General features: G+C 63.1%; 51 protein-coding genes, 1 tRNA gene and 1 pseudogene (1 of these 53 only partly in view). 38 read left to right on the top strand and 15 right to left on the bottom strand.

The genetic code is table 11. The features are described 5' to 3' along the window. Positions 1-38: 38 nt before the first annotated feature. Entirely contained in the window at positions 39-743 is a 705-nt protein-coding gene (locus ECTPHS_RS04815; RefSeq protein ID WP_040405147.1) for a hypothetical protein, read from the top strand. A 170-nt stretch (positions 744-913) separates the two neighbouring features. Here ECTPHS_RS04815 and ECTPHS_RS04810 read toward each other — a convergent pair. The 6 genes and pseudogenes from ECTPHS_RS04810 to ECTPHS_RS04785 form a co-directional block, all read right to left on the bottom strand. Beyond that, positions 914-1780 (bottom strand): annotated as a pseudogene (locus ECTPHS_RS04810) (PD-(D/E)XK nuclease domain-containing protein); the annotation flags it as partial. 225 nt (positions 1781-2005) lie between these two features. Then, the gene (locus tag ECTPHS_RS04805; protein WP_008931566.1) at positions 2006-2320 is read right to left on the bottom strand and encodes an addiction module antidote protein; all 315 of its coding nucleotides are present in this window, start codon (positions 2318-2320) and stop codon (positions 2006-2008) included. A gap of 3 nt (positions 2321-2323) precedes the next feature. Beyond that, the gene (locus ECTPHS_RS04800; RefSeq protein WP_008931565.1) at positions 2324-2620 is read right to left on the bottom strand and encodes a type II toxin-antitoxin system RelE/ParE family toxin; all 297 of its coding nucleotides are present in this window, start codon (positions 2618-2620) and stop codon (positions 2324-2326) included. Positions 2621-2719: 99 nt separating this feature from the next. Further along, positions 2720-4279: an ATP-binding protein gene (locus ECTPHS_RS04795; RefSeq protein WP_008931564.1), complete on the bottom strand. Its 1560-nt coding sequence runs from the start codon at positions 4277-4279 to the stop codon at positions 2720-2722. 42 nt (positions 4280-4321) lie between these two features. Further along, entirely contained in the window at positions 4322-5890 is a 1569-nt protein-coding gene (locus tag ECTPHS_RS04790; RefSeq protein ID WP_008931563.1) for an ATP-binding protein, read from the bottom strand. A gap of 42 nt (positions 5891-5932) precedes the next feature. After that, a complete protein-coding gene (locus ECTPHS_RS04785; protein WP_008931562.1) occupies positions 5933-7501 on the bottom strand; it encodes an ATP-binding protein in 1569 nt (522 codons plus the stop codon). Between the two features lie 25 nt (positions 7502-7526). Here ECTPHS_RS04785 and ECTPHS_RS14530 point away from each other — a divergent pair, with 25 nt between their 5' ends. Then, complete coding sequence (locus ECTPHS_RS14530; RefSeq protein ID WP_141565258.1) at positions 7527-7832, top strand: hypothetical protein; 306 nt, start codon at positions 7527-7529, stop codon at positions 7830-7832. Positions 7833-7911: 79 nt separating this feature from the next. Further along, positions 7912-9927, top strand: a complete 2016-nt coding sequence (locus tag ECTPHS_RS04775; protein WP_008931560.1) for a capsular polysaccharide biosynthesis protein — start codon at positions 7912-7914, stop codon at positions 9925-9927. Here the strand turns inward: ECTPHS_RS04775 and ECTPHS_RS04770 are convergent. The 5 genes from ECTPHS_RS04770 to ECTPHS_RS04750 are packed head-to-tail and all read right to left on the bottom strand — an operon-like array spanning position 9915 to position 14668. Further along, complete coding sequence (locus ECTPHS_RS04770; RefSeq protein ID WP_008931559.1) at positions 9915-11000, bottom strand: chain-length determining protein; 1086 nt, start codon at positions 10998-11000, stop codon at positions 9915-9917. The two genes, ECTPHS_RS04775 and ECTPHS_RS04770, sit on opposite strands and share 13 nt — an antisense overlap. Continuing rightward, positions 10997-11770: an ABC transporter ATP-binding protein gene (locus ECTPHS_RS04765; RefSeq protein WP_008931558.1), complete on the bottom strand. Its 774-nt coding sequence runs from the start codon at positions 11768-11770 to the stop codon at positions 10997-10999. Before ECTPHS_RS04765 ends, ECTPHS_RS04770 begins: the two co-directional genes overlap by 4 nt. Continuing rightward, a complete protein-coding gene (locus ECTPHS_RS04760; RefSeq protein WP_040405144.1) occupies positions 11767-12546 on the bottom strand; it encodes an ABC transporter permease in 780 nt (259 codons plus the stop codon). Before ECTPHS_RS04760 ends, ECTPHS_RS04765 begins: the two co-directional genes overlap by 4 nt. Next, a complete protein-coding gene (locus tag ECTPHS_RS04755; RefSeq protein ID WP_246828309.1) occupies positions 12546-14225 on the bottom strand; it encodes a polysaccharide biosynthesis/export family protein in 1680 nt (559 codons plus the stop codon). The genes ECTPHS_RS04760 and ECTPHS_RS04755 overlap by 1 nt, the downstream gene beginning before the upstream one ends. 56 nt (positions 14226-14281) lie before the next feature. Beyond that, entirely contained in the window at positions 14282-14668 is a 387-nt protein-coding gene (locus ECTPHS_RS04750; protein ID WP_040405197.1) for a DVU3141 family protein, read from the bottom strand. Between the two features lie 265 nt (positions 14669-14933). Between ECTPHS_RS04750 and ahpC the strand changes: the two genes are divergently transcribed. The 5 genes from ahpC (at position 14934) to ECTPHS_RS04725 (ending at position 24452) form a co-directional block, all read left to right on the top strand. Beyond that, positions 14934-15497, top strand: a complete 564-nt coding sequence (gene ahpC, locus ECTPHS_RS04745) for an alkyl hydroperoxide reductase subunit C (protein WP_008931554.1) — start codon at positions 14934-14936, stop codon at positions 15495-15497. 89 nt (positions 15498-15586) lie between these two features. Further along, positions 15587-17143: an alkyl hydroperoxide reductase subunit F gene (ahpF, locus tag ECTPHS_RS04740; protein WP_008931553.1), complete on the top strand. Its 1557-nt coding sequence runs from the start codon at positions 15587-15589 to the stop codon at positions 17141-17143. 249 nt (positions 17144-17392) lie between these two features. Then, positions 17393-17773 (top strand): hypothetical protein, encoded by a 381-nt coding sequence (locus ECTPHS_RS04735; RefSeq protein WP_008931552.1) that lies wholly within the window; start codon positions 17393-17395, stop codon positions 17771-17773. A gap of 354 nt (positions 17774-18127) precedes the next feature. Next, entirely contained in the window at positions 18128-21508 is a 3381-nt protein-coding gene (locus ECTPHS_RS04730; protein ID WP_008931551.1) for an ATP-binding protein, read from the top strand. Positions 21509-21689: 181 nt separating this feature from the next. Further along, a complete protein-coding gene (locus ECTPHS_RS04725) occupies positions 21690-24452 on the top strand; it encodes a hypothetical protein (RefSeq protein ID WP_008931550.1) in 2763 nt (920 codons plus the stop codon). A gap of 21 nt (positions 24453-24473) precedes the next feature. Here the strand turns inward: ECTPHS_RS04725 and ECTPHS_RS04720 are convergent, their stop codons facing one another. After that, positions 24474-25526 (bottom strand): MFS transporter, encoded by a 1053-nt coding sequence (locus ECTPHS_RS04720; protein WP_008931549.1) that lies wholly within the window; start codon positions 25524-25526, stop codon positions 24474-24476. An 8-nt stretch (positions 25527-25534) separates the two neighbouring features. Further along, positions 25535-25726, bottom strand: coding sequence for a hypothetical protein (locus ECTPHS_RS15095; RefSeq protein ID WP_008931548.1), 192 nt, complete (start codon positions 25724-25726; stop codon positions 25535-25537). Positions 25727-25835: 109 nt separating this feature from the next. Between ECTPHS_RS15095 and ECTPHS_RS04715 the strand changes: the two genes are divergently transcribed. Next, positions 25836-25921: transfer RNA gene (locus ECTPHS_RS04715), tRNA-Leu, on the top strand. Here the strand turns inward: ECTPHS_RS04715 and ECTPHS_RS04710 are convergent. Both ECTPHS_RS04710 and ECTPHS_RS13910 read right to left on the bottom strand, forming a co-directional pair. Beyond that, a complete protein-coding gene (locus ECTPHS_RS04710) occupies positions 25922-26809 on the bottom strand; it encodes a flagella assembly protein FlgT middle domain-containing protein (protein ID WP_008931547.1) in 888 nt (295 codons plus the stop codon). Positions 26810-26823: 14 nt separating this feature from the next. Next, positions 26824-27474 (bottom strand): LPP20 family lipoprotein, encoded by a 651-nt coding sequence (locus tag ECTPHS_RS13910; RefSeq protein ID WP_008931546.1) that lies wholly within the window; start codon positions 27472-27474, stop codon positions 26824-26826. 460 nt (positions 27475-27934) lie between these two features. Between ECTPHS_RS13910 and ECTPHS_RS04700 the strand changes: the two genes are divergently transcribed. The 29 genes from ECTPHS_RS04700 to ECTPHS_RS04560 all read left to right on the top strand — a co-directional run. Further along, the gene (locus tag ECTPHS_RS04700; protein WP_008931545.1) at positions 27935-29461 is read left to right on the top strand and encodes a penicillin-binding protein activator; all 1527 of its coding nucleotides are present in this window, start codon (positions 27935-27937) and stop codon (positions 29459-29461) included. A 166-nt stretch (positions 29462-29627) separates the two neighbouring features. Beyond that, complete coding sequence (locus ECTPHS_RS04695) at positions 29628-31121, top strand: YdiU family protein (RefSeq protein ID WP_008931544.1); 1494 nt, start codon at positions 29628-29630, stop codon at positions 31119-31121. Between the two features lie 63 nt (positions 31122-31184). Beyond that, positions 31185-31757 carry a PilZ domain-containing protein gene (locus ECTPHS_RS04690; protein WP_008931543.1) on the top strand — a complete coding sequence of 191 codons (573 nt, stop codon included), beginning with the start codon at positions 31185-31187 and terminating at the stop codon, positions 31755-31757. A gap of 146 nt (positions 31758-31903) precedes the next feature. Beyond that, on the top strand, positions 31904-33325 hold the full coding sequence (locus tag ECTPHS_RS04685) for a sigma-54 dependent transcriptional regulator (protein WP_008931542.1): 1422 nt from the start codon (positions 31904-31906) through the stop codon (positions 33323-33325). A gap of 154 nt (positions 33326-33479) precedes the next feature. Beyond that, entirely contained in the window at positions 33480-34508 is a 1029-nt protein-coding gene (locus ECTPHS_RS04680; protein WP_141565257.1) for a sigma-54-dependent Fis family transcriptional regulator, read from the top strand. A gap of 47 nt (positions 34509-34555) precedes the next feature. Next, the gene (gene fliE, locus ECTPHS_RS04675) at positions 34556-34879 is read left to right on the top strand and encodes a flagellar hook-basal body complex protein FliE (RefSeq protein WP_008931540.1); all 324 of its coding nucleotides are present in this window, start codon (positions 34556-34558) and stop codon (positions 34877-34879) included. A 19-nt stretch (positions 34880-34898) separates the two neighbouring features. After that, positions 34899-36560 (top strand): flagellar basal-body MS-ring/collar protein FliF, encoded by a 1662-nt coding sequence (gene fliF / locus ECTPHS_RS04670; protein ID WP_008931539.1) that lies wholly within the window; start codon positions 34899-34901, stop codon positions 36558-36560. Continuing rightward, positions 36544-37557 carry a flagellar motor switch protein FliG gene (fliG, locus tag ECTPHS_RS04665; protein WP_371200067.1) on the top strand — a complete coding sequence of 338 codons (1014 nt, stop codon included), beginning with the start codon at positions 36544-36546 and terminating at the stop codon, positions 37555-37557. The genes fliF and fliG overlap by 17 nt, the downstream gene beginning before the upstream one ends. Positions 37558-37575: 18 nt before the next feature. Beyond that, positions 37576-38340 carry a flagellar assembly protein FliH gene (locus ECTPHS_RS04660; RefSeq protein ID WP_008931537.1) on the top strand — a complete coding sequence of 255 codons (765 nt, stop codon included), beginning with the start codon at positions 37576-37578 and terminating at the stop codon, positions 38338-38340. Beyond that, complete coding sequence (gene fliI / locus ECTPHS_RS04655) at positions 38333-39754, top strand: flagellar protein export ATPase FliI (protein WP_008931536.1); 1422 nt, start codon at positions 38333-38335, stop codon at positions 39752-39754. Before ECTPHS_RS04660 ends, fliI begins: the two co-directional genes overlap by 8 nt. A 25-nt stretch (positions 39755-39779) precedes the next feature. After that, positions 39780-40220, top strand: a complete 441-nt coding sequence (fliJ, locus tag ECTPHS_RS04650; protein WP_040405141.1) for a flagellar export protein FliJ — start codon at positions 39780-39782, stop codon at positions 40218-40220. Between the two features lie 70 nt (positions 40221-40290). After that, positions 40291-41436, top strand: coding sequence for a flagellar hook-length control protein FliK (locus ECTPHS_RS13905; protein WP_050814211.1), 1146 nt, complete (start codon positions 40291-40293; stop codon positions 41434-41436). Between the two features lie 286 nt (positions 41437-41722). Further along, a complete protein-coding gene (gene fliL / locus ECTPHS_RS04640) occupies positions 41723-42220 on the top strand; it encodes a flagellar basal body-associated protein FliL (protein ID WP_008931533.1) in 498 nt (165 codons plus the stop codon). Positions 42221-42229: 9 nt separating this feature from the next. Continuing rightward, positions 42230-43210 carry a flagellar motor switch protein FliM gene (gene fliM, locus ECTPHS_RS04635; RefSeq protein ID WP_008931532.1) on the top strand — a complete coding sequence of 327 codons (981 nt, stop codon included), beginning with the start codon at positions 42230-42232 and terminating at the stop codon, positions 43208-43210. Positions 43211-43221: 11 nt separating this feature from the next. After that, a complete protein-coding gene (gene fliN / locus ECTPHS_RS04630; RefSeq protein ID WP_008931531.1) occupies positions 43222-43764 on the top strand; it encodes a flagellar motor switch protein FliN in 543 nt (180 codons plus the stop codon). A gap of 8 nt (positions 43765-43772) precedes the next feature. Beyond that, entirely contained in the window at positions 43773-44228 is a 456-nt protein-coding gene (gene fliO, locus ECTPHS_RS04625; RefSeq protein WP_008931530.1) for a flagellar biosynthetic protein FliO, read from the top strand. Beyond that, a complete protein-coding gene (fliP, locus tag ECTPHS_RS04620) occupies positions 44225-44974 on the top strand; it encodes a flagellar type III secretion system pore protein FliP (RefSeq protein ID WP_008931529.1) in 750 nt (249 codons plus the stop codon). Before fliO ends, fliP begins: the two co-directional genes overlap by 4 nt. Before the next feature lie 18 nt (positions 44975-44992). After that, positions 44993-45262, top strand: a complete 270-nt coding sequence (gene fliQ, locus ECTPHS_RS04615) for a flagellar biosynthesis protein FliQ (RefSeq protein WP_008931528.1) — start codon at positions 44993-44995, stop codon at positions 45260-45262. 12 nt (positions 45263-45274) lie between these two features. Then, positions 45275-46051, top strand: a complete 777-nt coding sequence (gene fliR / locus ECTPHS_RS04610; RefSeq protein WP_008931527.1) for a flagellar biosynthetic protein FliR — start codon at positions 45275-45277, stop codon at positions 46049-46051. A gap of 3 nt (positions 46052-46054) precedes the next feature. After that, on the top strand, positions 46055-47212 hold the full coding sequence (gene flhB / locus ECTPHS_RS04605) for a flagellar biosynthesis protein FlhB (RefSeq protein ID WP_008931526.1): 1158 nt from the start codon (positions 46055-46057) through the stop codon (positions 47210-47212). Then, on the top strand, positions 47213-49306 hold the full coding sequence (gene flhA / locus ECTPHS_RS04600) for a flagellar biosynthesis protein FlhA (RefSeq protein WP_008931525.1): 2094 nt from the start codon (positions 47213-47215) through the stop codon (positions 49304-49306). A gap of 26 nt (positions 49307-49332) precedes the next feature. Then, on the top strand, positions 49333-50790 hold the full coding sequence (flhF, locus tag ECTPHS_RS04595; RefSeq protein ID WP_008931524.1) for a flagellar biosynthesis protein FlhF: 1458 nt from the start codon (positions 49333-49335) through the stop codon (positions 50788-50790). 7 nt (positions 50791-50797) lie between these two features. After that, positions 50798-51676: a MinD/ParA family protein gene (locus tag ECTPHS_RS04590; RefSeq protein WP_210386891.1), complete on the top strand. Its 879-nt coding sequence runs from the start codon at positions 50798-50800 to the stop codon at positions 51674-51676. A gap of 2 nt (positions 51677-51678) precedes the next feature. Next, entirely contained in the window at positions 51679-52401 is a 723-nt protein-coding gene (locus tag ECTPHS_RS04585) for an RNA polymerase sigma factor FliA (RefSeq protein ID WP_008931522.1), read from the top strand. An 89-nt stretch (positions 52402-52490) separates the two neighbouring features. Continuing rightward, complete coding sequence (cheY, locus tag ECTPHS_RS04580) at positions 52491-52883, top strand: chemotaxis response regulator CheY (protein WP_008931521.1); 393 nt, start codon at positions 52491-52493, stop codon at positions 52881-52883. Between the two features lie 8 nt (positions 52884-52891). Next, positions 52892-53650: a protein phosphatase CheZ gene (locus tag ECTPHS_RS04575; RefSeq protein ID WP_040405178.1), complete on the top strand. Its 759-nt coding sequence runs from the start codon at positions 52892-52894 to the stop codon at positions 53648-53650. Positions 53651-53752: 102 nt separating this feature from the next. After that, positions 53753-55810 (top strand): chemotaxis protein CheA, encoded by a 2058-nt coding sequence (locus ECTPHS_RS04570; protein WP_008931519.1) that lies wholly within the window; start codon positions 53753-53755, stop codon positions 55808-55810. 74 nt (positions 55811-55884) lie between these two features. Next, positions 55885-57024, top strand: coding sequence for a chemotaxis response regulator protein-glutamate methylesterase (locus ECTPHS_RS04565; protein ID WP_008931518.1), 1140 nt, complete (start codon positions 55885-55887; stop codon positions 57022-57024). Between the two features lie 3 nt (positions 57025-57027). Continuing rightward, positions 57028-57432: the 5' portion of a flagellar motor protein gene (locus tag ECTPHS_RS04560; RefSeq protein ID WP_008931517.1), read on the top strand. Its footprint extends 336 nt past the window's final position; only the first 405 of its 741 coding nucleotides appear in the window; it begins with the start codon at positions 57028-57030; its stop codon lies off the right edge, out of view.

Below are 57432 nucleotides of genomic sequence, written 5' to 3'. Positions count from 1 at the left end.
CTGATCCTGCTTTCCCCTATATTCCCGCTTGACGCATAATGAAGGGCAGCCCCATCCAGGAATTGCCCTTGATGACTTTTTTATATTTCCACCAAAGAGAGTATTTGAATGCCTATCTGAAAGGTCGGCTTGGGGGGAGTGTTGAGGTTGCTTTGCGATTGCTTAAACAAGGTAAAGTAGATGATGCCACCATTGCTGCCGTGACTGAGCTGCCAATCGATGCGATTCATGCGCTGAAAAATCTTCCTGCTGATTATCTGGATAACCTCGAGGATTGTTCAGAGGTTTTCGATGTACATGGGGAAATGCTCAGTGAGTGGTCTGAAAAAGCTTGGGTCGAAGGTCTGAGGGGATGTGTCAATAAGTTCTTCAAAGAAAGGTTTGGTCCATTGCCATCATGGGCTCAAAAGAAGCTAGATGACGCGGATGAGAAAAATCTCGCATGGTGGCTCCGGGAAGGCGGGCGGTATAAGGACCTAGAGGAATTATTGCTTGGTTACGATATGGCTGGTCAGATTCTAATGCATGAGCCTCCTCACTGGGAAACCAAGCCATTTTTGAAAGGGATTCGTCGTGCTCTCCGGCTTCAGGTGATAGAAAAGTTTACGGATGTTCCATTCTGGCTAGATGAGAGACTGGCCGAGGCAACATACGAGGAATTGAGTGAAGTATCCATCCGATTGCTGAGTGCAAAGGCCCTGGAAGATTTGTTTCCAGATGCTGATGTTCCACCAAAAAATTAGCCGGGCCTCGCCCGCGAAGGCGGCACACAATCATGGCCAGGGCGCTGCTGCCGCAGCGCGTCGCCGGCGAGGCCAGCTCCCACGGGGGTTTCGCGAGCCTGTGTGCCTCTCGTGCCGCCCTTGTGGGAGCGGCCCTTGGCCGCGAATGGAGAATTGCTGGGATTGTGGCTTCAGGCTGCCTCCACATCGAACGTCACGATCTGGCGCTGCTCGCGGGAGAACTCCACGCCGATCAGATGAATGGGTTTGCCGGCGGCGCGGTATTTGTCGGCATAGCCTTTTGCCTTGATCTGCTCCAGGGCCTTGCCCTCGGGCAGTTGTTCCACCACCTTGAACTCGAAGATATAGATGTGGCCGCCGAAGTCGATGGTCATGTCCACGCGGCCATGGTGGCTGGCGTCTTCCACCGTGACCTGGACCCCCAGGGCGGCGAAGTGGCTGTAGAAGACGCTGGCATAGTGCCCTTCGTATTTCGCGATGGGGTTGTTGCGATACCAGTCGTGGGGCAGGCCGGCGTAGAGGGCCTTCATGTGCGCTTCAAGGCCTGCCATGTCGGCGGCCTTCAGCAGGCGCGGCAACCGGATGACCAGTTCATCGAAGATGGCGTGACTGACGCCCAGTACCGGGAGCAGGGCTTCGTTGAGGCTGATCTCAACCTCCTGGTTGGGCAGGCCCAGTTCATAGAGCGGTCGGTTGGGCACTTCTTCGTGAATGTTTTTGAGGGTGAGGTAGCCGGTTTGAAATAGCAGGGCGTCGGTGGAGATGTCATCCACGTCGAAACGGCTGAGCAGGGCTGGTCGGCTGTGCCAGGCGGTGAGTTCGGGGGTGAAGACACCCCGTTCCTTGAGCAGGTTCACCAGGAAGGTGGGGGTGGCGCTCTCGAACCAGTAGGGGCCGAACTCACGGTTTTGGAGCAGTAGCAGCACATCGAACGGGTTGTAGACAGAGGTGACCTCCTGCCCACCCCATCGATAGCCGTTGTACCACTGCCGGATGGCCTCACGGTCCAGGCCAGGCAGCTCGGGGGAAAACACCGTTCTCGGAGAAGGTCTGGATCCCTATCGGGAGTCTGAGGCGCTGTTCGGTAGCCATGCTGGCCTCCAGAGTAAAAGCTTCGTGCCGACGGGAGTTTATCATGGCTCTGGTGGTGGTCGTTGTCGCCACTGTCACCGTCCTTTCCTGTCCCGTCATCGGCACTATCATCGTCACTCCCGCTTTCGCGGGAGTGACTTCGCAAGCAGGCCAATGGGCTCCCGCTATCCTTACGGCGCCGGAGGCTGGGACATCGGCTTGATGGTCAGCTGCAGCCCCAGAGCGTTGGCGACCTTGTTGATGGTGGAGAAGGCGGGGTTGCCTTCGCCTGAAAGTGCCTTGTAGAGCCCCTCGCGGCTCATGCCGACCTCCTTGGCCAGCTGGCTCATGTTACGTGCGCGAGCCACGTCGCCCAGAGCGGCAGCGAGGAGTGAGGGATCGTTTTCCTCCATCACGGCCTCCAGGTAGACGGCGATTTCCTCTTCGGTCTGAAGGTACTCGGCGGTGTCGTAGTGGCTGAATATCACCTGCTGTTGGGTGGCCATGGGTTACTCCTTCCATTGCTTGGCAATGGCTTTAGCTTGTTCGACGTCGCTGGGCTGGCTGCTCTTGTCGCCCCCGCAGAGTAGCACCACCACGATGGGGCCTCTGTTGAGGTAGTAGACCCGGTAGCCGGGGCCATGGGGGATGCGCAGTTCCGAGATGCCTTCACCGACAGGTTTGACATCGCCAGGGTTGCCGAGGCTGAGTCGTCTGAGCCGTACCGTGATCTTGGCGCGGGCACGAGTATCACGAAGGCTTCGCAGCCACCGATCAAAGACATCGGTTTTGATGAGTTCGATCATGTGTGAACTCTAGTTGGCAGATTGTTTAGTGTCAATTCTGGCGGTGGCTCCCCTGGGAACGGCCCTTGGCCACGAGCGATGCCCGAGATTGTCGCTTCTTCAGGCCGTTTCCACGTCGAATGCCACGATCTGCCGCTTTTCCCGGGAGAATTCCACGCCGATCAGGTGGATCGGCTTGCCGCAGGCGCGGTATTTGTCGGCATAGCCCCTGGTTTTGATCTGTTCCAGGGCCTTGCCTTCGGGTAGCTGCTCCACCACTTTGAATTCGAACAGGTAGAGGTGGCCGCCGAAGTCGACGGTCATGTCCACCTTGCCGTGGTGGCTGGCGTCTTCCACTGTGACCTGGACCCCCAGGGCGGCGAAGTGGCTGTAGAAGACGCTGGCGTAGTGGCCTTCGTATTGGGCAATGGGGTTGTTGCGGTACCAGTCGTGGGGCAGGCCGGCGTAGAGGGCCTTGAGGTGGGTTTCCAGGCCGGCCAGGTCGTGCTGCTGCAAGTGCTTGAACAGGGTGCGGCGTTCGCGTGGGCCGTTTTCGACGCCCAGTGACGGGAGCAGCGCGTGGTTCAGGCTGGTCTCCACCTCGTGGTTGGGAAAGCCCAGGGTGTACTGGCGGTAACCCAGCATGGGCTCCTTGATCTGCTTGATGGTCAGGTAGCCGGTCTGGAAGAGCAGGGCGTCGGTGCTGATGTTGTCGACATCGAACTGGCTGAGTAATTCGTATTCCGTCTCCCATCGGTCCAGCGAAGGGGTGAAGACCCCACGTCGCTTGAGGACGTCGACCAGGAAGGTGGGCGTGGCGCTCTCGAACCAGTAGGGGCCGAACTGACGATTTTGCAAGAGCAGCAGTACATCGAAGGGGTTGTAGACGGAGGTTACTTCGGAGCCGCCCCAGCGATAGCCGTTGTACCACTGGCGGATGGTCTCGCGGTCCAGGCCGGGTAGCTCGAGGGCGAATACCGTGTCGATGTCGTCATCGGTATAGCCGCAGATCGTTGAATACTCAGGCAGCAGCGTGATATCGCGCAGGTTGTTCAGCCCCGAGAAGAGGCTGACCTTGCTGAATTTGGAGACGCCTGTGATCAGCACCAGATGCAGGTGGGGGTCGGCGTCCTTGAGTACGCTGTAGAGGTTCTTCAGCCCCTCGCGCAGTTCGCGGGCACGCTCGGGCTCCAGGATGTTATCCAGGATGGGCTTGTCGTACTCGTCGATGAGTACGACGGCGCGCTGTCCATAGTGGGCGTGAGTCTGGCGAATCAGTGATGAAAACTCACCGGAGATGATCTCGGCCGGTGGTTGGGGTAGCGCCAGTTTTTCTCGTTGTACTTTCAGTTGGTGCCAGATGTGGGCATCCAGTTCCTCGCGGCTTTTGACGACGCCGTCGGCAAAGCTGATGCGGATGACCGGGTATGTTGTCTGCCAGTCCCATTTGTCATGGAGGTAGAGTCCTTCGAACAGGGTTTTTCGGCCTTCGAACAGGCAGTGCAGGGTGTCGAGCAGCAGGCTTTTGCCGAAGCGGCGGGGGCGGGAGAGGAAGTAGTAGCCGCCGATCTTCGCCATGGATTCGATCAGAGGGGTCTTGTCGACGTAGTAGTGGCCCTTGCGCAGCTTTTCAAAGGACTGGATGCCGATGGGGAGTGTGAGGCGCTGATGGTTAGCCATGCCTGGCCCTCCAGGGACGAGTATCGTGCCGACGGGAGTTTATCATGCCGTTTCCACATCGAATGCCACGATCTGCCGCTTTTCCCGGGAGAACTCCACGCCGATCAGGTGGATCGGTTTGCCGGTGGCCCGGTATTTGTCGGCATAGCCCTTTTGCTTGATCTGTTCCAGGGCCTTGCCTTCGGGCAGTTGCTCCACCACCTTGAATTCGAACAGGTAGATGTGACCGCCGAAGTCGACGGTCATGTCCACCTTGCCGTGGTGGCTGGCGTCTTCCACCGTGACCTGGACGCCCAGGGCGGCGAAGTGGCTGTAGAACACGCTGGCGTAGTGGCCTTCGTATTGAGCAATGGGGTTGTTGCGGTACCAGTCGTGGGGCAGGCCGGCGTAGAGGGCCTTCAGGTGGGTTTCCAGGCCGGCCAGGTCGGCGGCCTTGAGCAGGCGCGGCAAGCGGATGACCACATCATCGAAGACGGCATGGCTGACGCCCAGCGCCGGTAGCAGGGCCTCGTTGAGGCTGATTTCCACCTCCTGGTTGGGCAGGCCCAGTTTGTAGAGGGGCCGGTTGGGGACTTCTTCGTGGATGTCCTTGAGGGTGAGGTAGCCCGTCTGGAACAGCAGGGCATCGGTGGAGATGTCGTCCACATCGAAACGGCTGAGCAGTGCCGGGCGGCTGTGCCAGGCGGTGAGTTCGGGGGTGAAGACACCCCGTTCCTTGAGCAGGTTCACCAGGAAGGTGGGCGTGGCGCTCTCGAACCAGTAGGGGCCGAACTGGCGATTTTGCAAGAGCAGCAGGACGTCGAAGGGGTTGTAGACGGAGGTTACTTCGGAGCCGCCCCATCGATAGCCGTTGTACCACTGGCGGATGGTCTCGCGGTCCAGGCCGGGTAGCTCGAGGTCGAATACCGTGTCGATGTCGTCATCGGTATAGCCGCAGATCGTTGAATACTCAGGCAGCAGCGTGATATCACGCAGGTTGTTCAGCCCCGAGAAGAGGCTGACTTTGCTGAATTTGGACACGCCTGTGATCAGCACCAGATGCAGGTGGGGGTCGGCGTCCTTGAGTACGCTGTAGAGGTTCTTCAGCCCCTCGCGCAGTTCGCGGGCACGCTCGGGCTCCAGGATGTTATCCAGGATGGGCTTGTCGTACTCGTCGATGAGTACGACGGCGCGCTGTCCATAGTGGGCGTGAGTCTGGCGAATCAGTGATGAAAACTCACCGGAGATGATCTCGGCCGGTGGTTGGGATAGCGCCAGTTTTTCTCGTTGTACTTTCAGTTGGTGCCAGATGTGGGCATCCAGTTCCTCGCGGCTTTTGACGACGCCGTCGGCAAAGCTGATGCGGATGACCGGGTATGTTGTCTGCCAGTCCCATTTGTCATGGAGGTAGAGTCCTTCGAACAGGGTTTTTCGGCCTTCGAACAGGCAGTGCAGGGTGTCGAGCAGCAGGCTTTTGCCGAAGCGTCGGGGGCGGGAGAGGAAGTAGTAGCCGCCGATCTTCGCCATGGATTCGATCAGAGGGGTCTTGTCGACGTAGTAGTAGTGGCCCTTGCGCAGCTTTTCAAAGGACTGGATGCCGATGGGGAGTGTGAGGCGCTGATGGTTAGCCATGCCTGGCCCTCCAGGGACAAGTATCCTGCCGACGGGAGTTTATCATGCCGTTTCCACATCGAATGCCACGATCTGCCGCTTTTCCCGGGAGAACTCCACGCCGATCAGGTGGATCGGCTTGCCGGAGGCGCGGTATTTGTCGGCATAGCCCTTTTGCTTGATCTGCTCCAGCGCTTTGCCTTCGGGCAGTTGCTCCACCACTTTGAATTCGAATAGGTAGAGATGGCCGCCGAAGTCGACGGTCATGTCCACCCGGCCGTGATGGCTGGCGTCTTCCACCGTGACCTGGACGCCCAGGGCGGCGAAGTGGCTGTAGAAGACGCTGGCGTAGTGGCCTTCGTATTGAGCAATGGGGTTGTTGCGGTACCAGTCGTGGGGCAGGCCGGCGTAGAGGGCCTTGAGGTGGGCTTCGAGGCCGGCCATGTCGGCGGCCTTGAGCAGGCGCGGCAAGCGGATGACCACATCATCGAAGACGGCATGGCTGACGCCCAGCGCCGGAAGCAGGGCCTCGTTGAGGCTGATTTCCACCTCCTGGTTGGGCAGGCCCAGTTTGTAGAGGGGCCGGTTGGGGACTTCTTCGTGGATGTCCTTGAGGGTGAGGTAGCCGGTCTGGAACAGCAGGGCATCGGTGGAGATGTCGTCCACATCGAAACGGCTGAGCAGTGCCGGTCGGCTATGCCAGGCGGTGAGTTCGGGGGTGAAGACGCCGCGTTCCTTGAGCAGATCCACCAGGAAGGTGGGCGTGGCGCTCTCGAACCAGTAGGGGCCGAACTGACGATTCTGCAAGAGCAGCAGGACGTCGAAAGGGTTGTAGACGGAGATTACTTCGGAGCCGCCCCAGCGATAGCCGTTGTACCACTGGCGGATGGTCTCGCGGTCCAGGCCGGGTAGCTCGAGGGCGAATACCGTGTCGATGTCGTCATCGGTATAGCCGCAGATCGTTGAATACTCAGGCAGCAGCGTGATATCGCGCAGGTTGTTCAGCCCCGAGAAGAGGCTGACCTTGCTGAATTTGGAGACGCCTGTGATCAGCACCAGATGCAGGTGGGGGTCGGCGTCCTTGAGTACGCTGTAGAGGTTCTTCAGCCCCTCGCGCAGTTCTCGGGCGCGCTCCGGTTCCAGAATGTTGTCGAGGATGGGTTTGTCGTACTCATCGATCAGCAGCACGACCGGCTGGCCCGTTTCCTGGTGGGCGAATTCCAGCAGATCGGAGAACTCGCCGGGAATATCCGTCTCGGGGCTGGTGGCCTGGGTGAAACGCTCGCGCTCCTTGCGCAGCTGGTGGCGAATGCGTCTGTCCAGCTCCTCGCGATTGCGCATCACGCCGCTACCAAAGCTCAGACGAATCACGGGGTGGGTTCGCTGCCAGTTCCAGCGGTCGTGGATATGGAGCCCCTCGAAGAGTGACTGACGGCCTTCGAACAGGCAGCGCAGGGTGTCCAGCAGCAGGCTTTTTCCAAAGCGTCGGGGGCGGGAGAGGAAGTAGTACTTGTTCTGGTGGACCAGGCGCTCGATGACCGGCGTCTTGTCCACGTAGTAGTAGCCCCCCTCGCGGATCTCGGAGAAGGTTTGAATGCCGATGGGGAGTCTGAGGCGCTGTTGGTCAGCCATGCCTGGCCCTCCGGGAACAAGTCTTGTGCCGGTGGCAGTCTATCATGGCCTCTGGTGGTGGTCGTTGTCGTCATCTTTTATCTTCATCTTCATCTTCATCTTCATCTTCATCGCCACGGCCACCGGCACCGGCACCGGCATTATCATCGTCACTCCCGCGAAAGCGGGAGTCCAGTGCACGGTTTCAGTCTGCCACTGGATTCCCGCTTTCGCGGGAATGACACCTCGGACGTTATTTCGCTGGCAGGCCGGCTCCCACGGGGCTTCCACGAGGCAGGCTTTTCAGGAAGAAACCCAGGGCTGTGGCATCATTGGCCGGTCAACGGGGTGATGGCACAGGGGGATTTTCGTTGTTTCAGGTTTTCGGTACCTGCTCAAGGACATTGAGCCGCAATACACGGGTTGCCCGCATGCTCGGCGCCCGCCTGGTGCATGTTTCCGCATGGAGAAAGCCTCCGGCCGAAGTGACCACCCTGGTGGGCTGGGGGCGCAAGGGTCCCGCCTTCAAGACCCTGGCCTTGGCCGAAAAACATGATCTGCCCTTCATCACCCTGGAAGATGGTTTCCTGCGCTCCTTCGGGCTGGGGGTCAACGGTACGCCCGCCCTGTCCGTGGTGGTGGACGATCTGGGGATCTATTTTGATGCCCGGCAACCTTCCCGCCTGGAGCAGATACTCCAGCATGAAACGTTCTCGGTGCCATGCCTGGTGCAGGCTGATCTGGCCCTGGAGCGACTGCGTCGGGGGCGTCTGACCAAGTACAACCAGGGCACCGAGGTGCCTCCCGGCGCTTTCGATCCCGATCGCAAGCGGGTCTTGCTGGTGGATCAGACCGCCGGGGATGCCTCCATCACCTGCGGTCTGGCCACGGAAGAGACCTTCCTTCGCATGCTGGAGGCCGCCTTTGATGAGCATCCCGATGCCCAGGTCTGGATCAAGACCCACCCGGATGTCCTGGCCGGGCGCCGCCAAAGCTGTCTGTCGCGGGCCCAGGCCCGTCGGGATGTCCACTGGATCACTCAGGACTGGCATCCCCATGACCTGCTGGGCCATTTTCACCATGTCTATGTGGTTACCTCCCAAATGGGACTGGATGCCCTGATCGTGGGGCGTCCGGTCACCTGTTTCGGAGTGCCCTTCTACAGTGGCTGGGGGTTGACCGATGATCGTGCCGGCTGCGATCGGCGTACCACGCGGCGCACCCTCGGGGAACTCATCGCCGCCGCCTATCTGCGCTACCCCCGCTACCTGGATCCGGAAACCGGCGACCCGGGGGATTTCTTTCAGGTCGCCGACTTCATCGAGCGCCAGCAGCGTGTCCGCGATCAGTGGCCCCGGCGCTTCATCGGTGTGGGGGTTCAGCGCTGGAAGCAGGCCCATTTGAGGCCGCTGTTGGCCCAGGCACGGGAGGGGGTGGTGTTCGTGCCGACACCGAAGGCCGCGGCGGCGATGGATCCGCGGCCCGGTGATGCCTTCGTGCATTGGGGACGGGATGCGCCGGAAGACTTGATGACGCTTGCCGGGGAATGGGGGCTGCGCACCTTTTTTATTGAGGACGGTTTCTATCGCTCGGTGGGATTGGGTTCGGATCTGATTCCGCCGCGTTCCCTGGTGCTGGATGAACAGGGACTCTATTTCGATCCCCGGACGCCGTCCGATCTGGAACGGCTGCTCAACACGGCGGTGTTCCAGCCGGACGAACTGGCACGGGCGCGTACCGTGCGTGATCTGATCGTCCGACAGGGTCTGACCAAGTACAACCTGGAAAGCCATGCCCCGGTGCAGTGGCCTGCCGGTGACCGTCCGGTGATCCTGGTGCCGGGGCAGGTGGAGGATGATGCCTCCATCCGCCACGGCTGTGCCGGGGTCAACACCAATCTGGGGCTGATCCGGGCCGCCCGGGCCGCCTGTCCGGAGGCCTTCATCGTTTTCAAGCCGCATCCGGACGTGAGTTCCGGCAACCGGCGAGGGCACGTGCCTGATGACCAGGCGCTGGCTCACGCGGACTGGATCGAGCGGGAGGCCAGCGTGGTGGCCTGTATCGAGGCGGCGGATGCGGTACATACCATGACTTCCATGGCCGGGTTCGAGGCCCTGTTGCGGGAAAAACCGGTGGTGGTCCATGGTCGGCCGTTCTATGCCGGATGGGGGCTGACGCAGGATGCCCTGCCCATGCCCGGGCGCACCCGCCGGTTGAGCCTGGATGCGCTGGTGGCCGGGGCCTTGTTGCGTTATCCGCTGTACTGGGACGGGTCGGTGCGGGGCTTCGTGTCCTGCGAGGCGGTGCTGCGGGGGCTGGTGGCGGAGCGCGATGCCCTGCAGGCGCAGGGCAGGCTGGTGCATTTGCGGCGGGGCTGGGTCCGACGGCAGGTTCGCAAGGTCAGGGGCCTGGTGGCGGGCCTGCTCCCGGATCATCAATCCCGGTGATCACGGATGATGGCGGCCAGCATGTGGGTGATCAGGGCGCCGAGGATGGCCAGGATGCTGAAAACGGTGATGTTGTACACTCGCCGTGGCTCCATGGCGTATTGGGGGTAGGTGGCCTCCTGCAGCACCGAAACCTGCTTGAGGGTGCGGGCGGCTTCGACCCGGGTGTTTTCCAGGGAGGCCAGGGCGTTGGCATAGAGTTCCCGGGCAAACTCCACCTGCAGCAGCAGGGTTTCATATTCGGCGGCCAGACGATTGAGGGCGTCACCGCTCTGGGCCGCCATGCGGGTGCGTTCGATGTCGATCTGGTTGCGAATGGCCTGGATCTCGCTGCGCAGACGGACCATTTCCGGCGAGGTGGGACTTTGGGATTCACTCAGGGCCATCTGTCTTGCGCTGAGCTTGGCCAGTTCCGCCTCCAGTGAGGCCACCACGGTGCTCAGGCTTTCCACCGTGCCGGTGGGGGAGATAAGACCGTGCCGGTTCTGGAAGGCCAGGAGGTTTTCCCGGGCCTGTTCCAGCCGCCTCTGCAGGTCTGCGACCTGGATTTCGATGAACCGGACCTGTTCGGTAGCCAGGCGCTGGCCCATGGCGTTCATGTGGGCCTCGCCTTCGCGCATGAGTTTGATGACCATGGCCTGGGCCAGATCCGGATCATAGGCGCTGGCCCTGATGCGCATGATCTGGGCGTATTCGTCCATCTCCACTTTTACCCGGCGCAGGTAGTGGCGGTGGAATTTTTCCAGGTGGCCGTCGGTGTCGTTGAGACGGGAGAGACGATCAATGCGACGGTCGCTGTAATGCCCCCTGAGATCGAAGGCCTCATCCAGCTTGCGGGCCATGTCCACCGAAAGCAGATGATCCCGCAGCAGCAGCATGTCGGCCATATTATTACCGCCGGAGAGCAATGAAGCAAAACTCAGGGTCGGCGGCGCGATCTGCGGGGTCTGCAGCACCACGTTGGCCTGGGAGACGTAACGATCCGTGGCCAGCAGTGACCAGTAGAGGGTCGCCCCCAGGATCAGGATCAGGCAGAGGGGCCAGTAAGGGTGCTTGAGGATGAGATTCTTCATTGTGAGTGTGGAGGCTGTGCCTGAGCGGGCCGAGGAGTGGCGACGGCGTTGGTTTCGGGCCTGGCTGGTTTTACAGGGCGTTTTTTGGGTACAGCCTTGGCGCTGACTTCGGCCTCGATACTATCGTGATAGGCCTTGATGGCTTCGTCTATGCTGTCGAACCAGATGGCCTGACCCTTTTCCAGCAGAATGCCGGCTTGGCACAGGTCTTTGAGGATGCCCTCGCTGTGGGAGACCATGATGAGACTGGCCCGCCCCACCTTGTCTCTGAAGGCCTTCTTGGCCTTTTTTTTGAAGCTCCGGTCACCCACGGCGGTGGCTTCGTCGGACAGATAGACGTCGAAATCGAACGCCAGGGAAAGACCAAAGCCCAGGCGGCTGCGCATGCCGCTGGAGTAGGTCTTGACCGGTTCGTCGAAGGCCTCTCCGATCTCGGCAAAATCTTCCACAAAACGGATCACGTCCTCAATAGACTGTTCCCCGCCATGTATGCGCGCCACGAACTTGACGTTCTGGCGACCGGTCATGTTGCCCTGGAAACCGCCCCGCAGTCCGATGGGCCAGGAGACCCGGCAGCGGCGGATGATTTCTCCCCGGTCGGGGTAGTCCATGCCGCCGATAAGTTTGAGCAGGGTGGATTTGCCGGCGCCGTTGCGGCCCAGCAGGCCTACGCTGATCCCCTTTGGGATGCAGACATTGATGTCACGCAGCACCCAGTCACTGCCGTGATGGTTGTGGTAACGCTTGTAGACGTGTTTGATCTCGATCATTGGGCTTTGAGTCGCTGGGCGAAGCGAAGATGCAGAGCCAGACCCAGGGCCGTGGAGCCGATGATCCAGTACCACAGGTAGGCGAAGTCAACCCCGCCGAGGGTCTTGTAGCCGCCGAAGAAGGCCAGTCGCAGCACCTCCAGCCCATGGACCACCGGGTTGTAGAGCAGGTATTCCTGTATGTGGTGGGGCAGGTTCTGCAGGGGGATGATGACGCCGGAGAGGATCAGCATGGGCAGCATCATCATGCGGATGAGGATGCCGATCTCGGCCACCAGACTGACCAGTACCGACACCACCAGCCCCACCCCCATGCCCAGCAGCCACAGGGAAAGCCAGGCCAGCATGGCCATCAGCGGGTCGCTGGGGAGGATGTCGTGACCCAGCAGCGAGGCACCGGCAATCAGGATGAACAGCACGACGGTCTTGAGGATGCCTTCTACCACGTTGCGGACCAGTACCGGGTCTACCGGGGCCACCTGCCGGTAGGCGAACAGGGCCTTGTTGGCATCCACGGCCCCCATGGAACGCAGCACGCCTTCACGGAACAGGAAGAAGGCGGTTAGTCCCACGATCAGCCAAGGGATGAACTCCGCTCCGGTGATCAGGCGGATGCGGCCCAGCATGTCACGAATGGACACCATGATGACCACGAACAGGATCGGCTCCGCCAGCATCCAGAACCACGCAAACCGGTCTCCCGATGTGCGCGCCACCGCTTCTCGCAGAAACAGCGCCCGCCAGACGCTCCATGTGACCTGCCAGGGTGTACGCATCAAAGATCCACGACAACCTTGGTGGCGATGGCGATCTGGTAAAGGATCTGGGTGAGGGTGGCGGCCAGTTGCAGGTTCTTGGTGGGTACTTCCGGCAGCACCAGGATCTCGTCGCCGGGGCGCAGGGCCACCTGGTCGGCGGCGCGGACCTCGCCGTTCTGACGCACCACCAGGATGTGCTTGCGATCCGCGTGCTGGCTGAAGCCGCCGGCCCGGTCGATGTAGTCACGCAGGCTCTGGCCGGGGACGTAGACCATGGCCTGGGGGATCAGCACCTCGCCGCTGATGAGCAGGGAATCGGAACGCTCCGGGATGGTGATGATGTCGCCGTCCTGCAGGCGGATGTCGGCGATGCGGTCCTCGCTGGCCACCACCATGCGGCCGGTGGGCTGTACCTGTCGCGCCCGGGCGACGAAGCCCTGGATCAGTTCCGCCTCGCGGGCGCGGATGGTGGCCTCTTCGGGCGTGGCGGACGAGGCCCCCAGGTAGGTGGTCTCCAGGCGCCGCAGGCTGTCTTCCAGGGATTGACGCTGGCGTTCGGCCACCGACAGGCGGCGGATGGAAACGGCGGTGACGTCGGTCAGGCGCGGATCGACGGCGATGCTGTCCAGCAGTTCCCGAAGACGGGCATCCTTGGGCACGGCGAAGCGGGAGGGCCCCATGTAGCTGCCTTCCAACTGAACCACGATGGTGTCCGGCCGCTCATCGGCGGAGAACAGGATCTCGTCACCGTTGTTGAGCGGGGTGCGGCGGAATTCCTCCAGGCTCAGATAGGCGGAGAAGGGGCCTTGGGCACGCACGCCGCGCACCAGGACATGGGAGGCATCCGGCTTGTGCTGGGCCAGATCAAGCACGCTCTGGCCGGTGAGGGTGTCCGGTTCCAGTTCGAAGCGGTGGGGGCGGGCCACGTCACCGGCCACGGTGACCACGGGGCCGCGACGTTCCACCACCAGGGTGTCGCCATCCTTGAATTGGGGGCGGGGAATGCTGCCGGTGAGCAGGAAATCATACAGGTCGGCCAGGGCGATGGTTTCGCCGTCGCGGATCAGGCGCACCCGGCGGTAGCTACCGGTGTCCTGGTCGATGCCGGCGGCCTGGTCCAGGAAGTAGAGCAGGGAGTCGTGGGGGCTGCCGGCGTAGCGGCCGGGGTTGACCACGTGCCCGGTGACGAACAGGGCCACGGGCTGGGTGCCCTGGAGGTTGGTGTAGACCTCCACGTTGTCGGTGAATACGGATCTGACGGCGCTTCTGACGCGACCGTCCAGCTGGCCGTGGGGCAGCCCCTGGACCTGCACCGGCCCCACATAGGGGATGAAGATGTTGCCTTGGGCGTCCACGGGCAGTACGCGGTCGATTTCCACCGCGCCCCAGGCCCGCAGGGTGATCTGATCACCGGGAAGGATGCGGTAGTCGGGGCTCAGGCCGGCGGCGCGGGTGCCGCGAAAGCCGCCCTTGAACAGGTGGGCGCCGAAAGGGGCGATGCCGGTGTCCCGGCCGAGGGTGCCGGGTACGGGGCCGTGGGTGCCGGTACGCCAGTCCACCGGAGAGGGGGGCTCCAGGGTGTCCGGTATGGGGGCGGCCTGCTGGGCGCGGGGGAGGTCTCCCATGCCGCTGAAGCTCTGTGCCGCGGCGGTCATGGGCAATGCCGGGAGCAGCATGATCAGCAGCAGGGTTGTCACAAGCCATGCGGCGGGGCGACCGGTTTTGGGCAGGCTTTGGGCGGTTGTGCAAAGGCTCATGGTGTGATGTCCCCGACCGGGCCGGTGAGTACGCGAACGTCTTCCCATTCAGCTTCGCTCTTGCGGCAGACCAGGGCCGGCCGTTGTCCATGCTCGCCTTGCACCACCAGGCCGCGGCAGGTGCGTCCGCTGGCGGCGAAGTAGGCGGCTTCGGCGTGGATGAGGACGTCATTGCCCCAAGGACTGTCCGACAGTGCAATGCTGCTGCCGGCGGGGGCCTCATTGAGGAAGCTGTTGAGGGCGGGTGACAGGGCATCCATGGCGTCCGGAGCATGGATGCTGAGCCAGGCGCCTTCGGTGGGCGCGGTCGGCAGGGTGTTGCAGGCCGTCAGGGTGGCCATACAGATCAGGAGGGCCAGGGGGGTGGATCTGGCCGTGTGCAAGGTGTAACCCATGGTGTGCTTGCTTGAGTCCGGTTGCCACTGGAAGTGGGAGGGCGGCTGTGAAGGCCCGCCGGGGTGTGCGGCAGTTTAACCTGTCGGGCCATGGATTTGAACGTGCGCTTCGCGGGCAACATCCCCCCCTTCGTGATAGATAACAGCTTTTTGGGTGATTGAAATCTTCAATTGCATCTATCCGACAGTCTGGGTATTATTGTACCACAACATTTGGAATGCGTCTAAATCACAACCTTTGGAGAAGCCTGTCATGTCCCTGATCAATACCGAAGTCAAGCCCTTCAAGGCCACCGCCTTCCACAACGGCGAGTTCGTCGAGGTGACCGACGAGAGCATCAAGGGCAAGTGGTCGGTGTTCTTCTTCTATCCGGCTGACTTCACCTTCGTGTGCCCCACCGAGCTGGGCGACCTGGCCGACAACTATGCCGAGTTCCAGAAGCTGGGCGTGGAGATCTACAGCGTGTCCACCGACACCCACTTCACCCACAAGGCCTGGCACGACAGTTCCGAAACCATCAACAAGCTGCAGTTCCCGATGATTGCGGACCCGACCCTGACCATTTCCCGCAACTTCGAAGTGCTGATCGAGGAGGCCGGTCTGGCCGAGCGTGGCACCTTCGTGGTGGATCCCCAGGGCGTGATCCAGATCGTCGAGATCAATGCCGGCAACATCGGTCGTAACGCCGAGGAACTGCTGCGCAAGGTGAAGGCGGCCCAGTATGTGGCGGCTCACCCCAACGAAGTCTGCCCCGCCAAGTGGAAGGAAGGGGAGAAGACCCTGGCCCCGTCCCTGGATCTGGTCGGCAAGATCTGAGCCGGGCTGCTCACGCCCATTGAATTGCCCAAATCTCCTATTCCTTGCCCGGGCCGAGTCCCGGGCATTTTTTTATGAGGTCATTCGGCATGCTGGACGCCAATCTGCAGAACCAATTGAAGGCCTATCTGGAAAAGGTCACCCAGCCTTTCGAGATCGTGGCCACCCTGGATGAACGCCCAAAATCCAATGAATTGCTGGAGATGCTGCGGGAGATCACCGCCCTGAGCGACAAGATCTCCCTGCGCACCGACGGTCGGGACGGTCGCCGTCCCTCCTTTGCCCTGGTGCGTCCCGGCGAGAGCGGACGGGTGGTGTTTGCCGGTCTGCCCATGGGCCATGAGTTCACCTCCCTGGTGCTGGCCCTGCTGCAGGTGGGGGGGCATCCGCCCAAGGCCTCGCCCGAGGTGATTGAGCAGATCCGGTCTCTGGAAGGGGAGTTCCTGTTCGAGACCTATTATTCCCTGTCGTGCCAGAACTGCCCCGACGTGGTGCAGGCCCTGAACCTGATGGCGGTGCTCAACCCGAACGTGCGTCACGTGGCCATTGACGGCGCCCTGTTCCAGGACGAGGTGGAGACACGGGAAGTGATGTCCGTGCCCAGCATCTTCCTCAACGGTCAGCCCTTTGATCAGGGCCGCATGAGCCTGGAGCAGATCCTGGCCAGGATCGACAAGGGGGCGGCGGAGCGGGAGGCGAAAAAGCTCAATGAAAAGGCCGCCTTCGACGTGCTGGTGGTAGGCGGTGGTCCCGCCGGCGCCGCGGCGGCCATCTATGCGGCCCGCAAGGGCATCCGTACCGGGGTGGCGGCGGAGCGTTTCGGTGGTCAGGTGCTCGATACCATGGCCATCGAGAACTTCATCTCGGTGCCCCATACGGAAGGCCCCAAGCTGGCGGCGGCGCTGGAAAACCACGTCAGGGAATATGAGGTGGACATCATGAACCTGCAGCGGGCCGCGAAGCTGGTGCCCGCCCAGGGTGAGGCCGGGCTGCACGAGGTGCATTTCGCCTCCGGCGCGGTGCTGCGCAGCAAGACGGTGATCCTGGCCACCGGTGCCCGCTGGCGAGAGATGAACGTGCCCGGTGAGCAGAAGTATCGGGCCAGGGGCGTGGCCTACTGCCCGCATTGCGATGGTCCCCTGTACAAGGGCAAGCGGGTGGCGGTGATCGGCGGCGGCAACTCCGGCGTGGAGGCAGCCATCGACCTGGCGGGCGTGGTGGCCCACGTCACGTTGATCGAGTTCATGACCGAGCTGCGGGCCGATGCGGTGTTGCAGAAAAAGCTGCGCAGTCTGCCCAACGTGGACATCATCACCCATGCCCAGACCATGGAAGTGAACGGTGACGGCAGCAAGGTGACCGGCCTGACCTACAAGGACCGGGACACGGATGCGCTCAAGCGTCTGGATCTGGAGGGGATCTTCGTGCAGATCGGTCTGGTCCCCAACTCCGAATGGCTCAAGGCGTCGCCGGTGGTGTTGTCCGCCCGCGGTGAGATCGTGGTGGATGCCCATGGCATGACTTCGGTGCCCGGGGTGTTTGCGGCCGGGGATGTCACCACGGTGCCCTACAAGCAGATCGTGATTGCGGTGGGCGAGGGCGCCAAGGCGTCGCTGGGGGCGTTTGATTATCTGATCCGGAATTGATCCCGGGTCAGTTCATTCCCCCGCCGACAGGCATCCAGTTCAATCGTGTCGTTTTGTCGGGATCGAACTTCCGTCATTCCCGCGCAGGCGGGAATCCAGTGATGCCGGGAATCCTGGGCTCCCGCTTTCGCGGGAGTGACGGGGAGGTGGGCGTGACGGTGGCAAAATTTTGGTGATGGAAGGGGATTTCTCAACATTTTCCGTGTCCAACCCTGTCAGGCACACCCCATCCACCTGGAGGATCTCCACATGGATTCACGACGCAAACGTGCGGAAGAGGCCCGGCAGAAGATCCTGCAGTCGGGCAACAAGGAACTGATCGACCGGCTGCATTTTCTGGAGGCCACCCAGGGTAATCCTCGGATTGCCGCTCGCGGCCGACGGGGTGCCCCCGGGTTGCTGGGCACCGGCCTGGCCGCCGCCGGCGGGGCCTATCTGGGGACCCTGTTCGCCGGCATGGTCCTGAGTTCACAGATGCAGCAGGCTTTTGCCGACGTGGCCATGGACCTGGGCGTCTCCCCGCTGGACATCGGCCTGGACACCGCCCATCTGGATCTGGATCCCGGTGACATGGGCGCAGACGAAGGCGGTTTCCTTGACGGTTTCGGGGATGACTTTTTTGATATTTGAGTCTCGTCTCCAAGGTTTTGCCTCAGTGACCTAGTGGTCGGACTGATCCTTGCTGCCGCCCATCGGTCCTTTGTCGCCGCCCCTGCACAGGCCGGCTTTCGCAACCCGCAAAACATCCGCGAGCCGATGCTGCATCAATCAACCCTTAGCCGCATCAATCAACCCTTAAATGAGGGGGGTGAACAATCAAGGCGGATGTTGCCGCGGGTGACGTACAATCACGATGGATGTCGCCGTGGACGGGGCATTGACTGGGTAAACACGATCTGCCGCTGGATCACAGGGTAATTTGACTATGCGGCTTGCTCTGAAAAGGGGAGCAGAAGCATGGCGGGGGCGGGACGTCGGTCAGACATGAGACGGGGATTCGAGGGCATCAGGGCACCGGCTTTTTCCCTGCGTCTGCTCATCGGCCTGCCGCTGGTGCTGCTGACCATGATATCCGCCGCGCTGGTGGCCTGGCTGGCGATTCACGATGGTCGGCTGGCCGTGGACGATATTGCGCGTCAGCTGCGCACCGATGTGCTGATCCGGGTGGAAGATCGTCTGACCGGGTATCTGGGCATCCCCCCCGCCGTTAACGAAGCCAATGCCCGGTCCCTGCGCAGCGGTGTGCTGCGACCGGAGGATACCGCCAATGTGCAGCGTTATTTCCACGGTGTTCTCAGTACCCACCCCTCGCTGGCCTACAGCTTCTTCGGCACCGTGGAAGGTGAGTTTTATGGTGCCCGCCGGCTCAGGGACGGGGATATCCAGGTGGTGCGCGCCGGTGCGGTGACCGGTGGGGATTCCCATAACTTTTCCACCAATGATCTTGGGGATGCCCTGGAGCTCAGGCAGGTCTATCCCGGTTTTGACCCTCGCGCCCGGCCTTGGTACCAGGCCGGGGTGGCGGCGGACGGTCCGACCTGGACGCCTATCTACCGGCATTTCGTGATCCACGACCTGGCGCTGACCGCCGCCCAGCCCTTCAAGGACGACGACGGGAATCTGCTGGGTGTCTTCGCCGTGGACTATGTGTTGACTCAGGTGCATGACTTTTTACGCCGCATCGACCTGAGTCCCGGCGTCCTGATTTTCGTCATGCAGAGGGACGGGCATCTGGTTGCTTCGTCGTCGGCGCCCGAGGGCGGGTTTTTTCGGGAGGAGGCCGGCCGTTTCCTGCCATTGCGGGCAGTGGACTCGGGTATTCCAGCGCTGGCGGAGGTTGCCCGTCTGCTGAGTGCCAGGCCCGGCGGCCTGGCGGCCGTCGGGGAGGAGGAACTGCTCACTTTCGACCTGGACGGAGAGCGCCAGTTTCTGCAGGTGAAGCACTTCGCACCGGCACCGGGGCTTGACTGGGTGCTGGGGGCGGTGGTGCCGGAACAGGATTTTCTCGGCAGTATTCACGCCCAGACCCGGGATACCCTGATCATGATCGCAGGCGTATTACTGGCGGCCCTGCTGTTGGGGGTGTGGATCGCGGCCCGTATCGCCTCTCCGCTGGAGCGCCTGGGCATGGACGCGGATCGACTGGCAAGGGGGGACTGGGAACGCACGCCGGGCCATACTTCCATTCGTGAATTCAATCTGCTGGATCAGGCTTTCCAGTCCATGTCCGGGCAGTTGCGTGGTCAGTTCGAGCGCCTGGAATCCCAGGCACGGGTGATCTCCGAGCAGAACGTCCTGCTGGAGCAAAGGGTGGCGCAGCGAACCGAGGAACTGGATCGGGCCTCCAGCCGGTTGCGGGCCTTTTTTGAGAACATCCCTGGCTACATCGTCATCGTCGATGCGGATTTTCGCATCGTGAGCGCCAGTCAGGGCCTGCTGGAGCTGTTCGGTCTCAATCTTTCCTCCGTGCTGGATCAACCTTGTTACCGCATTGCCTGGAACGAGATCGATCCTTGTCCACAGTGTGCATTATCGGAATGTTTTCGTTCCAAAAAACCGGTGGTCCGCTACTCCACGCCCCGGGAAGAAGACCGTTTCGGGGGGAAGGCTTTGCAGATCTTCTCCGGCCCCATCCTGAATGAGGAGGGGGAAGTGATCGGGGGCATGGTCTATTACACCGATATCAGTGACCTGCGGGTCATGGAGCGACAGCTGATCAGTGCCCGTGAGGCGGCGGAGTCGGCCAATCAGGCCAAGAGCGAGTTTCTGGCCCGGATGAGCCATGAGATCCGGACCCCCATGAATGCGATCCTGGGTTTGAGTGAACTGGTGTTGCTCAATCAGCCCGCCGGGCAGTCGCGGGACTTCATGCACATCATCGAGCACTCGGCCCGGCATCTGCTCACGATCATCAACGACATCCTGGATCTGTCAAAGATCGAGGCCGGACGCATGGAACTGGTGGAGGCGGATTTTGATCTTCACCAGGTTCTGGCGGAGGTGATCGAGACCCTGCGTGTGCCGGCCGAGGACAAGGGGCTCGCACTGACACTGGAGTTGGCCCCGGATCTGCCACGCTACCTGAAAGGGGACGCGCACCGATTGACCCAGGTTCTGATCAATCTGATCGGCAATGCCGTCAAGTTCACCCAGCAGGGGTCGGTGCGATTGCAGACCCATTGTCTGGGTAAGCCGGACCAGCGACTGCGACTGGCATTCGAAGTGATCGATACCGGTGAGGGGATTCCCCCGGAACGTCACCGTGAGATCTTTCAGGCCTTCACCCAGGTGGACGGCTCGGCCGGACGCCGCCATGGCGGCACCGGGCTGGGGCTGACCATTACCCGTCAACTGGTGGAGAAGATGGGGGGTGAGATCACGGTGAGCAGTCGTTCGGGAGAGGGCAGCACCTTCCGTTTCACCGTGGCCATGGCCCCGGGCAAGGCAGTGAAGGCATCCGTCCTGCCCGCGGTTGAAACACTGCAGATTCAACCCACCCGCTCCTGGCATGTGCTTTTGGTGGAAGATACCCCGGCCAACGTGGTGGTGGCCGTGCATCTGCTCAAGCGGCTGGGACATCGAGTGACGGTGGCCGACAATGCCCAGGCCGCCTTCGGGTATCTGACAACGGACTGTCCCGATCTGGTCCTGATGGACGTGGAGATGCCGGGGATCAACGGCTTTGAGGCCACTCGCAGAATCAGGCAAGGGCAGGCCGGCGAGGCCTGTCGGGAGCTGCCGGTGATCGCCCTGACGGCCCATGCCCTGAGCGAATACCGGGAACGGGGACTGGCGGCGGGGATGAATGATTATATCTTCAAACCCATCAGTCTGGCCGGGCTGGGACAGGCCATTGACCGGGTGATGGGCGCTCGAACGCCCCGTGAAATCGAGACCCTCTCAGCCGCGGAGGAAGAGACCCTTCCCATCGTGGATCTGTCCGTGGTGCTGCAGCGTTTGGGAGACGACAGTATCCTGTTGATGGATACCCTGTTGACCATCCTGCCCGAGCTACCGGAGCGGCTGGCTGAACTCAGGCAGTCTCTCACGGAGAATGATCTGATCACGGCCCGTCGCATGGCCCATACCTTGAAGGGGCATCTGATGACCATAGGGGCTTGCGCCGCGGCCACGGACCTGGCAAGTATCGAGGCCGGGCTCGGGACCGATCATCACGATCAGGCGCTGGACATGATCGAGACCCTGGATGATGCGTTGCTGCTGATCTACGAACAGCTTCCGGGTGCATTGACGGCCGTGCTGGGCACCTTGCCCCGCCATCGCCAGGTACTTCGGGAAGGTATGCCGAAAGTGGAAGCCTTGCTGGTGGGGATGCGGTCGGAGGCCCTGTCGTCGCTTGAGTGACGGCGGCCCGTCTCCGGGTGAAATTCAGCCCCGTGGCCATTGTTGAGCCACCGGGACCCATCTATGATCGGGGTATGCCCAGATACCCTTCAGCACATCTGCTTATGCTTCAGGCCCTTGTGGGCCTTTCTTCCCGAATTGTCCGGACGCCGGTCGGCGGACCGGCAAGGGGAGGGTGACCATGGCCCGGGGCGTGGCGGCACCGATGCCGCAGGCGGGACTCAACGACTGGAAGGCGGTCTGGAATCGGCTGCTGCCCCTGGATCGACACCGGGCGGTGATCTCCTTTCTGGAACGTCTGCGGGAGCCGGCCTCCCGGCTTGAGCTGGTATGCGACGCCACCCTCAAGACCCTGGCGCGCCGCAAGGGGTTTCGCGTCGAAACCCTCAAGCGCATGAACAACCATCAGCTGGCCGATGTTCTGCTGCCCCATGTGCCGGTGGTTCTGGGGGCGCGGGAATGGACCCTGCTGTTCCTGGGGTACTTCGCCGACTACAAGTCGGCCATCATGTGTCGTTTTCTGGATCTGTGCGGTGTCCCCCATGATGAACGGGGCTTCGTGGTGGGCGGGGACGACAAGATCCATCCCCCCGCCGACATGGTCAAGGCCAAGGACGCCCTGGTGGAGGAGTTCGGGGCCATGGAGGTGGGTGTCTATTTCCATGTGCTCAAGCTGATGGACCCGGATCTGTGGCGGTTTCTGGACCCGGTGCTGCCGGCCCTGGACCAGGCCATGGCGGCGGCGGAAGCGGCCCGACAGAAAGAGCAGTCGATCGTGGTGGAGGAGGTCGCCGAGCGGGCGGTGCTGGATGTCTCGGAGGAGTTCACCCAGCTGGACCGGGTGGTGATGGAACAGATCATCGCCACTCTGGCCGAGGAAGACCGGGCCCTCAAGCCCGACGAATTGGTGGATCTGGTGGAATCGGTACATGCCCTGGATACCAGTCGCAAGCGCAGCTATTTTCACCTGGGTTTTCTCGACGCCCTGTTGCCCGGGCGACGTCCCGACATGGGACGCCCCGAGATGAATGACGAACGACGCCAGTGGTATCTGGCGGGACTGCTCAGCGGCTACGTGCGGCAGCAGAATCATGCCTCGGTCAGGGATGCCCTGCACCGGTATGCCGCCATCTTCCGGGCCGCTTCGTCCACCCCCGGTGGGGCCGGGGCCGGCATGCTCACCGAGGTACATCCCTATTTACTCACCCACGGATTCCAGAACGAGGCCACCCGACTGTTGCGTGGCCAGCGCCGGCACCTGACCCCGGCCACCGCCACGCTGATCCTCCAGTCCGCCACCGATGCCATCCACCGGGGCGATGCAGCCATTGCCAACGTGTTGCTGGTGGAACTGCGGGAGGGCCTGCCCCATGTGGCATTGGACATCACCGAGCGGGCCGCTCTTGAGGCCGGGCTGGGGCGCCGTCTGGGCCAGGCCCTGCAGTTGCAGGGCAATTTCTCCGCGGCGAAGGAGGCCTTTGCCGGGCTGATCGCCGAGGGACGTCTGATGTCGCCCCGGTTGCATGCGGACATGGGGCTGGTGCTGGGGGGCTTTCGTTCCCTGGCCGAACTGGTGTTGCCGCCGGGCCTGGATCGGGTGCGCGCGATCCTGACCCAGCTCCGACAGGGAGAGCGGTATTTCACCGAGGCGGTGGAACGATTCGGGTCGGCGGCCCTGGGGGCTCACTATGCCCTGGGGGTGCGGGATTTTCTGCGCTGGATGGAGACCGACAGCGGTGACGAGGCCCGGGAGCAGGCCCTGATGCATGTGAATGCCGCCCTGATCGGGATGATGACGGAAACCGATGCCCAGGACCCGGAGCGTCCGTTGTTGGTGGATCGCTGCCGTTTCATGCAGGCCGTGCTCATGATGGCTCGGCTGGATGCCGCCTCGGCCCAGGCGGCCATGGAGACCTGGCGGATGCTGCTGGCGCGGGACCCGTCCGCGGCCCCGTGGCCGGAGTGGGGGATGCAGCGTCTGCTGGAATGCGCGGATCTGGTGGATCCGGCCCTGGCGGGAGAGATTGCCGAATCCCTGTGGTGCCGGCACGGACAGGCCGTCCTGCCGCTGATCCACCGGCCGGAATGGTTTGCCCGCTCATCCCGGCTGTTGGATGATCTGCAGATCCTGTGCCGGGATGGCGCTGATCAGCCGCTGCAGGCCCGCTGGGAACGTCTGTCACTGCTGGTGTCGGCGGCCCTGTCGGCGGGGCGGGTGGAGACGGCTCAGGAGGGGCTGGACGGGCTGGAGCACCTGGCCCATGAGGATTCCCGGTTCTGCGAACCCATGCTCGATCTGCTGGAGGCGCCGGCCCGGCTGGATCCGGCCTGGTCGGAGACGGATATCCTGCGCGCCCGGTTCCGCCTGTATCGCCGGTTGGGCCGTGATCCGGAAGCCTTTGCCCAACTCAGGGCCCTGTTCTTTGCCCTGCGCGATGCCCGGCCCCTGGAGGCCGCTCAGACCCTGGCGCTATTCCGCGAGTGCGGCGCGGCCCCGGCCCAGTATGAAGATCTGGTTTTACCCGGTGCCGAGGCGGAACACGACGAGGACAGCGAACTGCTGGAGCAACTGGAGGGCGGGGCCGAGCTGACCGTCTTGTTCGTGGGTGGTAACGAGATCCAGGCCCGGTACAGTGATGACCTGATCCGGGAAATCACCGACCAGTGGCCGGGGGTCCGGGTGGCGTTTCGTCATACCGGCTGGTCTTCCAACTGGGGGCGCGACGTCAATCACCTCAAGCGTCAGGCGGCGGAGGCCGACGCGGTGGTCCTGATGACCATGATGCGGACCACCCTGGGCCGGGTCCTGCGCGAGGCCCTCAATGACCCGCCCCGGCCCTGGATCCCCTGCACCGGCACCGGCCGTCAGGCCCTGCTCCAGAGTATCCGGCATGCCGCCCTGATCGGCCTGCGCACCCGCGGTCGGTCGGTGGTCACCGGGTGATATGCGAACGGAGCTGGGTTCCTACGGCTTGTGTTGCAGGTCCAGCTCCGGTTGCAGTTCGGTACGCGGGTCCAGTTCGGCCGCCACCGCCGAGGTGCGGGTGACCGGCACGAAGCCGGCCTTCTCCTCGGGGGCGACCGGGGGTTCCCGCAGGATTCGCCATAGCGCGAACAGGGACAGCAGCAGGATGATGCTCCCGAACAGCAGGGGCAGCACGCTGATGGATGCAACACTCACCGCAATCCCGGCCAGCAACGGCCCCAGGGTGGCGCCGATGCCGTTGAGCAACAGCAGTCCCTGGGTGCCTTCCAGCACCTGGGTGACATCCAGTCGGTCATGGGTATGGGCCACCGCCAGGGCGTAGAGGCTGAAGGCAAACCCACCGTAGAACAGGGCCGCCACCAGTAGCACCAGCAGTGACTGATCCACGGTCATGAAGATGGCCAGGGCCGCCAGGGCCGCGCCGGCACAGGCAAAGACCAGCACCCAGCGCCGGTCCCGATGGTCGGAGAAAAAGCCGATGGGCCATTGCAGCAGGGCGCCGCCCAGGATCACGGCGCTGACGAAGGCGGCCACCCCCAGGGGTTCGATGCCGGACTGCTGGGCATAGATGGCGCCGAACCCCCAGAACCCGCCCGAGGCGATCCCCGCCACCAGCGCTCCGACCACGCCCACCGGCGTCCTGCCATAGAGGGTCTTCAGCGGCAGGGCCTGGGCCTTGATGGGCGTGGGTTGCAAGGCCGGCGTCAGGGCAATGGGGATCAGCCCCAGGGAGAACAGAATGGCCACCAGGGCATAGCTGGCCAGATGCCCCGGTCCGTAGATCAGTACCAGGAACTGTCCCACGCCCAGCATCACCAGGCAGACCGTCATGTAGAAGGCGAAGATCTGGCCCCGGTTCTGTCGTGCCCGTTCGTTGAGCCAGCTTTCGATGACCATGTAAAGCCCCACCACCGAGATGCCGTTGACGATGCGCAACACCCACCACACCCAGGGATCGAAGATCAGGCCATGGAGCAGGGCGGCGATGGCCGACACGGCGGCCAGGGCGGCGAAGGCGCGGATGTGTCCCACCCGTCGGATCAGGCGGGGGCAGGGAAAGAACCGATGATGAAGCCCATGAAGAAACCGGACATGACCAGGCCGATCAGCCAGCTCGACAGGCCTTCCTGGGCGGCGCTCAGGCCCAGCAGGGTGCCCAGCATGCCGGAGCCGCAGAGCAGGATGCCCATGCCCAGGAGCAGGGTGGAAACGGATGTGAGGGTCGGAAACACGGGCGGCGTCGATGTGAAAGAGGTCAATCCCGAATCTTAGCGTGTCGGGCACATTCTTCCAGTGCCTGTTTCGGGTATAATCCGGTACCTCGCACGCTCGCCCTGTCCTGCCCGGATGGCGAAATTGGTAGACGCAAGGGACTTAAAATCCCTCGGCTTTAAGCCGTGCCGGTTCGAGTCCGGCTCCGGGCACCATCAATCGAAAGCCCGATCTCCCGGTGGGCAGGCCAGTAGGCCGCTGATTTCCTGACTGAGCCGGTCCAGCACCCAGTCGAAGGCTTCTCCGTAGCGTGATTCATAAAAACGCCGGCTGCCGAAGGCCACCGGCGTGGGGTAGAGTACGTCGCCCTTGGCTTCACGGGCCGCTCGGCGCTGCAGGAGCAGTTCTCCGGTGTCACCGGCAAACACGTAGATCTCCACTTCGCTGCGACGAAGGTAGGTGTTGCGGATGAGGCCGACGTTTTCATAGCCGATGTCGATGATCACCCCGGCCAGCAGGTAGTTGACCTCCATCTCCTGGGACAGGCGTCGTGCCCGTTCGCGGATCTCCGGTGCGTGGGGATTGGGGAGTCCGTTCAGGGGTTCCAGCAGCCGACGATGTTCCGCTCGCCGTGGCGGTGTTCCCGTACGGATGGAAAGGCGGTGAAGAATTTCATTGGGCACTCCGGGTTCGATGCCGTTGAGACTGCTGGTGAGCTGCTGATGGGGTTGCAGAAGTGGGAAGTGGACGGCGCCCATCCGGGCATCCGGGTCACCGCACAGGGCCTGTGCGGCGTCCACCCGGATGCGGACATGGTAGATGTCCCCTTCCTGCCATTCCCCGACAATGTCATACCGTGAAATGCGGGCCGCAGTGTCCAGGCGGGTATCGTCCTGGATCACCGCGGCCTCACCCACCTGGGATCGTCCCCTCACCGTGATGCCCAGCTGGGCAGAGGCGTTCCATAGGGCGTCTTCCAGGGCATCCCGCCGGGCTTCGGTGATCGATCTTCCGGCCGAGGACGCCACGCCCTCGGCAAAGATCACGTCAGCCAGCACTGCACCGGGCAGACAGAGCAGGGCCAGCAGCAAGAGCACCTTCATGGCGAACCTCCCGGTCAGCGGGGATAGTAGTGGTAAGGTGCATTGTAACTGCCGGGTCCGTAATTACAGTAGGGACCGGCGCAGTGTTGCCAGTGAGGCTGCGGGGCGGCCCGGCGGACGGGGGCGCAGCCCCAGGCACCGCACTGGTTGGGTACGACGGCAGGGTGATAAGGTGCCGCCGGAGCCACATAAGCCGGGCTTCTGACCGGCGCGCCCACCGGCACCATGCAGGTTTGCGGCTGAGTGACGCAGCTGTAGAACTGGCGACCGACGGTGAGCTCCAGGACAGTCTCGTAGATGTCGTCATCGGCCAGGATGACATCCACCACCCGGGCACCGGTGACCTTGGCATTGACATAGGTGCGGATCTGGTCGTGGCGTGCCGCCATGTCCCTGACGGTGGAACTGCCTTCCAGGTTGATGCCGTAGACACTTTCGGCCAGATTGCGATAGGCATCCAGGCGGCTGGCGCGCATGGCATTGAGCTTGAGTTGTGCCTGGGTCTGATGGACGCTGGGCGTCACGGCGCCGTAGCCGCTGACCCGAATGACCCGGTCTTCATAGTGTCCATGGTAGACGACGGGAGGATGCGCGTAGTGCTGGGCGCAGGCGGAAGTGACGAACGAGAGTATGAGCACGAGCAACAGCAGACTCATCTTTTTCATTTTTATCTCCTTGAGATGGAACCAGCCTTAGTTATTCCTGCAGTGTCCCATCGATCTGCCGACATGACCTCGCCGCGGCCATGCCTCAGCCTATACCCGGGCACTTCGTGGGATATCCGATGAATCTCCCCTTCATTGAAGGTATCGGCCGGGGGCATGGAACTCTTTAGGAATATTCCGATCCTGTCTCCGGCCGTTATTCCCCGGCGTCACTCCCGTATTTATCAGCCGTCATTCCCGCGTTCGCGGGAATGACGGGGTCGGAACATCCATGGCCGGGTCAAGAAAATGAGGGGGAAGCCGACACAGGGGGATATCCGCTCATGGATTCACCATGGAAATTTGATCATCGAAGGGTCAGGTCATGATGCGCAGTGGCGTTGTGTCGGGGCGATGCACCCATCGGCCAGGGTTGCATGGTTTGCTCCTCGGTCTTTGCCTGTTGCTTGTGACGGCGTTCATGCCCGCGCTGGCCGGTGATGATGACCGGCTCCAGGCGGCCAGGACGGCACTGGAGCAGCAGGATCCCCTGCAGGCATTGCGTCATCTGCCGCTGGAATCCCATCGGCTGTCCACGACCCTGGCGCTGCAGTCCTTGGCCATCCGTGCCCAGGCCGAGGCGGCGCTGGGACGTCATCTGGATGCGGTCACCACCTGGAATCGTGCCCATGCCCTGGCGGAGGATGCCGCTTCGCAGGCATGGGCACGGCAGCAACTGATGCACTGGCTGCAAGGGCTGGATACCGCTGAATTACGGGCCCTGAGAAGCCGGGCATCCAGCCCGGATACGGTGAATCGTCTGGATGAGGCGTTGCGCTCACGGGGGATCGAGCCGCCCTCTGCCGTGCGGGTGGCCTTGGTGCCCACGCGGCCGGTCGCGCCGTCTTCGACCGGCTCCCTGCCTGGCACGGTCACCGATGCGGGAACATCGATTTCACAGCGGACGGGCATGGCGGGCAGCGGCTCGCCGCCGCGCCGGATCGCGGTCATCCTGCCCCTGACCGGGCGTTACGGCAGTGTCGCCCGCGGCATCCTGCAGGGGATTGAGGCGGCCCACGAGGACGCCGGCGTCGCCTCGTCCGTCGTGTTGCGTGTCCACGATATGGGTGAGGATGCCGGCGATGTGCTGCGTCATTACGAGGAAGCCGTGCGCGAGGGGGCGGATCTGGTCATCGGCCCCTTGTCCCGGGAGGCCGTGGACCGGCTGGCTGCTCGTCCCGGCGCGTTGCCAGTGCCGGTGCTGGCCCTGAATCATGGGGAAGGACGCAGGCAGTATCCGGCGCATTTTTTCCGTTTCGGCCTCAATCCCGAGGATGAAGCGGTCGAAGCGGCCCAGCGGGCCTTTGCCCAGGGGCACCGACGGGCGGTGGTGATGGTGCCGCGCACGGATCTGGGCGAGCGGCTGCAGGTCGCCTTTCGTGCCCGGTTTGAAGCCCTGGGCGGGGAAGTGCGATCAGTGCAGACCTTTCCCCATCAGGCCACGGACTTTGGCGATGTGATCCGTGCCGGTGTGATGGCGGATGGACAAGGGCGCGGGCGTCGGGATGTGGACATGGTGTTCATCTCCGGCGAACCCCGTCATGCCCGGCTGATCGTGCCCCAGTTGCGTTTCCATCAGGCGGGTGATCTGCCGGTGTTTGCCACCTCCCACGTCTTCTCCGGGCGTATGGATCCGGGTGTGGACCGGGATATGGAGGGTGTGCTGGTGGCCGACATGCCCTGGTTGCTTGGCCAGACCGGTCCCCGGGCCGGCCTGGAGACATCGCTGGATGCCTCCCTGCAGCGATGGCCGCGCATGGGGGCCTTTGGCTATGATGCCTATCGGCTGGGGATGCGGCTGGGCACTTTGCAACAGGGAGGCGGGGAGCGTCTCCATGGTCTGACGGGCACCCTGACCGTGGATGATCAGGGGCGGGTACACCGGACGCCGGAGTGGGCCCGGTTTGTGGATGGTAGCCCCCGGGTGATTTCGGGCTGGCGGCAGTGAGGATCCCGTGTAAGTAGTCGGAATGACGCCGTGGTTGGTTTTGGGTGAGGTCGCGACGGAGCGAACCCCGGCGCCGTGCCGTGGTCGGATGCTGTGGTGGAGAGGATGCCGGCAGGGCGCGCTTCTCCCATTGAACCGGCCCGCTGATTGAAGGAGCTTGAACTCCGTGACCATCCCGGTACCTGATCCGATCCCGTTTTCCAACACCTATGCCCGCCTGCCGGACACCTTTCATGTCCGGCTTGATCCGGATCCGGTGCCTGATCCCTCCCTGATCGAACTCAACCACGACCTGTGTCGGGAACTGGGCATTGATCCTCAGGCTATGAGCCCGGAAGAATGGGGCCAGGTGTTTGCGGGTAACCGCATACTGCCCGGCTCGGAGCCCCTGGCCATGGCCTATGCCGGCCATCAGTTCGGGCATTTCGTGCCCCGGCTGGGGGATGGGCGGGCCATCCTGCTGGGGGAAGTGGTGGATGTGCGGGGGCAGCGTCGGGATATCCAGCTCAAGGGATCGGGCCGTACCCCGTTTTCCCGGGGAGGCGATGGCCGTGCCGCCCTCGGTCCGGTGTTGCGTGAGTATCTGGTCAGCGAGGCCATGCATGCCCTGGGCATCCCTTCGACCCGGGCCCTGGCCGCCGTCTCCACCGGAGAACCGGTGCTGCGGGAAACGGTCCTGCCGGGGGCTGTGCTGACCCGGGTGGCGGCCAGTCATGTGCGGGTGGGGACATTTCAGTATTTCGCCATGCGTGGCGATCGGGCGGCGCTGGGGCAACTGGCGGACCATGTCGCGGATCGTCATTACCCCTGGACCCGTGAGGCGGACCAGCCCGTTCTGGCCTTGCTGGAGGCCATTGTGGAAGCCCAGGCAAGGCTGGTGGCCCTGTGGATGGGGGTGGGGTTTATCCACGGGGTGATGAACACGGACAACATGGCCGTGTCCGGACAGACCATCGATTTCGGTCCTTGCGCCTTCATGGACGTCTATCATCCGGATCAGGTCTTCAGTGCCATCGATAGCCGGGGGCGTTATGCCTATGCCAATCAGCCGGCCATGGCCCAGTGGAATCTGGCCCGATTGGCCGAGACATTGCTGCCGTTGATCGGCTCCGACGAAAATCAGGCGCTGGAATCGGCCACGGATCTGGTAAATTCCTTCTCCGAACGGTTTGCGCGTCACTGGATTGACGTGATGGGCCTCAAGCTGGGGCTGAGCACGGCCGATAAGGGGGACATTGCCCTGATTCAGGGGTTGCTGCAGGCCATGCAGCAGGGCCAGGCGGATTTCACCCTGTGTTTTCGTCATCTGTGTGATGCGGCCGAGGACGAGGGGCAGGATGAGCCGGTTCGTCGCCTGTTCACGCAGCCCGAGGCCTTCGATGCCTGGGCGCGGCAGTGGCGGTCACGCCTGCGCCGGGAGGGAGCGATGTCTCCCGGGGCGCGGGCCGCGCGCATGCGACGGATCAACCCGGCCTGTATTCCCCGCAATCATCGGGTGGAACAGGTGATTGCGGCGGCCGTGGAGGCGGGGGATTTCGGGCCTTTTCGGCGGTTGCTCAAGGTGGTGCGCAATCCCTGGGCACTGGCGGAGGACGACCAGGCCTATGCCCGGCCTCCGGACCCGGCGGAGCGGGTGTACCAGACTTTCTGCGGTACTTGATCGGGGCGGATCCGGGATATCCGGGTTTTGCCTGTCACTTTGCGGTTATGCTGAAATGAGATCATGACGACAGACGATCCCTTCAAGGATGTGCTGGTGATCAGGGATCGACTCCCCCTGGCGATGGAACCGGTGGACGGGATTCCTCCGGCTGAAGAGCTGGCCCGGATCAATGAGGCCAATGAAAGCCTGCTCCGGGTCTGCGCAGGCATGGATGATGTTCAGCCGCGACGGATCGATGACGCCGGTGAGGTGACCCAGGAACTGCTCAGAATCGAGTCGAAGGTCAACCTGCTGGTGGAAATGGTGAGTCTGCTGTTGCATGCCCATGCGCGGATTCCGCCGCCGGTTCCTTTGCGGATTTCCGCCGAAGGCCTGGGCTGGGTCCAGCCGGAGTCCCTGCCGCCCGGGCAGGCCCTGTGCCTGAGCTTTTATCTGTGCCCCCAGTTTCCCCGGCCGCTGACGCTGTATGCCCGGGTGACCTCGTGCGAGGCCGCGGAATCGGGCTATGATCTGAGCGTGCTGTTCCAGGGAATGAGTCCGGCACTCGAAGACGGCATTCAGAAAATGGTGTTCCGGCGCCATCGACGCAGCATCGCCCAGAGCCGGTCCAGGCGTGATGAAACCCCGAACTGAACGGGTCGGGACGGCGGCGCAGGTCAACTGAGCCTTTTCAAAAAGCGGTTATTGTTTCAGACCCATGGAACGGTCCAGGGCGTATATTTATGACACTTCAAGACCCATTATCGACAACCGAAGACGCGGACGGACAGCCTCCACAGTTGCCCGATGTCGTCCTGGTGGTGGCGGGGGATGCCCGGCGCGCCGAACGCATGGAAACCATCCTGGACTTTCTGGGCTGTCGTCCACGGGTGATGTCGCCACGGGAGTGCGGCGCTCATCTGCGGGAGCAGACCCGGAGGGACTGGCTGGCGATCCTGGTCAGCGGTTGCGCCGTGGCGCATGGGGCCGAGCTGGTGGAACCCCTGTCGGCGCTTGATGGATTGCCCCCACTGATCCTGGCGGGTGCCGCCGAGGAATTCTCATCCCTGCCGGATGCGATGCATCCCCGGGTGCTGGGTCGCCTGGACTTCCCCCTGCGTTATCCTGCCTTGTCGGGCAGTCTGCAGACGGCGCGTCATCTGGTGGTCAACGGAGTCTCGCCGGACAAGGTCCGGCATCAGGCGCTCTACCATTCCCTGGTGGGGTATCACCGGACCATGCAGCGTATCCGTGAGCTGATCCAGCAGGTGGCGATGACCGATGCCAATGTGCTGATTCTGGGTGAGACCGGGACCGGCAAGGAGGTGGTGGCCCGCAATGTTCACCAGTGCTCGTCCCGTGGCGGCAAGCCCTTCGTGGCGGTGAACTGTGGCGCCATTCCCGGAGAATTGCTGGAAAGCGAGCTGTTCGGTCATGAAAAGGGGGCCTTCACCGGCGCCATCACCGCCCGTCCCGGTCGCTTCGAGCTGGCCCAGGGCGGCACCCTGTTCCTGGACGAGATCGGTGACATGCCGCTGCCCATGCAGGTGAAGATCCTGCGGGTACTGCAGGAACGTACTTTCGAGCGTGTGGGCAGCACCAGGACGCTGACCACCGATGCACGCATCATTGCCGCGACCCATCGGGATCTGGAGGTGGCGATCCAGGAAGGCACCTTCCGGGAAGATCTGTATTATCGACTCAATGTATTCCCCATCGAGGTACCGCCGCTGCGGGATCGGCTCAGGGACCTGCCCTTGCTGATCGATGAGCTGGTGACCCGGATGGAGGCCGAGGGACGCTCCGGGGTGCGGTTTTCTCCCGCCGCCCTGCGGGTACTGTCCCGTTATGACTGGCCCGGCAACGTTCGTGAGCTGGCCAACCTGGTGGAACGTCTCTCCATCATGTTTCCGGGAGAAACCGTGTCGCCTGATGACCTGCCCGGCAAATTCAGGGCCGGTCTGAGTGAACAGGATCTGCAGACCATCAGTGCGGCCGAGGTCGATGCGCCCGTCACCCTGGAGGCCGGGTTGCCCGAGTCCGGGCTGGATCTCAAGGAGTACATCAGCGATCTGGAGACCCACCTGATCCGGCAGGCCCTTGATCGCTCCGACGGGGTGGTGGCCCATGCCGCCAAGTTACTGGGCATGCACCGGACCACGCTGGTGGAAAAGATGCGGAAATACGGCGTCCAGCGGGATGATATGACGACGGAATCCTGACGCAGTTCTGTTTTTTGTTTTTAAATATCTGTTTTTAATTATTTTTATTTTCTGGCACGTTACCTGCTTATGGAAGGTTGCAGGCCACTCCATCGCCGGTGTTACGTCACCGCCGGGAGGGCCGACAACCGGACCACATTTCGGAGCAGGTGAGATGACCCAGGCAACACTTCTGACAATGGACCCTTCCGGCGGGGCCTTCGAGCTGGTCGCGGAGGACCCGCGGAGCCGGGAACTGGCGGAGCTTGCGCGTCGTGTTGCCGCCTCGGAAGCGACCGTGATGCTCAACGGCGAGTCGGGGGTGGGCAAGGAAGTCTATGCCAGATTCATTCATGCCCACTCTCCCCGCGCCGACGGTCCCTTCGTGGCGGTCAACTGCGCAGCCATTCCCGAAAACATGCTGGAAGCCATGCTCTTCGGCCATGAGCGGGGGGCATTCACGGGGGCCTATGAATCCCGTCCCGGCAAGTTCGAGCTGGCGGAAGGGGGGACCCTGCTGCTGGACGAGATCTCCGAGATGGATCTCTCCCTGCAGGCAAAACTGCTGCGTGTGCTGCAGGAGCGGGAGGTGGAGAGGCTCGGCGGACGGCGTCCCATGCAGATGGATGTCCGGGTGCTGGCCACGTCCAACCGCAATCTCATGCAGGCGGTGGCGGAGGGCAAGTTCCGCGAGGACCTGTTCTACCGGCTCAATGTCTTCCCCCTGGTCATTCCCCCGCTCCGGGAGCGTCCCGGCGACATCCTGCCCCTGGCCCGACGACTGATCTATATCCACGGCCGCGCCATCGACCAGGCCAATCTCACCACCGCCGCCGCGGCACGGCTGATGGATCACACCTGGCCGGGCAACGTGCGCGAGCTGGACAACGTCATCCAGCGGGCCATGATCCTGCGCGACGGAGAGGAACTGGATGCCGTCTCCATCCAGTTCGAGGCCATGGGGAAGGTCGATGCCGTCATGCCCCATGCTTCTGTCCATGCCCCTGTCTCGGAGCCGACGTCCGCCGCCACCCAGCGCCTGGGTGACAGGCTGAGGTCCCGGGAAGAACAACTGATTCTGGATGCTCTCAGGGTGGAAGAGGGCAGCCGCAAGGACGCCGCCGCCCGTCTGGGCATCAGCCCGCGCACCCTGCGCTACAAGCTGGCCAGACTGCGCGATGCCGGCGTGACCATTCCCTATTGACATGCATTGATGCTTGGTCCGCCGATGCGGGCCGGGAGGGTATCGAGATGAGTGACATGCAGATCAACCAAGTGCTTCAGCAGATGCGCGTGCTGGCGGCCAGTGCCGGTCTGGAAGGCCCCAAGGCTGCGGTGCCGCCCCCGGCGCAGCCCAATTTTGCCGCGGCGCTGAAGCAATCCATGGACAAGGTGAACAGTGCCCAGCAGAAGGGCAATCAGCTGGCCACCCGGTTCGAGATGGGGGACCCTGACGTGGATCTGGCCCAGGTGATGATCGCCACGCAAAAGGCCAGCATCTCCTTCGAGGCCACCATGCAGGTGCGCAATCGTCTGGTGTCCGCCTATCAGGACATCATGAACATGCAGGTGTAGGTCCTTTTAAGGAAGCATCATGGCCACTTCACTGACCACGACGTTCAATCAGCAGATGCAGGGTTTCACCAGTCTGCCCCGGCAGAGCCAGGTCGGCTTGCTGGTCGGGGTGGCGGCGGTGGTCGCCCTGGTGGCGAGTCTGTTCCTGTGGGTCACCCGGCCATCCTATGCCGTGCTTTTCCCCGGGTTGGGAGAACGGGAGTCGGCTCAGGTGATGGAGGCATTGGGGCGTCAGGGCATCAACTACCGGATCGACCCCGTGACCGGCGCTCTGACGGTGCCCGCGGGACGGGTACATGAAGCCCGCCTGCAGATGGCGACGGAAGGATTGCCGCGCACGGGGGGATTCGGCTTTGAGCTGATGGAGCAGGATCAGGGGATCGGTACCAGTCGTCTGGTGGAAACGGCCCGTTATCACCGTGCCCTGGAAGGAGAACTGGCCCGTTCGGTATCGACCCTGGCCAGCGTGGAGACGGCTCGGGTGCATCTGGCCATGCCCCGGGAGACCGTGTTCGTGCGTGACCGCACCAAGCCCAGTGCCTCGGTGCTGGTCAATCTCCACCCCGGCAGGACGCTGACGGAACGTCAGGTGGCCGGCATTGTCCATCTGGTTTCGTCCAGCATTCCCGATCTGGAGCCGGAGCGGGTGACCGTGGTGGATCAGCGAGGTCAGTTGCTGACCCCCAGGGACGAGGATGAGGGCATGAACCTCTCCACCCGTAACCTGGAATTCACCCGCCGCATGGAAGAGAGCTATGTCCGACGCATCATGGACATCGTCTCGCCCATTGTCGGACCCGAAGGGGTGCGCGCCCAGGTGTCCGCCGACCTGGACTTTTCCCGTATCGAACGCACGATCGAGAACTATGACCCCGAACTCACGGCCCTGCGCAGCGAGCAACTTGCGGAGGAGGAATCCCGCGGCAGTCTGGGCATGATGGGTATCCCCGGTGCCCTGACCAATCAGCCGCCCGCGGGTGGCGTGCTCGATGCCGAAGGGGAGGGTGTGCTGGGGCCTGATGCCGCCGCCATGCCCGGCTCCAGCAGCCGCCGCATGACCCGTAATTACGAGGTGGATCGCACCATCAGCCACGTCCGCGAGGCGCCCGGTACCGTGCGTCGCCTGTCGGTGGCGGTGGTACTGGATTTCCGTGATCAGTTGAATGAGGATGGGGAGATGGTGCGCGAGCCCATCCCCCAGGAAGAACTGCAGCGCATCGAGAACCTGGTGCGCGAGGCGGTGGGTTTTGATGCCCGTCGCGGCGACAGTGTCAATGTCATGAACGCCCCGTTCCGCGCCGTGGCCGAGCCTGATCCCTTCCCCGCGCCGGTGATCTGGCAGGAGCCCTGGGCTCAGGATCTGGCAAGAATGGCACTGGTGGCGCTGGTAGCCCTGTTGCTGATCCTCCTGGTGGTCCGTCCCATGCTCAAGGGACTGGCCGCCAAGGGGGCGCCGGAAACGAAAGAAGAAGCGGAGGAGCGCAAGCGCCTGGAAGGTGAAGGACTGGGAGAAGATCAACTCAGCCTGACCCACGAGGGCGCCGGTGAACCTCAGGCCCTGCCGGGCAAGAAGCCGGCAAGCTATGAAGAAAATCTGCAGCGGGTGCGCGAACTGATCAAGGAAGATCCCAAACTGGTGGCTCAAGTGGTGAAGAACTGGGTGGCTGAAGATGGATCCTAAAAGTAATCTGTCGGGGCCCGATCGGGCCGCGGTTTTCCTGATGAGCCTGGGCGAGGAATCGGCCGCCCAGATCCTCAAGCACATGGGTCCCAAGGAGGTACAGCGGATCGGAACTGCCATGGCCTCCTTGTCCAATGTCTCCAAGAAGGAGGTGGGCGAGGTGCTGGATGACTTCATCGCCGTGGTGGAGGAGCAGACCGCGCTGGGCATGGGGTCGGACGAGTACATCCGCAGCGTGCTCACCTCCGCCCTGGGCAAGGACAAGGCGGACGGGGTGATCGACCGGATCCTGTTGGGACGCAACTCCAAGGGGCTTGAATCCCTGAAGTGGATGGACCCCCGCGCCGTGGCCGAGGTCATCCGGCTGGAACATCCGCAGATCATCGCCATCGTCCTGTCCTATCTGGATCCGGACCATGCCGCCGCCGTGCTGTCCTTCCTGCCGGATCGTACCCAGCCGGACATCCTGATGCGCATTGCCACCCTGGATGGGGTGCAGCCGGCGGCACTGATGGAGCTGGACGAGATCCTGGAATGTCAGTTTGCCGGCAACCTGAACGTCAAGTCCTCGTCGGTGGGCGGCGTGAAGAGTGCCGCCAACATCCTCAATTTCATGGACTCCGCCAAGGAAGGCATGATCATGGACAAGGTCCGGGATCTGGACGAGGGCCTGGGACAGAAGATCCAGGATCTCATGTTCGTGTTCGCCAACCTGGTGGATGTGGACGATCGCGGTATCCAGTCCCTGTTGCGGGAGGTGTCCACCGATACTCTGGTTCTGGCCCTCAAGGGTGCCGACGACGCGGTCAGGGACAAGATCCTCCGGAACATGTCCAAGCGCGCCGCCGAGATGCTGCAGGACGACCTGGAGGCGAAGGGGCCGGTGCGTCTGAGCGAGGTGGAGGTCGCGCAGAAGGAAATCCTGAGCATCGCCCGGCGCATGGCCGAGTCCGGCGAGATCGTGCTCGGCAACAAGGGCGCCGAGCAGATGGTCTAGTCCGGACGGAGACACTGAATGATCGAACGTATTATCACATCGGAAAAGGGGACTGGTGCCAGGCGCTGGGAACTGCCCGATATCCATGCGCCCCTGGCGGATCAGGCATCTGATCCCGAACCGTCGGCGCCGGAGACAGAGGCGGAAGACGAGGCGCTGGATTCGGCGCCCGGTTTGCCCACCGCCGACCGCATCATGGACATCGAGCGCCAGGCCCGTGAAGAAGGCCTGCGGGCGGGACAGGAGGAGGGGCGCCGACTGGGGCTGGAGCAGGGTCGCAAGGAAGGATTTGCCAAGGGACAGGCGGATGGCCTGAAGGCCGCCGAGGCCGCCGTGAAGGAGCGCCTGGCGCTGCTGGACCATCTGATCCAGGGGCTTGAGCAGCCCTATGCGGCGCTGGATGCCGCAGTGGAGGACGAACTGGTGCAACTGGCCATGGCGGTAGCCCGCCAGCTGGTCCGCCGCGAGTTGAAGACCGACCCCGGGGCGATCGTCGCGGTGCTCAGGGAGGCCCTGGAAGCCCTGCCCAGCGCCGAACGCAAGCTGCATCTGCACCTGCATCCGGATGACAGCAAGCTGGTCCGGGAAACCCTGCGGCTGGATGATCTGGAACGTCCCTGGTCCATTGTCGAAGATCCCACTCTCAGTCGCGGCGGGGTGCGGGTGATCACCGAAACATCACGGGTGGATGCCACCCTGGAATCCCGTCTGAATGCCGTCATTGCCTCGATCTGGGGCGGGGAGCGCAGCACCGATCAGGGGGGGGGCGGCGGCGATGACTGACACCCGCCGGTTGCCGCCCGCGCTCCGTCCCGACGTGCGTTCCAGCCTGCTGGCGGAGACACTGGCCCGGTATCGGGCACGGGCGGCCCGTGCCCAACCGGTTGTCGCGGAGGGGCGTCTGGTCCGGATGGTGGGCCTGACGTTGGAGGCGGAAGGTTGCCAGGCCTCCATCGGTGGGCGCTGCCGGGTCATCAGTGCCGGCGGCCACGAGGTGGAGGCGGAAGTAGTGGGTTTTTCCGCGGAACGTACCTTCCTGATGCCGGTGGGCGACGTCAGTGGCCTGACGCCGGGCGCCCGGGTGATCCCCACCCGTCATGCCCGCGACACCCAGGTGGGTGACGCCTTGTTGGGGCGGGTCCTGGATGGTTCCGGGCGGCCGCTGGATGGTCGCCCCGCGCCCCAGTGCGATGCGCATGTCTCCCTTAACGGTCGCAGCATCAACCCCCTGGCCAGGCGCCCCATCCACGAACCCCTGGACGTGGGAGTCAGGGCCATCAACGGCTTGTTGACGGTGGGCCGAGGTCAGCGCATGGGGCTGTTCGCCGGTAGCGGCGTGGGCAAGAGCGTGCTTCTTGGCATGATGACCCGTTACACCACGGCGGACATCACGGTGGTGGGCCTGATCGGGGAACGGGGCAGGGAAGTGAACGAGTTCGTCCAGAACATCCTCGGTCCCGAGGGCATGGCGCGGGCCGTGGTGGTGGCGGTGCCGGCGGATCATCCTCCCCTGATGCGTCTGCATGGCGCCATGCTGGCCACCAGCATTGCGGAATACTTCCGCGACAAGGGGCATGACGTATTGTTGCTGATGGATTCCCTGACCCGGTTTGCCCAGGCCCAGCGGGAGATCTCCCTGGCCATCGGCGAGCCGCCGGCGACCAAGGGGTATACCCCGTCGGTCTTTGCCAAGTTGCCCCAACTGGTGGAACGGGCCGGAAACGGGGATCAGGGTAGTGGGTCCATCACGGCTTTCTATACGGTGCTGGCCGAAGGGGACGACACCAATGATCCCATCGCCGACGCTGCCCGGGCGATCCTTGACGGCCATGTGGTCCTGTCGCGACGGATTGCCGACACGGGACGGTATCCGGCCATCGATATCGAGGCCTCCGTGTCACGGGTGATGAACGAGATCGTGGACCCCGGGCATATCCAGGCCGCTCGCCGCTTCAAGCAACTGTATTCCCACTATCAGCAGAATCGGGATCTCATCAACGTGGGTGCCTATCAGCGCGGTGCCGATCCCCGTGTGGACGAGGCCGTTGCCATTCAGCCCAGGCTGGAACAGTACCTGCAGCAGGACATGCGCCAGTCAGTGACGTTCAAGGACAGCCTGAAGGCACTGGATGGACTGATGGAACCGCCGCCGCCCCCGACCGGCGGTGACGAGCGGGGCAGGCAGCTGATCCGTTGATGGGCTGTAATCAGAGAGGTAGGTCATGAATCGATCCAAACGCATGGAACCCGTGGTACAGGTGGCGGATAACCGCCAGCAACTGGCCGCACAGCGCCTGGGTCAATCACAGCAGGCCCTGGAAGAGCGCGTCGCGCGTCTGGAAGAGCTGAGCAGCTACCGTGACGAGTATGCCCAGCGCTTCGAGTCCCAAAGCGGGGTGGGCATGACCGGCATGTCGGTACGGGACTACCGCCTGTTTCTGCACCGTCTCAATGAAGCGATCGAACAGCAGGCGAGGCTGGTGACCGCCGCTCGGCGCGAACTGGAAATGAGCCGTGGGCGTTGGGTGGAGGCCCGGGGCAAGACCGAGGCCCTCAATCGCGTGGTCGAACAGTTCCAGCACGAAGAGCGCAGGGCGCAGGACCGACGGGAACAGGCGGAGCAGGACGACCGTAACGGTCGCCGGCGACATGACATCGAGTGATTCCTGGCCCGTATATTGCAACCGTTTATCATCATTTCGGGACTCACCTGATACTGTCGAGGGTCTGGCCATGAACATGTCATTCATGCCCTTTTCTGCACTGAACGCCCTGCCTGCCCTGGGGGGGGATTCGCGCAGTCCTGTCGCTGCCCTGACCGGGGAGGGCGGCGACGACTTTCAGCTGAGCCTGCTGGGACAGTTGCAACAGCTGACGGGCGGCCATCCCGACTCGATGCAGTCCGTTGACCTGGATGCCTTGCTGGAGTTGGATTCGACGGTGATGACCCTGCCTCCAGAATGGCTGGCCCAGCTTATGGATGAGGCCGGCGTCACCCTGGAAGATCTGCGGCGGGAGGGGAGCGATACCGCATTGGCCTCCCTGCTGGCGGCATGGCAGCAACTGGCCGAGACAGGCCGGGGATTGCCGGGGATTGCCGGGGAATCCTTCAATCCCGGGGGAGATCGTCACCCGGAAGGGGGCGGGCTCACCGCGCTGACGGCGGCGTTGACCCAGGTGTTGCACGGGCAGCAGGACGCGGGGGATTCAGGGGCTGCTGGAAGACCGGGTGAGTTGACCCAGGTGTTGCACGGGCAGCAGGGCGCGGGAGCGGCACAACAGGACGGGAGCCCGATCATGCCTCAGGCGTTGCATGCCCTGGTGGCCCGGCTGGGCGGGGAGGGCGGGCGAGACGTGGTCGCCCCCCTGGCGCCGACCAGTGCCGAGATATTGCCTGCCGGTCAGGCCCAGCCCCATTCCCCGACGCAGCCCCTCCTCCTGCGTGCCCTGGATGTGGACGTGCCGATGTCACGCCCCAACTGGGGGCAGGCGGTGGGCAGCCGGGTCCTGTGGATGGTGAACCAGAACATGCAGGGGGCGGAGCTGAGGTTGAGCCCACCCCACCTGGGGCCGCTGGAGGTGCGCATCACCATGGAGGGTGATCGTGCCAATATTCAGTTCCTGGCCCATCATCCCCAGGCCCGCGAGGCACTGGATGCCGCCATGCCCAGGCTGCGGGAGATGTTTGCCGACAGCGGCGTGCAGCTGGGTGATGTGGATGTTTCCGGCCGCGAGGCCGGCGGACAGGACGAGATGGCTCGGGACGAGGCCGGATTGCGTCCGGATGATCCCGACGGTGTCGATCCGCGTGTCGCCGGCGATGAGACTGCGGCCGCCGCCGATCCAAACGGTAGCGGCCTTCTGGATGCCTATGCCTGATTCCCTTTCCCGGTCTCTGCCGGCCGCGGAGGTTGTCTTCGTCGCTGCCGCCCCTCTCCAGGGCGGCGTCTCCTGTTCAGCCGCCGTATAATTCCCTTCCTGTACACCTTCGCCTTTCCGGCGGGCTGTGTCGGCCCGTCGTCCTACGGTCGTGTCCGTTCGTCAATATTTTGTCACGCTCGGACCCTTTCTGTTTTCAAGTTGCTGATTTTTTTGTTATTTATTTTTTAAAACCATATGGCACAGGTGTTGCTTATTACCATGAAAAACGGAGGCCCCGGCAGTCATGGCCAAAAAACCTGAAAAAACCGCCGCCCCCAAGCCCACAAAGGGCAAGGGTGGCATGCTGAAACTGATATTGATCATCCTTTTGGTCACCCTGGTGGCCGCCGGGGCCGGTGGCGGGATTGCCTGGTTCCTGCTGAGCGGCGGTGAGCCGGGGCAGGAGCGTCCAGAGCCGGTGCGACCCGCCATCTATCTGCCCCTGGACCCTCCACTGGTGGTGAATTTCCAGGGTTCGGGCCGGATCCGCTTCGTGCAGGTGGGCATCGTGGTCATGGCGCGGGATCAGGCTGTGCTGGACGGGGTGAACCGTCACATGCCGGTCATCCGCAATAACCTGATGATCCTCATCGGCAACAAGATCTATGACGATCTGATCACCGAGGCAGGCAAGGAACAGGTTCGCGCCGAAGTGCTGGAGGAAGTGATCAACGTGCTGGGCACGCGGGGAGAACGCACCCAGGTGGAAGCGGTGTACTTCAACAGTCTTGTGATGCAGTGAGGCAGAGTGATGGCCACCAGTGATCTTCTTTCCCAGGACGAGATTGATGCCCTGCTGCACGGGGTGGACAGCGGTGCGGTGGAAACCGAAGACCAGCTGCTCGCTCACGATGGTGTGGCCAGACAGTACGATCTGACCACCCAGGACCGCATCGTCCGGGGGCGCATGCCTACCCTGGAGATGATCAACGAGCGCTTTGCCCGTTACATGCGCATCGGGCTGTTCGAACTCCTGCGCCGTTCGGCGGAGATTTCCGTGGGCGGGGTCAAGATGATGAAGTTCGGGGAATACGTTCACTCCCTGTATGTACCCACCAGCCTCAACATGGTCCGGGTCCGGCCGCTGCGGGGTACCGCCCTGTTCGTGCTTGATCCCAAGCTGGTATTCATCCTGGTGGACAATTTCTTCGGCGGGGATGGCCGCTATCACGCCAAGATCGAAGGGCGGGAGTTCACGCCGACGGAACTGCGGGTGATCCGCATGTTGCTGGACCAGTCCTTCACGGATCTGAAAAAGGCCTGGGCACCGGTGATGGAACTGGACTTTGAATATAACCGCTCAGAGGTCAATCCCCAGTTCGCCAATATCGTCAGCCCCACCGAGGTGGTGGTGGTCTGCTCCTTCCATGTGGAACTGGACGGTGGTGGCGGTGAAATGCACGTGACCATGCCGTATTCCATGATCGAGCCCATCCGTGAACAGCTGGACACGGGGTTGCAGAGCGATCGGGCGGACGTGGATGACCATTGGGTCAAGGCCCTGCGCGAGGAACTCAAGATGGTGCAGGTGGAACTCACCGCCAAGCTGACCGAGACCGATCTTACCGTGGCCGAAATGATCAACCTCAAGCCCGGTGACATCATTCCGGTGGACATCCCCGAGGAAGTCACGGTCCGGGCCGAGGGCATCCCCGTGTTTCGCGGGCGTTTCGGCACGTCGGACGGTTTTAATGCCATCAAGATTACCGGGCCGATCCGGCTCAGCGAATGAACACAGCGAGGATGACCTCCATGAGCGATAAAGATCAGGACAACAAGCCCGAAGCGGAAGAAGAGGATATCTGGGCAGCGGCACTGGCGGAACAGGCCGAGTCGGAACAGAAGGCCGGGGGAGATGCCCCGGGTGCCGATACCGACCCCGAAACCGGTGGCGTAGGGGATTCAGCCGGTGCCGCCGATGCCGGGGCCGCCAAGGGTGGCGCCTGGAAGGATCCCACGCCCAAAATGTCGTTCGAGGATCTGGGAGCCGAAGCCAGCCCGGGACGGGGTGCCGAGGGCGGTGCCGAGGTCAACCTGGGTGTGATCCTGGACGTGCCCGTGACCATCTCCATGGAAATCGGGCGGACCAGGATCCCCATCCGTAACCTGCTGCAACTCAACCAGGGGTCCGTGGTGGAACTGGATCGCCTGGCCGGAGAGCCCCTGGACGTGATGGTCAACGGTACCCTGGTGGCCCATGGCGAGGTAGTGGTGGTGAACGAAAAATTCGGCATCCGCCTGACCGACGTGATCAGCCCGGCGGAACGGGTTCGCAAGCTCAAGTGAGGCGTCCCATGTCCCTACTCAAGCCCTTCATCGGTGTGGTGCTGCTTCTGCTCATGCCCCTGGCCGTGTCGGCGGGTGAGTCGGGAGGGGGCGTGCCCGGACCTGGCATCACGGGGGATGGCGCGGCCTATCTGGGACAACTGGTGATGGGCCTGATCCTGGTGATCTTCGCCATCCTGGTGCTGGGCTTCATGATGCGCCGCATGGGCGGCATGCACAGCGGGGTGTCCGGAGAGCTGCGGGTGCTCGGTGCGGTCTCCCTGGGGGCCCGCGAGCGCATGGTCCTGGTCCAGGTGGGCGAGACCCAGTTGTTGCTGGGGGTGGCGCCGGGCCGGGTGCAGACCCTGCATGTCCTGGATGCGCCGGTCCGGACCGGGGAGGGTGTCGCGACCCAGGGCCGTCATGGCGGCGGTTTTGCCGAGCGCCTGCGTCAAGCCATGGGCCGGCAGGGAGGGACGTCATGAGGGCGCTGCTGCTGTCACCCCTGGCGCTGCTGCTGCTCCTGTGGCCGGCCGCTCCGGTGATGGCCCAGGCCGGTATCCCGCTGCTGTCGGTGGACACGGATCCGGGCGGTACTCAGACCTATTCGGTCACGCTGCAGATCCTGATCCTCATGACCCTGATGAGCGTGCTGCCGGCAGCCCTCATCATGATGACCTCCTTCACCCGGATCATCATCGTGCTGGGGATCCTGCGCCAGGGCATCGGCACCACTCAGACCCCTTCCAATCAGATCCTGATCGGACTGGCCCTGTTCCTGACCTTCTTCATCATGGCGCCGGTCTTTCAGGCGGTGAACGAGCAGGCCATCCAGCCCTTCATGGCCGAGGAGATCGGTCAGGAGGAGATGGTCAAGCGGGCCTGGGTGCCGCTGCGGGACTTCATGCTGGAGCAGACCCGGGAGACGGACATTGCCATGTTTGCCCGCATTGCCGGGCATGACGGTTTCGAGGGCCCCGAGGACGTGCCCTTTTCCGTCCTGGTGCCTTCATTCATCACCAGTGAACTCAAGACCGCCTTCCAGATCGGCTTTCTGATCCTGATCCCGTTTCTGATCATCGACCTGGTGGTGGCCAGCGTGCTCATGTCCATGGGCATGATGATGCTCTCGCCGCTGATCATCTCCCTGCCGTTCAAGATCATGCTGTTCGTGCTGGTGGACGGCTGGGCGATGATCATGAGCACCCTGGCCACCAGTTTCTTTGTCTGAACCGCGAGGAGCACGCCGATGACGCCGGATACTGTAGTGGAAGTGGGGCAGCAGGCCGTGTGGGTCATCGTGCTGATCGCCGCGCCGGTGCTCCTGACCGCCCTGGCCATCGGTCTGTTCATCGGTATGATCCAGGCCGCCACCTCGATTCAGGAAATGACCCTGTCCTTCATTCCCAAGCTGCTGGGCATGTTTGCGGCCCTGGTGATCGCCGGCGGCTGGATGCTGGATCTGTTGGTGGATTACTGCCTGCGGCTCTATGAGAGCATCCCCGGGCTGATCGGGTAGGCGTCATCGGTCATGTTCAATTTCACCGACACCGAACTCATCGCCCTGGTCACCGCCTTTCTGTGGCCGTTCGTACGCATCGGCGCGATGCTGATGGCGGCGCCCATCTTCGGCGCGGGGACGGTGCCGTTGCGGGTGCGCCTGGTGTTTGCCATGGTCCTGGCCCTGCTGATCGCCCCTCTGCTGCCGGCGGCGCCCGCCGTGCAGCCCCTGAGCATGGAAGGGTTGATCGTCACCCTCCAGCAGGTGCTGATCGGGGTGACCATGGGGTTCATCTTCCAGATGGTCATGAGCGCCCTGACCATGGCCGGTGAGTCCATCGCCCTGTCCATGGGACTGGGCTATGCCTCCATGGTGGATCCCGCCATGGGGGTCCAGGTGCCGGTGGTGTCCCAGTTCTTCGTGATCATGGGTACCCTGATGTTCCTGGCCATGAACGGCCATGTCGCGCTGCTGGACATGTTGTTGCAGAGCTTCTACCTCATGCCCATCGGTGTCGATGGGCTGACCCGGGTGGATTTCTGGGGCGTGGCGAGCTTCGGGTCCGCCATGTACGTGGGGGCCTTGCTGGTGGGGCTGCCCATCGTGGCGGCCATGCTGATGGTGAACCTGTCCATGGGCGTGATCACCCGGGCCTCGCCCCAACTCAACATCTTCGCGGTGGGCTTTCCCATGATGATCATGCTGGGTTTCGTCCTCATCATGCTTAATCTGCCCACCCTGGAACCCCGTATCCGTGATCTGGCCATGGCCGGGTTCGGACTCATCCAGCGCATCCTGGGAGGCTAGGCCATGGCCGAGAATGAATCCTCACAGGAAAAAACAGAACAACCGACGCCCAAACGTCTGCGGGATGCCCAGGATAAGGGGCAGGTGGCCAGTTCCAAGGAACTCAACACCACCCTGGTACTGCTCACCGGTTCCACCACCTTGCTGCTGTTTGGTGGGGCTTTTCTCGACCATATCCAGGCCCTGATCCGCAACAGTCTGATCATCGACCGGGACCGCATTTTTGACCCCTCCTTCATGATGGTGGCGCTGCAGGCGCGGATCGGCGAGGCACTGATGATCCTGGCCCCCATGTTTCTGGTCCTGGTGATTGCCGCCATCACCGGGCCGGTGGTCATGGGCGGGGGGCGTTTTCGTCTCAAGGGACTCCAGCCCAAGCCGGACAAGCTTAGCCCCATCAAGGGGCTCAAGCGCATCTTCGGCCCCCAGGGATTGATGGAGCTGGCCAAGACCCTGGCCAAGTTTTCCCTGATCTCGGTGGTGGCAATGGGCATCCTCTGGCAGTTTTCTGATCGCCTGCTGGGGTTGGGGGGGCAGGAGATGGTGCCGGGCGTGGTGAGCGCCGGCTACATGATCGCCTGGACCTTCGTCGCCCTGAGCGTGGCCCTGATCCTGGTGGTCATGATTGATGTGCCGTTCCAGTTGTGGAATCACCAGCGCCAGCTGCGCATGACCAAGCAGGAGGTCAAGGATGAGTTCAAGGAGACCGAAGGCAAGCCGGAGGTCAAGAGCAGGGTGCGTCAGCTCCAGTACGAGGTGTCCCGGCGCCGCATGATGGCCGAGGTGCCCAAGGCCGACGTGGTGGTGACCAACCCGACCCATTTTGCGGTGGCCCTGAAGTATGACCAGCAGAAGGGCGGGGCGCCCCGGGTGGTGGCCAAGGGGGCGGATCTGGTGGCGGGGGAGATCCGGGAGGTGGCCAGACAGTCCGGTGTCACCCTCCTGTCGGCGCCGCCCCTGGCCCGGGCGCTGTACTACAGCACCCGTCTGGAGCAGGAGATCCCCGCCGGACTCTATGTGGCCGTGGCCCAGGTGCTGGCCTATGTCTACCAGTTGCGTGCCGCGCTGCGTGAAGGCGGGATGGTGCCGACACCGCCTACCGATCTGCCGGTGCCCGACGAGTTTCTCAAACGTGATGTGCCGCCTGCGGAGAATGCATAAATGGCGAGCTTTGCAGACAGTCTGAAGAATGTGAACCGCATGGGGCTGGGAGCGCCGTTGCTGCTGATGGCGTTGCTGGCCATGATGGTCATCCCGCTGCCGCCGCTGGCCCTGGATCTGCTGTTCACCTTCAACATCGCCCTGTCCCTGGTGGTGATCCTGGTGGCGGTGTACACCCCGCGCCCGCTGGAATTCGCGGTATTCCCCACCATACTGCTGGTGGCCACCCTGCTGCGCCTGGCCCTGAACGTGGCCTCGACCCGGGTCATCCTGCTGGAAGGACATACCGGCACCGATGCGGCGGGCAATGTGATCCAGGCCTTCGGCGATTTCGTGGTGGGCGGCAACTACGCCGTGGGCCTGGTGGTGTTTGCCATCCTCGTGATCATCAACTTCGTGGTGGTGACCAAGGGCGCCGGCCGTGTCTCCGAAGTGAGCGCCCGCTTCACCCTGGATGCCATGCCCGGCAAGCAGATGGCCATCGACGCCGATCTCAACTCGGGGCTGATCTCCCAGGACGAGGCCCGCAAGCGCCGGGAGGAGGTGGCCCAGGAGGCCGACTTCTACGGTTCCATGGACGGTGCCAGCAAGTTTGTCCGGGGGGATGCCATCGCCGGCATCCTGATCCTGTTCATCAACATCGTCGGTGGCCTGGTGATCGGTACCCTGCAACACGGCATGAGTGTGGGGGATGCGGCCACCAACTACGTTCTGCTGACCATCGGCGACGGCCTGGTGGCACAGATTCCTTCCCTGGTGCTGTCATCGGCCACGGCCATTATCGTGACCCGGGTGTCGACGGCCCAGGACATGGGCCAGCAGGTCGTCAAGCAGTTGTTCGGTTCTCCACGCGCCCTCTATGTGGCGGGCGGCATCGTTGGCGCCCTGGGACTGGTGCCCGGCATGCCCAACATGGTGTTCCTGAGCCTGGGTGCCCTGATGGGGGCCACGGCCTATCTGATCAGCCAGCAGCGCGCCGCCGATGACGCCGCGGTCACCAAAGCACTGGAGGATGAGGCGCCGCCCCCCACCAGTCCGGAGATGAAGGAGCTGACCTGGGATGACGTGCCGCCGGTGGATCTTGTGGGCCTGGAGGTGGGGTATCGCCTGATTCCGCTGGTGGACCGTTCCCAGGGGGGGCAGCTGATGGCCCGGATCAAGGGCGTGCGGCGCAAGTTGTCCCAGGAACTGGGTTTTCTGATCCAGCCGGTGCACATCCGCGACAATCTGGACCTGGGACCGAATCACTACCGGCTCACCCTGATGGGCGTGACCACGGGGGAGGGCGAGGTGTTCCCGGACCGGGAGCTGGCCATCAATCCCGGACAGGTCTTTGGTCAGGTGAAGGGGACGCCCACCAAGGACCCGACCTTCGGTCTGGATGCACTCTGGATCGATCCGGCGCAGCGGGAGGAGGCCCAGGGGCTGGGCTATACGGTGGTGGACGCAGGGACGGTGATTGCCACCCATCTGTCCCAGATCCTGCGTGACCACGCCCATGAACTGCTGGGCCACGAGGAGGTTCAGCACCTGCTGGACACTCTGGCCAAGCACTCGCCCAAGCTGGTGGAAAACCTGGTGCCCAAGACCCTGGCACTGGGGGTGGTGCTCAAGGTGATGCAGAACCTGTTGGCGGAGCAGATCCCGGTACGGGACATGCGCACCATCGCCGAAACATTGGCGGAACATGGTGCCAAGAGTCAGGATCCTGACGCATTGACGGCCGCGGTCCGGGTCTCCCTGTCGCGGGCCATTGTCCAGAATATCGTGGGAACCGCGTCGGAACTGCCTTTGCTGGCCATTGATCCAGCGTTGGAACAGATATTGCAAAAATCCTCACAGGGAGGCAGCGGCGCAGGACTCGGGATCGAACCCGGACTGGCCGAACGTCTGCAGCGTTCCATCGCAGAGGCCTCCCAGCGTCAGGAGATGTCGGGCGAACCTTCTGTGTTGGTGGTGTCGCCGGACATCCGGCCCTGGATGTCCCGCTGGCTGCGTTCGGCGGTACGCGGGCTCCATGTCCTGGCCTACACGGAAATACCGGACAGCAAGCAGATCCGGGTGGTGGCCACCGTCGGTAGGGAAACGGGGTAGTGCAACGGGGATAACGGGTTACCGTCATGAAGATAAAACGCTATTTTGCACCGGATATGCGCCAGGCCATCCGCCTGGTGCGGGAGAAACAGGGACCGGATGCGGTGATCCTTTCCAGCCGCAGCGTGGAGGGCGGCATCGAGTTGATCGCTGCCATGGACTATGACGAGGAAGCGGTATTGGAGATGGCTGCGCAGTCGAGCGAGCCGGTGTCCAGGCCCGCCTCGTTGTCCAGATCCTCGTCGCTTGCCGCCGATCGGCCGGCCTCTCCCATCGCGGGACCGGACCCGGATGCGGAGAGTGACTTGTCCGCGACCCTCGCATCCAGGGAAAATGTGTGCGTCCCCACCGGGGAGTTCCCGCCCCTGCGCGCTCGTCGTGATGATGGCTGGGCGGAAGAGGGGCTGCCGGCCCTGCTGACGCCAGTGGTCGAACCGCCGCCGTCTTCGCCCACGGAACCCGCCCCCTCGAAGCCGTCGAAGGCCAGGAAAGTCGCGAATATTGAATGGTCCCAGGAGCCTACGCTGCTGGCCATGCAGAAAGAAATTCAAGGGTTGCGCGCCATGCTGCAGGACCAGCTTGCCAGTCTGGCGGGCCAGGAGTTCATGCGCCGTGATCCGGAGCGGGCCGGCGTGGTGGCACGGTTGCAGCGTATGGGGCTGGAGCCGGAACTGGCCAAGGAGATTGCCCTGGCCATCAGCCATCCCGAGGATCCCGCGGAGGCCTGGCAGGAGGCCTTGACCCAGTTGTCCGGTCGCCTGGCGGTGACCCCGGACGGCATCCTGGATCAGGCCGGCATCATCACGCTGGTGGGTCCGAGCGGCGTTGGGAAGACTACGACGGTGGCCAAGCTGGCGGCGTTACAGAGCCTCAGGCACGGCCATGATTCGGTGGCCCTGATCACCACGGATGCTTATCGTATCGGCGCTCATCGTCAGTTGCAGACCTTTGGTCAGATCCTTGAGGTTCCCGTCTATCTGGCGCAGACAGCGCGCCAGTTGGGCGATATGCTAGAGGGGTTGAAATCCAAGCGACTGGTCATCATTGATACGGCGGGTACCAATCAGCGGGATATGAAACTGCTGGCCGAACTGGAATCCCTGACGGCGCTGCCTTCCGCCAGGACGCTGCTGGTGATGGCCGCCAATGTGCAGAAAGCCGTGATGACGGAGACCGTGAAATCCTTTGCCCGATTGCAGCCGGAGGGATGCGTACTGACCAAGGTGGATGAAGCCACTTCGCTGGGCGAGGCCCTGTCGACCCTGATTCGGGCCGGCTTGCCGCTGACCTTCGTCAGCGAGGGTCAGCGCATCCCTGACGACCTGCGTCCGGCCCGCGCCGCCCGACTGGTGGCCACTGCCGCCAGAATGGTGGATGCGGGTGTCGAGCGGGCGGATGCCCGTCAGGCCCAGATGGTTTCTCCCATGTTCCGTGAGCCCATCAACCAGCCCAACGCCAGGTATGTCCATGCCTCCAGCCAGTGAGCCCAATATGGCCCGGTTATCCTCGACGGCGGATGCAGTGTCCCCCGTGCGCGTGCTGGCGGTGTCCAGCGGCAAGGGCGGGGTGGGCAAGACCAATGTGTCGGTGAACCTCTCCGCAGCCCTGGCTCAGGGCGGCAAGCGGGTGATGCTGCTGGATGCGGATCTGGGACTGGCCAACGTGGACGTGCTGCTGGGGTTGCAGCCCAAGGCCAACCTGTATCATGTGCTCAACGGCGAGAACACGCTGGAAGAGGTGTTGCTGGAAGGCCCCTCCGGCATGCTGATCGTACCGGCGGCCTCGGGCATCGCCCGCATGGCGGATCTGGAGCCGGCGCAGCATGTCGGTATCATCCGTGCCTTCAGCGGGTTGTCCCAGCCCCTGGATGTGCTGGTGGTGGATACCGCGGCCGGCCTGCATGACAGCGTGACCCGGTTTTGCCGGGCGGCCCAGGAAGTGCTGGTGGTGGTGTGCGACGAGCCGGCCTCCATCACTGATGCCTATGCCCTGATCAAGGTATTGCACCGGGATCACGGCCTGATGCGGTTTCGCATCCTGGCCAACATGGTCCGCAACGACAATGAGGACGAAGGACGGAGCCTGTTTCGTAAGTTGGTGTCCGTCTGCGATCGTTTTCTGGAGGACGTGATCCTCGATTACATCGGCGCAATTCCTCATGACGACCTGTTGCGCAAGGCCGTGCAGCGCCGGCAGACCGTGCTGGAGGCCTATCCCTCCAGTCCCTCGGCCCGCGCCTTTCGCGCCATTGCCGGTCGCATCGATCAATGGCCCATGCCCCGTAACTCCCGGGGGGGGATCGAATTCTTTGTGGAAAGGTTGATCAATAGCGGTCGAAACGACCTGGAGCCAGTCACATCAGTGTCATAGCCATGTATGCCAGCGCGGAGTCAGACCATACTCGACTGGTGGATGAGCATGTCGCCCTGGTCAAGCGAATCGCTTACCATCTGCTCGCCCGCCTGCCTGCCAACGTGCAGGTGGAAGACCTGATCCAGTCCGGGGTCATCGGTCTGCTGGAGGCTGCCCATCACTATGACCCTTCCCAGGGGGCCAGTTTCGAGACCTATGCCGGTATCCGGATCCGTGGCGCCATGCTGGACGAGGTCCGTCGCAGTGACTGGACCCCCCGCTCCGTGCATCGCAATGCCCGGCGCATCAGCGAGGTAATCCGGGAAATTGAAAACCGGGAAGGGCGCGAGGCTAGCGGTGCGGAAATCGCGGCCGCCCTGGAGGTGGACCTGGATACCTATCACGACATGCTGCGGGATGCCGTCGGCAGCCGGGTGCTGGGTTTTGACGATCTTTGTGATGGGGATGGCGATGTGGACAATTTCCTCCCTGCCCAGGGGCTGACGCCCCTGGAGTCCATCACCCGAATGGACTTTCACACTGCCCTGGCCGAGCATGTCAATACCTTGCCAGAGCGGGAGCGTTTGATCCTTTCGCTGTATTATGATGACGAACTGAACCTGCGGGAGATCGGTGAAGTGCTCGGTGTCAGTGAGTCCCGGGTCTGCCAGATCCATGGTCAGGCGCTGCTTCGTCTCCGGGCCCGCATGGCCGATTGGGTGGCCGACGGGGAGCGGGTCTGATTCCGCCTTGCCGGTGGAATTGATTTTTGAATGCCGAAGCGCCCCGGTAGGGGATCCTTCTTCGGTGTGTGTTTAATCGGGAGGTTATTGTGGACAAGAACATGAAGATCCTCATCGTGGATGATTTTTCCACGATGCGCCGCATTATCAAGAATTTGCTGCGGGATCTTGGATACAACAATACCGCCGAAGCCGATGACGGCAATACTGCGCTGCCCATGCTGCAGAACGGTAACTATGACTTCCTGGTCACCGACTGGAACATGCCCGGCATGCCCGGCATCGATCTTCTGCGGGCTGTGCGTGCCGATCCCCGCCTCAAGGACATGCCCGTCCTCATGGTGACGGCGGAAGCCAAGCGTGAGCAGATTGTGGAAGCGGCCCAGGCCGGCGTCAATGGCTACATCGTCAAACCTTTCACCGCAGAAACCCTGAAGGAGAAGATCAATAAGATCTTCGAGCGGCTTCAGGAAAAAGGGTGAGCAACGTCATGGAGAATCAGGAAGACGGTAAAGAAGCCCTGTTCAGGCAGCAGCAGCTGGAACGCGCCCGTGAGCTGGTCACGCTCATGGAGTCGGGAGACGAGGAAGGGGCAGGGCGACTCATCGAGGAGATGGGGCGTATGCACGAGAGTCTGCTGTTCCAGGAACTGGGCAAGCTGACCCGGGATCTGCACGAGGCTCTGAACAGCTTCCGTCTGGACTCCCGGCTCTCCGAACTGACGCATCAGGACATCCCCGATGCCAAGGAACGTCTGAACTACGTGGTCGCCATGACCGATCAGGCAGCCCATCGCACCCTCAATGCCGTGGAGGATGCCTTGCCGGTCTCGGAAATGCTGGCTGAGCGCGCTCGCACATTGGCGGCCGACTGGGCCCGCTTCCGTCAGCGGGAAATGTCCGTGGACGAGTTCCGGTCGGTGAGCCAGGCCCTGGCCGATTTTCTCCAGGATACGGAACGGGACGCGGAGATCCTGCGCGGCCAGCTGTCGGAAGTGCTGATGGCCCAGGATTTCCAGGATCTCACAGGGCAGGTCATTCGTCGTGTCATGACCCTGGTACAGGACCTGGAGGATAACCTGGTGGGGCTGGTGCGCATTTCCGGCAAGCGCCTGTCCACGCCGGAGGGCAAGGACAGGGAAGCGGACATTCAGCCGGGTGGTCCCGCAGTCAAGGGGACTTCGGACCATGGCGACGTGGTGAAAAGCCAGGACGATGTGGATGACCTGCTGTCCAGTCTTGGATTCTAAGGCCGGACCTGTCATCGGAGCCTCCGCCGGTTTCAGGTTTTGCCGTTCCGGCCGCCAAACCGGAGTATCAGGGTGCGTTTGCACCGGGCGTGAGAGACGGACATGAGTCTGGATACCGACGACGAAATCCTGCAGGACTTTTTGGTTGAGGCCGGTGAATTGCTGGAGGGTCTGAGCGAGCAGCTGGTGCAGCTGGAGCAGACCCCCAGCGACAAGGACCTGCTCAATGCGGTCTTTCGCAGCTTTCATACCATTAAGGGTGGGGCCGGATTCCTGAGTCTGGACAACCTGGTCAAGATCTGCCATCGCGCGGAGGATGTCTTCAACCTGCTGCGTCAGGGCCAGCGCAGTGTGGACAGCAACCTGATGGATATCATTCTTCAGGTGGTTGATGTGCTGAACCGGATGTTCGACGAGGTGCGCTCCGGCACGCAACCGGCACCCGCGCCGGATCAGCTGATGGCGGCCCTGGAACCCCTGGCGCTACCCGAGGGAGAGGAAGAGGCATCGGTGCCGCCCCCTCCGGTTGTCCCCGTGGCACCCGAGCCTCCGCCCCCGCCCGCATCGCCATCGGGGGAACTGCAGGGGGGCGATATCACGGATGAGGAGTTTGAGGCCCTGCTGGACGCCTTGCAGGACCAGAAGCAGAATGGCGGTCCGCGGCCGATCCCGGCCGCGCCACCACCACCCGTGTCCGGTGGCCAGGAGCAGGCGGGTGGCGACACCATCAGCGATGAAGAATTCGACCAGCTTCTGGACGAACTGCAGGGCAGGAGGCCGGGTTCGGCCGCTACCCAGCCGGCATCCCCCCAGGGAGCGGGGGACATCATCACCGATGACGAGTTCGAAAACCTGCTGGACAATCTCCATGGCAAGGGGGCGGCGCCTAAACCCGTGATACCGGCCGGCGCGCCGTCGCTTTCTGCCGCCAGACCTGCACCGGCGGAGACGCCGGTCGGTGGCGTCGACAAGGGAGCCAAGCCGGCCGCTCTGGCCGACACGTCGGTCCGGGTGGATACCAAACGTCTGGATGACATCATGAATCTGGTGGGGGAACTGGTGCTGGTGCGCAACCGCCTGGCGACCCTGCGCTCCCGGATGCGGGATGAACAGGTATCCAAGGCCGTGACCAATTTGGATGTGGTCACGGCGGATTTGCAAGCCGCGGTGATGAAGACCCGGATGCAGCCGATCAAGAAGGTGTTTGGGCGTTTTCCCCGGGTGGTCCGGGATCTGGCCCGCAGTCTGAAAAAGGAGGTCAACCTGGAGCTGTGGGGGGAGGACACCGATCTTGACAAGAATCTGGTGGAGGCCTTGGCAGACCCCCTGGTGCATCTGGTGCGAAATGCGGTCGATCACGGCATCGAGTCGCCGGAGGAGCGCCTGGCCGCCGGTAAGCCCCGTGCCGGTCATGTGGTCCTGTCCGCGGCCCAGGAGGGTGATCATATCCTGCTGACCATCTCCGATGACGGCAAGGGCATGGACCCGGAGGTGTTGCGCGGGAAGGCGGTGGAAAAGGGACTGATGGATGAAGATGCGGCGTCACGGCTTTCCGATCACGATGCCTTCAATCTCATCTTCAGGGCGGGATTTTCCACCAAGACCGAGATTTCCGACGTTTCCGGCCGCGGTGTCGGCATGGATGTGGTCAAGACTCGGATTGCCCAGCTCAATGGGCGGGTGGAAGTCACTTCCGAACCGGGTAAGGGCAGTATCCTGAGCATCCGGCTACCGCTGACCCTGGCCATCCTGCCCACCTTGATGGTGGTGCTGGGCCGGCAGCGTTTTGCCCTGCCGTTGGCCAATGTGAGTGAAATTTTCGACCTGGATCTGTCCCGAACCAACCGCGTGGACGACCAGGAGGTCATCATGGTGCGTAATCGCTCCTTGCCGCTTTACTATCTACGGCGGTGGCTTGTGCCCGGCAGCAGCGATGAATACCGGGGCATGGGGCATGTGGTGGTGGTGTTCAGCGGTAATCAGCGCGTGGGCTTTGTGGTGGACAGCCTGATCGGCCAGGAAGAGGTGGTCATCAAGCCCCTGGGCGATATGCTGCACGGCGTTCCCGGTCTGGCGGGTGCGACCATCACCGGCGATGGGGGCATTGCGCTGATTCTTGACGTACCTGGGCTTTTGAAGAATTACGCCAGAAGGCATTGATCTGATCTGCTCTCGCAACATCCCGATCAATCCGGACGCGAGGGCCCATGACCTGAAAAAGATGGAGAGACTTGATGGCGGTTCGCGTGCTGGTGGTGGACGATTCCGGATTTTTCCGGCGCCGCATCGTGGAAATCCTGAATGCCGATCCGTCCATTGAGGTGGTGGGGACCGCCGGCAACGGCCAGGAGGCGGTGGAACTGGCCGCCAGTCTGAGCCCGGACGTGATTACCATGGATATCGAGATGCCGGTGATGGACGGCATCACCGCCGTCAGGCGCATCATGGCCCGTCGTCCGGTACCGATCCTCATGTTTTCCTCCATCACCACCGAAGGGGCCAAGGCCACCCTGGACGCCCTGGAGGCCGGGGCGGTGGACTTCCTGCCGAAGAAATTCGAGGAGATTGCCCGTGACCAGGAGCACGCCAAGGAAGTGCTGCGCCGCCGCGTCAAGGCGGTCGGACGGCGGCGCTTCTCCCAGCCCACGACCTCGACACCGGCTGTTGCCACCTCGTTAGCCGCCGGTTCTCGCCCGGCATCGGCCGCGTCGCCGTCGGGCAGATCGGTGACGGCCGCGCCGCCGGCCATCCCTGCGGCACCCCGATCCTCAAGGAGTGTCGCGGATCGCACACCCGTTCAACTGCGGGATTTCCGTGTGGTTCTCATCGGAACCTCGACGGGAGGACCGTTGGCACTGCAGAAGGTGCTGTCGGAACTGCCCGCCCATTTTCCACTTCCGTTGTTGTTGGTACAGCACATGCCGGGCACCTTCACCCCGGCCTTTGCCCAGCGCCTGGATCAGTTGTGCCGGATCCGGGTCAAGGAGGCAGTCGATGGTGATGTGCTGACTCCGGGGCTGGCCCTGCTGGCCCCCGGCGGCAAACAGATGCTGGTGGAGGCCCGCGCAGGCCAGCAACGGATCAGGATCACCGAAAGCGCACCCGAACAACACTATCGCCCCAGCGTGGATGTCACTTTCAATTCCGCTGCCGCGGTGTTTCGCGGCGATGCCCTGGCCATCATCATGACCGGCATGGGTGCCGATGGTCGGGAGGGAGCGCGGCTGCTCAAACGCTGCGGCTCGAAGATCTGGGCCCAGGATGAGGAGAGTTGCGTGGTGTACGGCATGCCGGCCGCGGTGGTGGATGCGGGGCTTGCGGACCGGATTCTGCCGCTGTCCCAGATCGGCAGGTTGCTGGCGGAGGGGGGCTGACCCATGGATATCCTGACGCTGATCGGTGTACTCCTGGCCCTGGTGGCCATTTTCGGTGGCACCATTGCCAAGGGCAGTGGCCTGGCTGCCCTGTGGAACCTGGCCGCGTTCGTGATCGTGGTGATCGGCACCATTGCCGCCGCCCTGATTCAGGCCCGTCCGGCGGTATTCCTGCAGTCCATGAAGATCCTGCCCTGGGCCTTCGTGCCGCCGCGCCTGGATCCGGAAGCGATCATTGAGCGGATCATCAGCTGGAGTCAGGTGGCCCGCAAGGAAGGCCTGCTGGGGCTTGAATCCCTGGCGGAAACCGAGGAAGACCCGTTCGCCCGCAAGGGCCTGCAGCTGTTGGTGGACGGCACGGAACCCGAGACCATCCGCACGATTCTGGAAGTGGATAGCCAGACCCGT

The sequence above is a fragment of the Ectothiorhodospira sp. PHS-1 genome (assembly GCF_000225005.1).
Lineage (GTDB): Bacteria > Pseudomonadota > Gammaproteobacteria > Ectothiorhodospirales > Ectothiorhodospiraceae > Ectothiorhodospira.
This window is presented reverse-complemented; position numbering and strand designations above follow the sequence as displayed.

Excerpts from the sequence above, each read along its gene's own strand:
- ECTPHS_RS04815 (WP_040405147.1), top strand. The coding sequence starts at position 39 with ATGAAGGGCAGCCCCATCCAGGAATTGCCCTTGATGACTTTTTTATAT.
- ECTPHS_RS04805 (WP_008931566.1), bottom strand. The coding sequence starts at position 2,320 with ATGGCCACCCAACAGCAGGTGATATTCAGCCACTACGACACCGCCGAG.
- ECTPHS_RS04800 (WP_008931565.1), bottom strand. The coding sequence starts at position 2,620 with ATGATCGAACTCATCAAAACCGATGTCTTTGATCGGTGGCTGCGAAGC.
- ECTPHS_RS04795 (WP_008931564.1), bottom strand. The coding sequence starts at position 4,279 with ATGGCTAACCATCAGCGCCTCACACTCCCCATCGGCATCCAGTCCTTT.
- ECTPHS_RS04790 (WP_008931563.1), bottom strand. The coding sequence starts at position 5,890 with ATGGCTAACCATCAGCGCCTCACACTCCCCATCGGCATCCAGTCCTTT.
- ECTPHS_RS04785 (WP_008931562.1), bottom strand. The coding sequence starts at position 7,501 with ATGGCTGACCAACAGCGCCTCAGACTCCCCATCGGCATTCAAACCTTC.
- ECTPHS_RS04775 (WP_008931560.1), top strand. The coding sequence starts at position 7,912 with ATGCTCGGCGCCCGCCTGGTGCATGTTTCCGCATGGAGAAAGCCTCCG.
- ECTPHS_RS04770 (WP_008931559.1), bottom strand. The coding sequence starts at position 11,000 with ATGAAGAATCTCATCCTCAAGCACCCTTACTGGCCCCTCTGCCTGATC.
- ECTPHS_RS04765 (WP_008931558.1), bottom strand. The coding sequence starts at position 11,770 with ATGATCGAGATCAAACACGTCTACAAGCGTTACCACAACCATCACGGC.
- ECTPHS_RS04760 (WP_040405144.1), bottom strand. The coding sequence starts at position 12,546 with ATGCGTACACCCTGGCAGGTCACATGGAGCGTCTGGCGGGCGCTGTTT.
- ahpC (WP_008931554.1), top strand. The coding sequence starts at position 14,934 with ATGTCCCTGATCAATACCGAAGTCAAGCCCTTCAAGGCCACCGCCTTC.
- ahpF (WP_008931553.1), top strand. The coding sequence starts at position 15,587 with ATGCTGGACGCCAATCTGCAGAACCAATTGAAGGCCTATCTGGAAAAG.
- ECTPHS_RS04735 (WP_008931552.1), top strand. The coding sequence starts at position 17,393 with ATGGATTCACGACGCAAACGTGCGGAAGAGGCCCGGCAGAAGATCCTG.
- ECTPHS_RS04730 (WP_008931551.1), top strand. The coding sequence starts at position 18,128 with ATGAGACGGGGATTCGAGGGCATCAGGGCACCGGCTTTTTCCCTGCGT.
- ECTPHS_RS04725 (WP_008931550.1), top strand. The coding sequence starts at position 21,690 with ATGGCCCGGGGCGTGGCGGCACCGATGCCGCAGGCGGGACTCAACGAC.
- ECTPHS_RS04710 (WP_008931547.1), bottom strand. The coding sequence starts at position 26,809 with ATGAAGGTGCTCTTGCTGCTGGCCCTGCTCTGTCTGCCCGGTGCAGTG.
- ECTPHS_RS13910 (WP_008931546.1), bottom strand. The coding sequence starts at position 27,474 with ATGAAAAAGATGAGTCTGCTGTTGCTCGTGCTCATACTCTCGTTCGTC.
- ECTPHS_RS04700 (WP_008931545.1), top strand. The coding sequence starts at position 27,935 with ATGCCCGCGCTGGCCGGTGATGATGACCGGCTCCAGGCGGCCAGGACG.
- ECTPHS_RS04690 (WP_008931543.1), top strand. The coding sequence starts at position 31,185 with ATGACGACAGACGATCCCTTCAAGGATGTGCTGGTGATCAGGGATCGA.
- ECTPHS_RS04680 (WP_141565257.1), top strand. The coding sequence starts at position 33,480 with ATGACCCAGGCAACACTTCTGACAATGGACCCTTCCGGCGGGGCCTTC.
- fliE (WP_008931540.1), top strand. The coding sequence starts at position 34,556 with ATGAGTGACATGCAGATCAACCAAGTGCTTCAGCAGATGCGCGTGCTG.
- fliF (WP_008931539.1), top strand. The coding sequence starts at position 34,899 with ATGGCCACTTCACTGACCACGACGTTCAATCAGCAGATGCAGGGTTTC.
- ECTPHS_RS04660 (WP_008931537.1), top strand. The coding sequence starts at position 37,576 with ATGATCGAACGTATTATCACATCGGAAAAGGGGACTGGTGCCAGGCGC.
- fliI (WP_008931536.1), top strand. The coding sequence starts at position 38,333 with ATGACTGACACCCGCCGGTTGCCGCCCGCGCTCCGTCCCGACGTGCGT.
- fliJ (WP_040405141.1), top strand. The coding sequence starts at position 39,780 with ATGAATCGATCCAAACGCATGGAACCCGTGGTACAGGTGGCGGATAAC.
- ECTPHS_RS13905 (WP_050814211.1), top strand. The coding sequence starts at position 40,291 with ATGAACATGTCATTCATGCCCTTTTCTGCACTGAACGCCCTGCCTGCC.
- fliL (WP_008931533.1), top strand. The coding sequence starts at position 41,723 with ATGGCCAAAAAACCTGAAAAAACCGCCGCCCCCAAGCCCACAAAGGGC.
- fliM (WP_008931532.1), top strand. The coding sequence starts at position 42,230 with ATGGCCACCAGTGATCTTCTTTCCCAGGACGAGATTGATGCCCTGCTG.
- fliN (WP_008931531.1), top strand. The coding sequence starts at position 43,222 with ATGACCTCCATGAGCGATAAAGATCAGGACAACAAGCCCGAAGCGGAA.
- fliO (WP_008931530.1), top strand. The coding sequence starts at position 43,773 with ATGTCCCTACTCAAGCCCTTCATCGGTGTGGTGCTGCTTCTGCTCATG.
- fliP (WP_008931529.1), top strand. The coding sequence starts at position 44,225 with ATGAGGGCGCTGCTGCTGTCACCCCTGGCGCTGCTGCTGCTCCTGTGG.
- fliQ (WP_008931528.1), top strand. The coding sequence starts at position 44,993 with ATGACGCCGGATACTGTAGTGGAAGTGGGGCAGCAGGCCGTGTGGGTC.
- fliR (WP_008931527.1), top strand. The coding sequence starts at position 45,275 with ATGTTCAATTTCACCGACACCGAACTCATCGCCCTGGTCACCGCCTTT.
- flhB (WP_008931526.1), top strand. The coding sequence starts at position 46,055 with ATGGCCGAGAATGAATCCTCACAGGAAAAAACAGAACAACCGACGCCC.
- flhA (WP_008931525.1), top strand. The coding sequence starts at position 47,213 with ATGGCGAGCTTTGCAGACAGTCTGAAGAATGTGAACCGCATGGGGCTG.
- flhF (WP_008931524.1), top strand. The coding sequence starts at position 49,333 with ATGAAGATAAAACGCTATTTTGCACCGGATATGCGCCAGGCCATCCGC.
- ECTPHS_RS04590 (WP_210386891.1), top strand. The coding sequence starts at position 50,798 with ATGGCCCGGTTATCCTCGACGGCGGATGCAGTGTCCCCCGTGCGCGTG.
- ECTPHS_RS04585 (WP_008931522.1), top strand. The coding sequence starts at position 51,679 with ATGTATGCCAGCGCGGAGTCAGACCATACTCGACTGGTGGATGAGCAT.
- ECTPHS_RS04575 (WP_040405178.1), top strand. The coding sequence starts at position 52,892 with ATGGAGAATCAGGAAGACGGTAAAGAAGCCCTGTTCAGGCAGCAGCAG.
- ECTPHS_RS04570 (WP_008931519.1), top strand. The coding sequence starts at position 53,753 with ATGAGTCTGGATACCGACGACGAAATCCTGCAGGACTTTTTGGTTGAG.
- ECTPHS_RS04565 (WP_008931518.1), top strand. The coding sequence starts at position 55,885 with ATGGCGGTTCGCGTGCTGGTGGTGGACGATTCCGGATTTTTCCGGCGC.